Source organism: Rhizobium sp. Leaf311, assembly GCF_001423445.1.
In the GTDB taxonomy this organism is placed as follows: Bacteria; Pseudomonadota; Alphaproteobacteria; order Rhizobiales; family Rhizobiaceae; genus Agrobacterium.
Genome location: NZ_LMNZ01000001.1, coordinates 403,106 through 458,028 on the forward strand (window position 1 = coordinate 403,106; position 54,923 = coordinate 458,028).

Below are 54,923 nucleotides of genomic sequence, written 5' to 3' on the forward strand. Positions count from 1 at the left end.
CCTGGCTCTTTCTTGAGCTTCTCAATCAACTGGCCGATGTTCTGGATGTCGGACGATGCAGGAACCACGATGACTTCATATTCGCCGGTCAGACGCGCGATCGGCGTGACTTCCTTCAGCGTAACGGGTGCCTTGTTGGTCAGGATCGCGCCGACCATGACGTAGCCGCCGACGATCAGGGCGTTGGGATTGCCCTTCTGCTGGCTTGCAAACTGTGCAAGGCCGATCGTGCCGCCTGCGCCTGGAACGTTCTGAACCTGAACGCTCTTGGAAATGCCTTCTTCCTGCAGCACGCTCTGCAGCGAACGGGCCGTCTGGTCCCAGCCGCCGCCGGGGTTTGCAGGAGCAATGATGGTGTAGTCAGCGGCGGCTGCCGGAAGTGCGATAGCGCCAGCGAGAAAAGAAGCGATGAGGAAATGCTTCAAAGTGAACCCTCCTTGATGTGCCGTTTCGGCCTGTTGTTGTCATCGCGGAAGGGCGGCACATGGACGGCAGCAAGGTCAAGCATGAACAACTTGCAACGAACGGTCCGATGAGACTTCCTCCCGCTTCTTCAGTCCGCCTCCACGGATGAACGAAGACCTGCACAGCACCATAGAAAGCTGTCATCTAACTGACGCTCTGCGCCGGGCAAGCGTATTTACTGTCTATTAATTTTCGATTTTCGTCTACTGGGCTCGTAAAGCCTCGTTCCAGCGTTCAATAATGCGGGCGCGCTTGACCTGGTCGAGATAGACCATCAATCCGGGGCTGACGGGAACCGGCCGCAGCTGCGCGCCATGGATGGCCTGCATCATGTTGGCGGTATTTTCACCGGCAACATCCGGGCTGACCGCCGGGATCTGCAACTGCCGCGCCATGATGGTCTGTCCCTCCTTGGACATGAAGAACTCCAGATATCGACGGCCCAGCTGCGCATTGCGTGCGGCTTGTGGCACAAGGCCGATGCGCGACATGACGACGGTATAATCCTTGGGCAGGACGATGCCGACATCGGGGTGGCGCGACGCCCAGTCTGCGGCATAGGACCCAAGAATATTGTAGCCAAGCAGAAAACGTCCGTCGGAAATGCGCTCCAGAATGGCGGAGCTGGTGGAATAGACCTTCACGCCTGCCGTTCCCATGCTTTTGATGACGTTCCAGATATCGCCGAACTGCTCCTGGTCTCGCGACATGAACAGAAAGCCGACGCCTGAGCGTTCGATGTCGTAGGTCGCGATCCGACCGTGGACCTCCTTTGCGTGGCGCTGCAGATAGTCGACGAATTCGGCGCGGCTGGCTGGCGGCTGCTCCGTCATGAAACTCGGTTTGTGGTAAACGAAGACCGCGGGCTCGAATGTCAGCGCATAGGCTGTGTTGCGCCAGTTGGCCCATGCGGGCCAGCGATCGCTCATCGGCAGATCGGATCGCTGCGCATAGCCGTCATTGCTGAGCTTTACCTGAAGATCCATGGCGGAGGAAAAAGCAAAGTCAGCCGTCTTCTGGCCGGCGTCCGTCTCGCGCACGATCCGGTCATAGATTTCGCCTGTCAGCATGTCTTCGTAGGAGACAGCCACATCCGGGTTGGCCTTCTGGAAGCCCTCGATCATCGGTGTGGCAAGAGGCTCGTCCAGCGATGAATAGACCATCAGTGTTTGTGCGTCCGCCTTGCCTGAAAGAGCGGGAAATATCATGGGCTGCGCGCCAGACGACGTCGCGGCGGCGAAAAACAGACAGAGTGACACAAGAATACGCATGGAAAAGATCATGCCGCAGCCCCTTGCCATTCACAAGACGGAAAGGCTTCGATAAATTTGCGCCGAATGGAGGGCGACAGCGTGCGGATTCTTCTGGTCGAGGACAACCAGATCTTGTCGGAAGGGCTTTCGGCGCTCTTGCGCGGGAGCGGCTATGCTGTGGATGTGGTGTCCGATGGGGCATCAGCCTATGCGGCCATCGCTGCGGAAAATTTCGATCTCGTCATTCTCGATCTCAACCTGCCCGAAATGGATGGCATTGACGTGCTGCGCTCCATGCGCGCGCGCCAGGATAAGGCCGCCGTGTTGATCCTGACGGCGCGCGGATCACCCGAAGAACGGGTCAAGGGGCTGGATCTGGGCGCAGACGATTACATGATCAAGCCCTTCGACATCAACGAGTTCGAGGCGCGGGTGCGGGTGCTTCTGCGCCGCAATGCCGGATTGCGATCATCGCTGGTCAGTTTCGGTAAGGTGTCGTTCGACCTGACATCGCGAACATTTTCAGCCGATGGTCATCCGCTCGACATTCCGGCAAGGGAAGTTGCGCTTCTGGAGGTGCTGTTCATGCGTGCCGGTAAGGTGGTGGCCAAGGAGGCCATCGTCCAGTCGCTCACGGGCTTTGACGATGAGCTTTCGGGCAACGCCATCGAGCAATATGTCAGCCGCCTGCGCAAGCGGCTGGGGCCGCATGGGCTGACGGTCAAGACCGCACGCGGGATCGGCTATTATCTGGAAAAGCTGCCGGAGATGGCTGAATGAGGCAGGCCGCCTATTCGCTGAGGCGGCGTCTGCTCGGCTGGCTTCTCATTTCCACCGCGATCATCGGCTGCATCGCCCTGGCAGATACCTATCGCGAGGCAACCAATACCGCCAATATCGTATCGGACCGCGTGCTCTCAGGGTCCGCGCTTGCCATTGCGGAGCGTGTCGTCGTATCCGAAGACGGCTCGCTGGAGGTCGATATTCCCTATGTGGCGCTGGAGATGCTGACATCGGCGGCGCAGGACAGGGTCTTCTACCGTGTCGACGGCCCCAACGGCCAGTTTCTGACGGGCTATCAAAATTTGCCTTCGGTGGAAAAGGCGCGCAGCGATGCGCCGACTTTCATGGATGCAGAATTTCGGGGTGAGCCGATCCGGGTTGCCGCAATTGCGCGGTTTGCCTCCACGGGCGTCAATTCGGTGCCATTTTCCGTCACCGTAGCCGAGACCACGATTGCGCGCAGCCGCCTTGCGCAAGCCATCATCATTCGCTCTGCGCTACGCCTGCTCTTCATGATTGTCGGCGCTGCCATCATCGTGTGGATTGCGGTGACCATTTCCCTCCGGCCGCTTTACCGCCTGAGCGAGGCCATCGGCGAGCGTAGCCCGAATGATCTGCATCCCATTCGCCAGTCCGTGCCTGTCGAGGTGGAGAATCTGGTTGAAACGGTCAATTCCTTCATGGTGCGGCTGCAATCGGCGCTCGATGCATTGCGGCATTTTACCGGCAATGCCAGCCACCAGTTGCGAACGCCGCTTGCCATCATCCGCACGCAGCTTGCCCTCTCGGCAAGAGCCTCCACTCTGGAAGAGGCGCAGGCGGCGGCGAAGAAGGGCGATGCCTCGGTTGCTCATGCCGAACACATACTGGCCCAGCTTCTGCGCATGGCCAATATCGATGCCGCAGGCTCTGGCGAAAAGCAAAGCCTTGTGGATGTCGATCTTGCATCTCTCGCCCAATCGGTCACAGCCGAATATGTGCCAGTCGCGGCAGATGCGGGGATCGATCTTGGTTTTGAGCAGATGGAGGCCGTCAGCATTGGTGCCGAGCCGCTTTTGTTGGGCGAACTGCTCGGCAATCTCATCAGCAACGCCATTGCCTATGCCGGGCGCGGTGCGGAGGTAACAGTCCGCGTCGGTCGCGAGAATGGGGTAGCGTTTCTTCTGGTGGAAGACAATGGCCCGGGGATTCCAGAGGAAAAGAGGAACGTGGTGCGGCAACGCTTTGCCCGGGGGGATGGCAACACGGCACCCGGCGCGGGGCTAGGCCTTGCCATCGTGGAAGAGATTGCCACCCTGTTTAACGGACGGCTGGCGCTGGAAGAGGGCGCTTCCGGCAGGGGCCTGAAGGCCATCGTGCGCTTCACCTGAAGCGCCGCCGCGGGCGACGCTTCAGGCAGTTTTGACGCATATTACTCGTTAATCTTGTCGATCAACTGCATCATGATGTCGGCGCAAGCCTTCATTGGCTCGTCGTCTGCACATTTGATCTCGATCTTTCTCTCACCGTCTTCAAGGCGGAAGTGAGCGCCCTTCGATGGAGGCGGCGGCGGTGGCGGAGGAGGCATCATCATGCGATCGCGTGGGCCGCCATCGCCGGGGCCTGCATCTCGCATTCCGTGTCCCGGCGGGGGTGGCGGAGGCGGCGGCGCGTCAGTGCGAGGGCCAGCGCCTGGCGGCGGAGGGGGCGGTGGTGGCGCATCGGCCTGTTGACCAGCCTCGCCCGGGGCGGGGGCTGGTGGCGGTAGTGGTTGCTGGGCAAATGTCGATCCAGCCGCGAGGAAAAGCGCGGCGCTGGCAATGATTATCTTTTTCATGAGGAAAGCCTCTGATGTTTAACAACACCAGAGAAACGGGCACGAAAGCTACTCGGTTGCTGCGCGCTGGAAATAAAGTTCGACAATCCTGCCCAGCAGAGAGTGGGGTTTAGCCCATTCGCTCCGATGCGTAGGAGCCGGGGCTGGGTGGAAAGACCACGGTGCGGTTGCCGTTGATGAAGGTCCGGTGGTGGATATGCGCGTGAATTGCGCGCGCCAGCACCTGACTTTCCACATCGCGGCCCAGCGAAACATAGTCCTCGGGAGACTGGGCATGGGTCACGCGCACGGTGTCCTGTTCGATAATCGGGCCTTCGTCGAGGTCGGCGGTGACATAATGGGCGGTCGCACCAATCAGCTTCACGCCGCGCTCATAGGCCTGCTTGTAAGGGTTGGCACCCTTGAAGCTTGGCAGGAAGGAGTGGTGGATATTGATGATGCGCCCGGACATCCTGCGGCACATTTCATCCGACAGCACCTGCATGTAGCGGGCAAGCACAACGAGTTCCGTGCCGCTGCTGTCTATCAGGTCCAGAAGCTGCGCTTCCGCCTTCGGCTTGTTGTCCTTCGTCACCTTGATGTGGTGGAAGGGAATGTCGTGATTGACGACGACCTTCTGGTAGTCGAAATGGTTTGAAACCACGCCGACGATATCGATCGGCAGCGCGCCGATCTTCCAGCGATAGAGCAGGTCGTTGAGGCAATGCCCGAAGCGGGACACCATGAGCAGGGTCTTGGTCCGTTCGCCATCGCTGTAGATATTGGCCGCCATGCCGAATTCGGCAGCAATGGGTGCAAAGCCCGCTTCGATGTCGGCCATTTCCTTGCCCTCCTCGGAAATGAAGGAGACGCGCATGAAGAACTTGCCGGTTTCGAGATCATCGAACTGGGAGCTGTCGACGATGTTGCAACCCTTGCCCGCCAGATAGCCCGATATGGCTGCGACAATGCCGCGTTTGGATTTGCAGGCTACGGTCAATACATAGGTCGTCATGGGTGTCCTCATCATGTCTCGCCAAGCCTATAGCGCAGGCGAAGCAAAGCGCAAAGTCTCTTGCCCGCCAATTCACATCCGGTTCCAATGCCTTGAATTCATAGGGCATGGCCAGACTGCCGGGACATGCCGGAAGCGACATCGGCTGTTCAAAGCAGGAGCGATCGGTAGGGAGAGAAACGCCGCCGACGGGTTCGCGGCGGCGTTGAGGCACTCAGTTGACGAAGCGGTTGCGCAAGGTCTCGAATTTCACGACCTGATCGGCCAGCAATTCCTTGTTTTCGTCACGGCGAACGAAAATCTTGAACATGGCGCTGCCGCCTGCATTCATGAACCAGACGGAAAGCGACCGCCGTCCATGAAAGTCGCGATCGATGAAGGTGATCGAGGCGCAATTGTCTTTCTTGATATGCCCGCCAATGGGGCTATCGCCGTGAATGTTGAACCAGCCATGCCCTTCCGTGCCTTCCGGCAGGTGGCCGGGGACTTCAAAGACGATATCCGGCGTCTGAACGATCATCAGAACTTCGCCCCAGGACCTTAACTCGGTCCAGATATCGCTGAATGTGCCGGCGGGAGCCGAGACGGCTGCTCCCTGCGGCAGCAGTGCCAGAATTTCGGCTGGCGTCACCTCCGCCTTGGAGGCAATGGCTTCGACCACGCCATCGGGCTTTTCGGCAAGTGCAGCCTTGGCACGCTCTCGCCGCTCATCGGTTGTTTCCGCTATCGCGCCCATGGTCTGGCTCACGCCGCAACCGGACGATCCTGACCGTCCTTGTCTTCATGGATGATGACGTCGAAGCCTTCGAAATGCGGGCCGGAGAGATACTCGACCTTGCCCTTGTTGTTGCCCGCATTGGCGTGGGCAGCGCGGAACTGCTCGGACTTCGTCCACGCCGTGAAATCGTCCTTGGTCGCCCAGACGGTGTGCGAGGCATACAGCGTGTGATCTTCCGCCTTCGGACCCTTGAGCATGTGAAACTCGAGATAGCCGGGCATTTCTGCCAGATGCCGCTTGCGATCACGCCAGATGGTTTCGAATGCCTCTTCAAAGCCGGGCACAACGCGGAATCGGTTCATGGCAATAAACATGGATTGTCTCCCTTTCAGACTGGCAGCTCCAGAATGCCGGAATGCTACCCTTGGGAGCCGAGATATAAAAGATAACGAAAATAGTCAACTTATCGGATTGTGCTGTTTTTAAAGATGTGTAAATAACTCCACTTATATGGCGCACAGACCGTCGTGTGCCGCATTGTTCAGGATCACGTCATGTCGCTTTCACTTCGATCTTTCGCTTTCGCCGCCGTTGCCCTCCCACTCGCGCTGACGGCTGTGCCAAGCTTCTCTCAGGCGTCTGAAAAGGGTAATCCCGAAGCCAGCAGGATCGTGGCCATCGGCGGAACGGTGACTGAGGTTCTCTATGCGCTGGGTGCCGGAGACCGTGTCATCGCACGGGATTCCACCAGCAGCTATCCCGTCGAAGTGCTGGCAAAGCCTGATGTCGGCTACATGCGGGCCCTGTCGTCCGAGGGCATTCTCTCGCAAAAGCCAGACCTCATCCTTTCGGAAGACGGTGCAGGCCCGGCTGATGTGATCGGCATCTTCAAGGCCAGTGAGGTGCCGATGGTCATCATCGATACGCCGCCGCAGGCCGACGCGATTTCCCGCAAAATCGAGGATATTGGCGCAGCCGTTGGGCTTTCCGAAAAGGCCAAGGCACTTGCGGATGACGTCGAGGCGGGGCTTGCCGCATTGAAAAGCGACGTTGCCGCCGTCGGCACCAAGAAGCGTGTGCTTTTCGTTCTTTCAACGGCGGGCGGGCGCATCATGGCGGCTGGCAAGGATACCGAAGCCGGGGCCATCATTGAGCTTGCCGGTGGAGTAAACGCTGCCGCTGATGTGGCCGGTTACAAGCCACTCAGCGATGAAGCCGTCATCTCGGCGGCTCCCGATGTCGTGCTGACCATGCAGCGCGGCGACCATGCTGCGACGGCAGATGAGATATTTGCCCTTCCTGCATTCCAGTCTACCCCGGCTGCGGCATCGCGCGCGCTGATCAGCATGGATGGGCTTTATCTCATCGGCTTTGGCCCACGCACGCCCGCAGCGGGCCGGGAACTGGCGTCGCAACTCTACCCAGAGGTCGTCAAGCCGTGACAGTCGCAATGATGACAGAGGTCGCAGGTCCTGTACGCGGCGATCGTTCGCGCAGGGGCGTCATCACCATTGTCGCCCTTTGCATTTTCCTGCTCGTGTCCTGCGTCGTTTCTCTGGCGAGCGGTCCGACCGGCGTTGGCCTGTCGGAACTGTGGCTGTATTTCTCCGGCGGAGCACAGGCCGTGGAGGCGCGCGACCGGGTTATTCTTGAGGCAGTCCGCCTGCCGCGGACGGGCCTTGGCATCATGATCGGCGCCAGCCTCGCTGTCTCTGGCGCGATGATGCAGGGGCTATTTCGCAATCCGCTGGCTGATCCGGGTCTTGTCGGTGTGACATCCGGTGCGGCCCTGTTTGCCGTAGCCGCACTTGCGCTCGGCGGCAGCGTTCTCGCTCCGCTTTCGCTGTTTTTCGGAGTGCATTTCCTGCCGCTCATGGCGTTTCTCGGTGGTCTTGGCAACACGCTGCTGCTTTACGCGATCGCCACCCGCAACGGCACAACATCAACCGGACTTCTCATTCTCGCAGGCATTGCGGTGGCTGCGCTGAGCGCGGCCCTGATGGGGCTGATGATCTTCCTTGCCGATGACCGCGCCCTGCGCGACATCACCTTCTGGAGCCTTGGCTCGCTGGGTGGCGCAACGCCGATGAAGGTCTGGACGACGCTTCCCTTTTGCCTTGCCATTCTCGCCAGCATTCCCTTCGTATCGAAGGGTCTGGATGCCCTCATCCTTGGTGACGCTGCCGCGTTTCACATGGGCATCCCCGTTCAGAGGCTGAAGCGCATCGTCATTCTCGCCGTTGCTGCGGCCTGTGGAGCGAGTGTGGCTGCGGCGGGCTCCATCGGTTTCGTCGGCATTGTCGTGCCGCATCTTCTGCGGCTGGTCATCGGCTCGTCCCATCGCTTTCTGTTACCGGCATCGGCGATCGGCGGGGCAGGGTTGCTGTTGCTGGCAGACAGTTTTGCCCGCACCGTAGCCGCACCCGCCGAACTCCCGATAGGTGTCGTCACCGCTCTTATTGGTGCGCCGGTCTTTCTGTTTCTGCTGCTTGGCCGTGGCAATGGTCTTGGATTGAGGAACGCTGCATGATTACCACGCACGGTGTTACCGTCAGCCGCTCCGGCCGCAGATTGCTGGATGACGTGACAATCTCTCTTCAGCCCGGAAGCTTTACCGTCATCATCGGCCCAAATGGGGCTGGCAAATCAACGCTGATGAAGGTTCTGTCGGGAGAGATGCGAGCGGATGCGGGCAGCGTTGCCTATGGCAATATCGACGTTGGATTGTTCAGGCCTGCAGAGCTGGCGCGTGTTCGTGCCGTTTTGCCGCAAAGCACGGTGCTGTCGTTTCCGTTCACAGCGCTGGAAATCGTTCGCATGGGTGCAGTTGCGCAAGGCTCGACCCAGCCGGAAGTGCAGGCGCGTCAGGCTTTGGCAAAGGTCGGCCTTGCCGGATTTGAGGGGCGTTCCTACAACATGCTCTCCGGCGGGGAGCAACAGCGCGTGCAGTTCGCCCGCGCCCTTGCGCAGGTGCCGCAAGCCGTGGAGGATGGGCAGCCCCGCGCCCTTTTGCTCGACGAGCCGACCTCCAGCCTCGACCTTGGCCACCAGATCTCCGTTCTGGAAACGGCGCGCGATTTCGCCTTGAGCGGCGGCACCGTGCTGACCGTGCTGCATGATCTCAATCTTGCCGCTGAATTTGCCGATCAACTTATCGTCATGCATCGCGGGCGGGCCACCGCCTGTGGCCCCGCGCAGGAAACCATCAATGACGAGACGATTGCCCGGGTCTATGGCATTGGTGGAACGGTGGGCAGGCTACCTGCTGCCCATATTCCCTATATCCTGCCACAGTCACGCCACCGCTGACGGCTCTTCGCATCGGGTTTACGGATCGGGTCGTGTCACGACAAATGCCGCTGCCCCGAGCATTACGGCGGCGACGATGCCGGCTCTGAGCGGCGTTGGTTCAGTTGTAAACCAGAAAATGCCGTAACTCACTGTCATCAAAGACACTGCGGCAATTTTTGCCCTGCGCGGAATGGCCCCTTTTTCCCGCCAGTTGCGCAGGGATGGCCCAAATCTGGGATGGTTCAGAAGCCATGCTTCCAGCTTCGGCGATGATTTGGAGAAGCACCAGAGCGCAATCAGAAGAAAGGGTGTCGTTGGCAGAACGGGCAGAAATGCACCGACGACGCCGGTGGCAACCATGAGCCAGCCAAGACAGAGATACAAGATGCGCATGACTGCCGGTATCATGAGTTTCAATGTCATGATAGTGGGTATCATCCCATGGTGCAGGGTGCTGGCGTGATTGCCTGCTATGCGTCTTCGAGGGGCTTCAAGGGTTGAAACTCTCGTTGTCAGCCGTTATCTGCCTGCCCCGATGCCTGCAGCATAAGCGGGCCACCACGATGCAAGAAGAAGGAAACACCATGGCCAAGCTTATTCACTCTATGGTCCGGGTGCTGGACGAGAAGCGTTCGGTGGGTTTTTACAGTCAGGCTTTCGGTCTGCAAATCGCGGAGCGTTTCGAGTTCGAGACATTCACGCTGGTTTATCTCAGCAATGCCGAAGGTGACTTCGAGCTGGAGCTGACAATCAACAAGGGCCGCGAAGTGCCCTATGCGCTGGGCGATGGCTATGGCCATATCGCGGTCAGCGTTGACGATGTCGATGCCGAACATGCGCGTCTGGTCGCACTCGGTCTTTCCGTCGGCAAGATCGTCAACGCCGAATACAAGGGCGCGCCCTTTGCGAAATACTTCTTCATCTGCGACCCGGATGGGTACAAGATCGAAGTTCTTGAGCGCAGCAACCGCTTCAAATAAATCGGGATGATCTTCATGGCAGAGGCAGGCGTCAAACTGGAAGACAGCTGGAAACAGGCGCTTTCGGCGGATTTCGCCAGCCCCTACATGCAGAAGCTGAAGGATTTTCTGCTGGCCGAGAAAAATGCGGGCAAGCAGATTTTCCCGAAAGGCAGCGAGTATTTCCGCGCCCTGGACCTGACGCCGCTGGATGACGTCAAGGTCGTCATTCTCGGGCAGGACCCCTACCACGGCGCGGGCCAGGCGCATGGCCTGTGTTTTTCCGTGCAGCCGGGTGTTCGCATTCCGCCATCGCTCGTCAACATCTACAAGGAATTGCAGAGCGATCTCGGTATTCGCCCCGTCAGGCACGGCTTTCTCGAAAGCTGGGCGAGGCAGGGCGTGCTGTTGCTCAACAGCGTTCTGACGGTCGAGGAAGCCCGCGCGGCGTCGCATCAGGGTCAGGGCTGGGAGAAATTTACCGATAGCGTCATTCGAACCGTCAATGACCGGTGTGACCACGTCGTCTTTTTGCTCTGGGGTTCCTATGCACAGAAGAAGGCCGCCTTCGTTGATCAGGACAAACATCTGGTCCTGAAATCTCCTCACCCGTCGCCGCTATCGGCCCATAACGGATTTTTCGGAAACGGTCATTTTTCCAAGGCCAATGCCTTTCTGAGGGAGCACGGAAAAGAGCCCATTGACTGGCAGCTTCCGGACGAGGCCTGACCTGAGAAATTGTGCAAAAACGGCTTTGCACTTTCAAAAATCCTGATCTAAAAGATAACCGGACTATAAATTGAAGGATTTAGGCCGGTGACGTTTCTGTCTGCTCAGACCTCTGTTGTACTTCCCGATCCGGCGGCAATCGTCGATGCTTTTCATGAGCATTTTAACGAGCATATGACGATGACTCGGGAAGGGCAGGCGGTGCATTTCGAGGCCGATTATGGCAACGGCACGCTGAGCGCCGAAGAGGGGCGCTTTGCGGCGCGCATCAACTGCGTATCCGAAAACGTGTTGCTGTCCGTCAAGGCCATGGTTGCGGAACACATCGTCGAATTCACCGGCGATACATCTCTGGATTTTCGCTGGGAAGGGCACGGTTCCGATCTTCGCGAGCTGCCCAATCTTTTTGTTGGCCGCGTGGTGCGCTCCTATAATCTGACACCGAGAATGCGCCGTGTCGTCTTTGCTGTCGACAACGGCATTGAGCGGTTGGCGGCGGGTGGCTTGCATGTGCGCCTTTTGATCTTGCCCGATCAGACCCGCACGCCCGTCTGGCCGCATCTTTCCAAGACGGGGGCGATCGTCTGGGCCAAAGGCGAGGACGAGCAGGCGCGTCGAGTCTATACAATTCGCGCCATCAACAAGGAACGTGCCGAGGTCGATATCGACTTCGTCATGCATGAGGGTGACAACATGCCCGGCGCACATTTCGGCGCGACCGCTGCGGTGGGCGATATCGTCGGCATCGTCGGGCCCGGCGGTGAGAGGCCAGAGGCGGATTACTATGTTTTTGCAGGCGATGAAACGGCTCTGCCTGTGATGTTGCGCATGGTTGCGGAAATGCCAGCGGGCAAGACTGTCACGGTCTATGCCGAGGTAGACAATGAAGGTGAGCAGCAGGATGTGCGCTCCAACGCCGACTTAAGCTGGAACTGGCTCTACCGCAGAGGGCAGCCAGCCGGAACCGCAGGCCTGCTGCAACAGGCCCTGCGTCAGCATTCCTGGGAAAAGCAGGATGGGCTGCATGTGTTCGTTGGCTGCGAAAAGGACGAGGCTCGCGCCATCAAGAAGGTTCTGGCCGATGAGGCCGGGTTGGATAAAAAGGCTTTCGTCGCTGCTGGCTATTGGGTCAGAGGGGCCAATGACGATCACTGAGGCGGCTTGTCCTTTCTGAACAATCGCCTTCATTGTTTCCAAATTGAGAACGATGCGTTCTGAGCGTCCCGTCTATCCGAACGACCTAATCTGCACCATCTTCACCCCATGAACGAAGGGCATCGCTTCCCGCGATCCCAGACAAGCTTTAGGGGTTTTCAGATGCTGAACCAGATCAAGGGCCTTCACCACGTCACATCCATGGCGGCAAGTGCACGCGGCAACAACGAGTTCTTTACCGACACGCTCGGTCTGCGCCGTGTGAAGAAAACCGTCAATTTCGACGCGCCTGATGTCTACCACCTTTACTACGGCGATGAGGTTGGCACGCCAGGCTCCGTCATGACCTACTTCCCGTTTCCGCATATTGCGCGTGGTCGCCCAGGCACCGGCGAGGTCGGAACGACATTGTTCTCCGTGCCGGAAGGCTCGCTTGGCTATTGGCAGGACCGGTTGGCCAAGGCGAATGTCGATGGTCTGAAAACCGATGAGGCCTTTGGTAACAAGCGTCTTCACTTTGCCGGACCCGATGGCGATGGTTTTGCCATGGTTGAGGTAAAGGACGATGCGCGCGCCCAGTGGACGGCCAATGGTGTTGGGGAAGATCAGGCAATCCGAGGTTTCCAGGGTGCGTCGCTTCGGCTGCAGGACGAAGGCGCAACAGCTGAACTGTTGAAGTTCATGGGCTATGAGGAGGTTGACCGGCGCGATGGCGTCTTGCGGCTTGGAATGCCCGGCGGCAATGGTGCCGATGTCATCGATATAGAAACCATGCCCAATATTTCCGGTGCGCGCCTTGGCGCGGGCTCTGTCCACCACCTGGCATTTGCCGTCGATAACCGACAGACACAGTTGGAAGTTCGCAAGGCGCTGATGGATACGGGTTATCAGGTCACGCCGGTCATCGACCGCGATTACTTCTGGGCGATCTATTTCCGCACGCCCGGTGGTGTGCTGTTTGAGATTGCCACCAACGAACCCGGCTTCGACCGGGACGAGGATACCGCGCATCTGGGCGAAGCGTTGAAACTGCCAACACAGCATGCCCATCTGCGTGCGACGCTGGAACAGCATCTGGAACCGCTCGAAGACTGAATTCAGGGCAATGGCAGACGACCGGCCGGCGCGAATGCCGGCGGCCGTTGAGGAGACAGGCATGAAAAGAAATCTTTATCACCACAAGCTGCGCGCCGGTTCTGCGGGCAAACCCGTCTTTTTCGTCTTCCACGGCACTGGCGGCGACGAAAACCAGTTTTTCGAATTTGGCGCACAGCTATTGCCCGACGCAACCGTGGTCTCGCCGCTTGGCGATGTTGCGGAGCACGGTGCGGCGCGTTTCTTCCGCAGAACGGCGGAGGGCGTTTACGATATGGCCGACCTTGATCGCGCCACCCAGAAAATGGCGACCTTCATTGCTGCCCACCGCGATGCGCATGAAGCAGGTGCGGTTATCGGTCTGGGTTTTTCCAATGGAGCCAATATTCTGGCGAATGTCCTGATCGAGTTCCCCGATCTGGTCGATACCGCCGTGCTGATGCATCCGCTGATCCGGTTCGAGCCTAAGCCCGCACCAGCGCCTGACACCCGACGCGTGTTGATAACGGCAGGTGAACGTGATCCGATTTGTCCGGTACCGCTAACCAATGGGCTGGCGAATTATCTGAAGGCTCAGGGCGGCACTGTGGAGATGGAATGGCATTCTGGCGGCCATGAAATCCGCAGCAACGAGATCGAAGCTGCCAAGGCCTTTCTGGTGCCTCACCTATAAGCCGGTCGCGATCCTCGGCCTTAAGCCGAGGATTTTCTCATGTTGCAAAAATGGATCGGTGGCAGATGCTCGGGTCAGGCCCGAGCATGGCGGTAAGTCGACGCGCGACCTTGCGTGGCCACGCTTACCGGTAGCCGCAATCCTGCAGCTGCTTTTCATAGCGGATGGCCATGTTGGCAGAGCGGCGGGCTGCCTTCTGGATGGCGATGTTGTTGCGCCAGACGCCCTTGGAATATCCAGCGTGGCCGGAATAATAGGCGAGGTAGAGGTTATAGGGATCATTCAGCGCAATGCCATTCTGGCGGTTGCTCTTGGCATGATACCAGCCGACGAAGTGGATTGCATCGGTGAAATCGGTGCGGCTGGCGCTCCACCGCCCGGTTTCGCTCTGATAGACCGCCCAGGTGCCATCGAGAGCCTGCGCATAGCCATAGGCCGATGACTTGCGTCCCCACGGAATGAAGCCGAAGATTTTGTTGCGGGGTGGGCGCGCATAGGGCTGGAAGCTGGACTCGGTGTAGATGGTTGCCATCATGACCGGCACCGGCACCCCGAACTCGCGTTCTGCAGCCTGTGCATCTTTTTTCCAGTTGTTGAATATGCCGTTCCGCTGTTCGAAGATCGCACAGGCATTGGTGATCTGCGACGGAGGCGTCGCGCACCCTGCCAGGGCAGTCAAAAGAAGAACGACGACAAATACGCCACGCATCGCGAAACCTCTCGTTCCGCGCATTACTAAAGTGTAAATCTTAACGGTCGGTTTTGAGACAAGGTTAATGCAAATGCCGCGCATTAACCTCTTGTTAGAATATTCATTCCACCGCCGTGGCACACTTTTGCTGGAGTTGCTTCAAAGCCGTTCCATGGCAGCGGCCATCTGGTAGAGCGCCAATCCGGCCGCTGTCCCGGCATTCAGGCTGTCCAGTTGCGGAGATTGGGAAATGCGGGCGGTATGGAAGCGCGACAACACAGCCTCCGGCAGGCCATCCCCCTCCGTGCCGATGACAAGCGCCATCCTGTGTGACGCCGGGATCTGGCGGATTTCCGTGGTGCCTGCGGGCGAGAGGCTCCAGATGTCGAAGCCCTCGGCGGCCAATGTTTCCAGCATCTCTATCGCGCCGCCGCCGCGGTGATAGGGCACCGACAGGACAGAGCCCACCGATACGCGCAGGGATTTACGATAGAGCGGATCGCAGCAGGTGGCATCAAGGAACACGGCATCGGCATAAAATGCTGCGGCATTGCGGAACATGGCACCCAGATTATCGTGATTGGAAATGCCGCAGCCCGCGAGCACCAGCGAAGAGGCTGGCAGCTGGCGGATGGTGTCCAGCATGCCTGACGAGGTCTTGCGTTTCCCGAGTGCCAGAATGCCCCGGTGGAGGTGGAAGCCGACAATGGCGTCCAGCACGGATGCCTTGGCGACATAGACGGGTACCTCGGCGGGAAACTGCGCCAGAATATCCTCGACCCCGGCCAGCCGGTTTTCAAGGATGAGAATGCTTTCCGCTTCAAACGCATCGCCCTTGACGTGCGCCGCCGCCAACATGCGAAGGACGACCGTTCCTTCAACGATGAACCGGCCCTGTCGGCCAGTCAGGTCTCGTTCCTTGACATCACGAAAGGCGGCGATGCGTGGATCGTCGGCCTCGCTTATGATGGCAGGGACACGATCAACGCGCATCGATGGTGATGTCGGCCACGAAACGGCCTGCCTGCACGTTGAAGACCAGCGCCTTGCGCGTTCCATTTGCCAGCCGTCCGTAAAACAGCATGTCGCCACCGGCAAAGGACACGTTTTCGATGGTAAAGCCCTGTGGCAGGCTGGCGGTTGCGGCCACCGGCGCATCTGCGGGCACGACTGCGCCGCCGCTGGAGCTTGCCGCTGGCGCTGTCCGTGACGGGCCCATCGCCTTGTAGACAACGGCTCCGAAGACAGCCATAAGGCTGATAAACATTACGGACCCCGACACGATCTGCAAACGGATCATCTTGCGGCGAACTTTTTCCATGGCCGGATCTAACGGCTTGTCTTCCTGTTCGTCTTGCTCGATCTGCGTCATCGGGATCCTTGGGCATTGCTGGATTGATCGGAAAATAAGAATGAACGACCCCTTTAAACAAGGCGGAGACGCAAGGAAAGAGCTGATTGCGGGTGACGACGCCGAAGGGCGCCTGGATGCGTGGCTGGCCGGCGAGGTTGGGGGCGATCTGTCCCGCAGCCGCATCAAGGCGCTGATCGAGCAGGGTGTCGTCCTTTTAAACGGGAAAGTCACAACCGAGCCGAAAAAGAAGGTCCACCCCGGTGACCGCATCGAGATTTCCATGCCGGAGCCGGAAGACCCCGAGCCCAAGGGCGAGGATATTCCGCTTGAGGTGGAATATGAGGATGAGGATCTGATCGTCCTCATCAAACCGGCGGGTCTTGTCGTGCATCCCGGCGCTGGCAACTGGACCGGAACCCTCGTCAACGCGCTGATCCACCATTGCGGCGACAGCCTGTCGGGCATCGGCGGTGTAAAACGTCCGGGCATCGTGCACCGGCTGGACAAGGAAACCAGCGGCGTCATGGTCGTTGCGAAAAACGACAATGCGCATCGGCATCTGGCCGCGCAATTTGCCGACCACGGACGCACCGGACCTCTGGAGCGTGCCTATAAGGCAATTGTCTGGGGTCGTCCGAAGACACTGCGCGGCACCATCGACGCGCCTTTGGGGCGTGGTGCAGACCGCACCAAGCGCGCCGTGAAGCACGAGGATTCCAATGACGCCCGAGAGGCGATCACCCATTACGACGTTATCGAGCGATATCACGAAAAGCCGGATGCGACTTGTCTTGCCTCGCTGGTGGAATGCAGGCTCGAAACCGGGCGCACCCACCAGATCCGCGTGCATATGGCCCATATTGGTCATCCCCTGATCGGCGATCCCGAATATGGCGCGGCTTTCCGCACCAAGGCCAATCTGCTGCCCGATCACGCCAGAGATGTGGTCAATCTTTTTCCACGCCAGGCTCTCCACGCCTATCTGCTGGCATTCGAACATCCGCGTACCGGTGAGGTCATGGAGTTCGAAACGGATATGCCAGATGATATGGAGGCTTTGGCGTCAGCCCTTCGGGCCTGAAGCCGAAGCCGGTTGAGAGGCGAGATTCGCGCTCAACGGCCCCAAAGCAATCTTTTCAACCGTGATATCACGCGGCTTCACGCTCCTTTGAGCGGCGGGAGAATGTGTGAATTTTTCGGAACGAATTAATCGCTGAGCTGTTGGTAGAGCACATAGCCATTGGTTCCAGACGCGCGACTGCAAGTCGTGCGCTTGAAACAAGTGTGCGCAATACATATTTGTTACGTGGGTTCGTGCGGGGTCGAGAAAAACCGACCCGCAACGTTGGTTTGCCTGAAAGGGGAACCGACCTAAAACAAAGATAAGGGGGTGCTTTATGGCCCGCAATAGTTTGCCATCCATTACTGCCGGTGAAGCCGGTCTCAATCGTTATCTCGATGAAATTCGCAAGTTTCCGATGCTGGAGCCGCAGGAAGAATACATGCTTGGCAAACGCTATGCCGAGCATGGCGACCGCGATGCCGCCCATCGGCTCGTCACCAGCCATCTTCGTCTCGTTGCAAAGATCGCCATGGGCTACCGCGGCTATGGCTTGCCCATCGGCGAAGTCGTGTCAGAGGGCAATGTCGGCCTGATGCAGGCGGTCAAAAAGTTCGACCCGGAGCGTGGCTTCCGTCTTGCGACCTATGCGATGTGGTGGATCAAGGCATCCATCCAGGAGTATATCCTGCGTTCCTGGTCGCTGGTGAAAATGGGTACTACCGCCAACCAGAAGCGGTTGTTCTTCAACCTGCGCCGCCTCAAGGGCAAGATCCAGGCCATAGACGAGGGCGATCTCAAGCCAGAGCATGTCACCGAAATCGCCACCAAGCTTCAGGTGTCCGAAGAGGAAGTCATTTCCATGAACCGTCGCCTTCACGGCGATGCTTCACTGAATGCTCCAATCCGCGCGGCAGAAGGTGAAGCCGGTCAGTGGCAGGATTGGCTCGTGGATGACCACGAGAGCCAGGAAGCCGTGCTGATCGAGCAGGACGAACTGGAAACACGCCGCCGGATGCTGGCAAAGGCTATGGGCGTTCTAAACGACCGTGAGCGCCGCATCTTCGAGGCGCGTCGCCTGTCGGAAGACCCTGTTACGCTGGAAGATCTGTCGACCGAATTTGACATCAGCCGCGAGCGCGTACGCCAAATCGAGGTTCGTGCTTTCGAGAAGGTTCAGGAAGCGGTGCAGAAGGAAGCACTCGAGGCTGCGAAAGCCCTGCGCGTCGTAGACGCGTAACCTCCACGCTTCACGTCATTAAAAAAGGCCCCGTTTGGGGCCTTTTTCTTTATTGATAATCTGCTCTTACTGGCCGGTTGCGGGGACCGCTGCGCTCCACTCGCGCAGCGCGCTGTCAAATGCCGCCTTGCCATCGGCACCCTTTTGCAGGGTCAGCAATGCCCGGCGACCATTGCGATATGAAACCGGAATGTCGATCCAGTCACGCGTGCGCATCAGTTCCAGATTTGTCTTGAGCGCATCCGGGAAATCATTCAGCGCGATCATATGAAAATCGTCAGTGATCTTTGCTGGCACGGCAATCAGGGCGTTACCGCGATCCTGCTCGGTGCTCTTCATGGCTATGCGCTGAACACTGTCGATCGCGCCGCCCTCAAAGCCGGTCCCGACGGAAAACACGATTTCCACGAGATGGCTGGCTGGAAGCGACGGGTCCGTGTTGCGCTTGAAGGTGATGAGCGCGCTAAGGCCACGTCCGGGGATTGTAATCTGGCCCTGTACGGTCGGCGACGGCTTGTCATTGGCGTCCTGCTCGTTCTGCAGCGACCAGGATACCGTTCCTTCGATAGCGGTCGGCACCGTCTGACCAAGAACTTCCTCATAAAGGAACATGCGATGGCCGGAAGCAGCGGCAGCTGGTTGTTGGGCAGGTGCACCGGTGGCCGCCGTCGAGGTTGCTGCGGGAGGGGTCTGTCCCGTCGCAGGAGGGGCCGCTTCGGTCTGCTGATAGACGGATTGTCCTTCGGCGGTAACGGGTTGTCCGTTTACGCCGGGACCAGCACCCTCATCCTTTTCACTGCCATCGGCCATAAGCCGCTGGGTGAACTTCGTGCCGGTAACGGAGCCATCATCAACCGCCGCAGGTGTCGGGGTGGCAGGCGTCTGGCTACCATTGCCGGATTGTGCAGGCGTGGTCGTCGTTGCAGGCGTCGCAGGCTGGTTGGATGCGGTTTCCGTCGGCTGCGTAGACGTCGAGCCGGTCTGTGCAGACTGGACGAGGCCACCTACCATATCGTTCAGCGCATCTCGGTTGATCCAAAGCGCATAAGCGCCGCCAGCCAGAATGGCTACGCCGCAGAGAGAAAGCGCGATCGCTGCGAAGTTGCGGCGAGGCTTCTTCTTCGTCCGGTATGCGGAGGCCGGAATGCCGTCTGCGGCAAGACCCGATTCGAAATCGCCCCGGTCGGCACTGCCGGAACCATTGCCGGACTTGCCGTCATATCCGATCAGCTCTTCAAGATCGTCCCATGGCGTGCGTTCCGCATCATCCTTCTTGCCCGCTTGCGGGGCAAATGGATCGTCATCGGCACGCGGCAAGGTCGGGCTGGTCTTTGGCGGCAGATCGAGCGCCGTGTCCTGGAAGTAGGTAGAGTAATCCTCCACGATCGCTGCCGACTGTTTTTTCGGCTCGGCGTCGGCGCGGCGGTAATCGTCGTCGGAGAATGTCGGCGCCTCACCAAAATGCACCGCGTCATTGCGCTGCTCGGCAGGTTCCGGCTCAGGATTTACATCCTGATAATATGGCGATGGCTCGGCGTAGCTTGCTGTGTATGGCTGCGCAGGATTGTCGTGGAAGACGTCGCTCTCATCCGTTCGCGCTTCGGGCTGCTGCGGCTCCTCGTCTACGCTCCTGTAGGCCTGTTCTTCCGGCTGGTGAGCCCAGTCTGCTGACTGGACGGTATCCTGCCCAGCCCAGTTTGCATGGGCGTGATCTTCCTCATCGACCGTATCCGCATGAGGCGCAGCAACGGTTTCTTCCGGCTCGTGGGCGTAGTGTGGTTCTTCCTGCTCATGGGTGAAATAGGAAGAGGTCTCTTCCTGCTGCGGCTGCCGGTGAGCCGGCTCGTCATCCACATAGGCGTCTTCGGCGCGATACGCCTCGGCATGAGGTGTTTGCGTTTCTTCAGCGGGCTGCTCGTAGGCCGCATAGTCCTGCTGATGATCCTCCGCTACCGGTGCCTCAGGCTCCTGGTAGTAGCGAGGATTTTCTTCTTCCTCATGGCGCTGCTCGGCAGCAACCTCGTCCTCGTAATAGGGAGAGGAGACATCTGGTGAAGCGGGTGCTGCGACAGGTGCCGCCGCCTCCACATAAGCGTCATCCTCGTCCTCATCGGCCGCGGGAAGCGCCTCGGAATATTCGCCCTCCACCTCGGCAATCGCCGTGTCGAGCTTGAGGATCTGGCGCTTCAACAACTCTTCTGGCGGGCGCGGCTTCATGTTCTCGAGCTGGCGCACGACTGCGCTACGCGCCTTGTCGTACACCTTTGCCCGGTTTTCGGGAGTATTGTTCGCCAAGCCATCCACGGCCTTGCGAATGACTGCTACAAAATCCGCCATAAGCACTTTCTCGTCGAGGCCAGCGACGTACTGGCCCGATATGGTTTATGAATCTCGATCGCCGAGGACTTTAATCCTCAAATGGATCAGTCACAAGTATTGTGTCGTCCCGCTCAGGGCTTGTGGAGAGCAGTGCGACGGGTGCACCGATCAATTCCTCGACCTGACGGACGTATTTGATAGCCTGAGCAGGCAAATCCGCCCATTTGCGGGCGCCGACGGTGGATTCTTTCCAGCCCTCGAGCGTGATGTAGATTGGCTCTACCCGCGCTTGCGCACCCTGGCTAGCCGGAAGATGCTCGATTTCCTGACCGTCCAGCTTGTAGCCGACGCAGATTTTCAGTTCCTCGAGGCCATCGAGAACGTCGAGCTTCGTCAGCGCAATGCCGGTGATGCCGTTGGTCGCAACCGATTGACGGACAAGTGCGGCGTCGAACCAGCCGCAGCGGCGCTTGCGTCCTGTCACGGTGCCGAATTCGTGACCCTTTTCGCCGAGGAACTGTCCGATCTCATCATGCAGCTCGGTCGGGAAGGGGCCTTCGCCAACGCGGGTCGTGTAAGCCTTGGTGATGCCGAGGATGTAACCGAGCGAGCCCGGCCCCATGCCGGAGCCAGCCGCAGCCTGTCCAGCCACCGTGTTGGAAGAGGTGACATAGGGATAGGTGCCGTGGTCGATGTCGAGCAGCGAACCCTGCGCGCCTTCAAACAGGATGCGTTCGCCAGCGCGACGCTTCTTGTCGAGCAGCAGCCAGACCGTTTCGCTGAAAGGCAGAATGCGCTCGGCAACGGACGTCAATTCTTCCATGATCGTCTCATGGCTGACTTCCGCTGCGCCAAAACCGCGACGTAGCGCGTTGTGATGCGTCAGAATGCGATCGACCTTGGCCGACAGCGCTTCCCTGTCTTCCAGATCCATGACGCGAATGGCGCGACGACCGACCTTGTCTTCATAGGCAGGGCCGATGCCGCGACGCGTCGTGCCGATCTTGGTGCCGCTGTTGGAGGCTGCGTCTTCACGCATCCCGTCCAGTTCGCGGTGCAGCGACAGGATGAGCGTCGCATTGTCGGCGATGCGAAGGTTTTCAGGAGTAACCTTCACGCCCTGCGCTTCCAGACGGCCGATTTCGGCGATCAGCGCATGGGGATCGACAACGACGCCGTTGCCGATGACGGCAAGCTTGCCGGGGCGTACGACACCGGAGGGCAGAAGCGACAGCTTGTAGCTGACGCCGTCAATGACAAGTGTATGACCTGCATTGTGGCCACCCTGATAGCGCACCACAACGTCTGCGCGCTCCGATAGCCAGTCAACGATCTTACCCTTGCCTTCATCGCCCCATTGCGAGCCGACCACCACGACATTCGTCATTTCTTGCTTTCCTGCTCCTGGCGCCAAGACGCCCCTAACTCAAACCCGCGAATGTATACTGCGTTGTTTTGCGGAAAGCGACCCTGTTTGTCGTGCAAAACCTTGCTTTTTACGGAAGAATTCCTGTCCCGCTCCGTTCAGTTGGCCTTAACTGCGCTTGCGGAAGACGAATCGGCGGTGCAGAACATCGGCAGTTCTTCATTTGAAAGTCGAATTGTCCGTGTCGTCAAAAGCCTATCTTGTCCTCGTTATCGCCACGCTGTGCTGGGGCGGAAACGCCGTCGCCGGGAAGATGGCTGTCGGCCATGTCAGCCCCATGGTGTTGACATTTCTGCGCTGGACGCTCGCGGTCGCGGCCATAACGGCGATCTCCGTACCACAACTGATACGCGACTGGCCGCTGGTGCGAAACCGGTTGCCCTATTTCTTTGCCTTGGGCGCCGTCGGTTATACGTGCTTTAACGCCGCGCTTTATACGGCCCTGAAATATACGTCCGCCATCAATGTCGCGGTCATCCAGGCCGGCATCCCCATGGTGATATTCGCCTTTAATTTCATCCTGTTTAGAACGCGCATCCTTGCCGGGCAGATCGTCGGCTTTTTTCTGACCATGGCCGGGGTCGGTCTTCTGGCATCGCATGGAGACCTGCTGTCCCTGCTGAAACTGGAGATGAATGTCGGCGATGCCATCATGCTGCTCGCCGTTCTCTCCTATGCGATCTACACCGTCATGCTGCGCTGGAAGCCGCCGATCAACTGGCGCAGCCTGATGGCTATCCCTGCGATGGCTGCGATGTTGTCTTCCGTGCCGCTGATGTGGTGGGAGGTTGCGCAGGAAACGGCGGTGTGGCCCGATCTCAAGGGTTGGGTCATTGCCGCCTATACGGCGCTATTTGCCTCTCTGATCGCGCAGATATTCTTCATTCTGGGCGTTGAGCGTATTGGTCCCAACCGGGCCGGGCTCTTCATCAACCTCATTCCCGTGTTTGGCACATTTCTGTCGGTGCTCATCCTCGGCGAAACCTTGCACCCCTATCAGGTTATCGCGCTTCTCCTGACGCTGGGCGGGATCGCCGTGGCGGAAAGGAAAAAACCGCCGGTTCCCTGAAGGAAACGGCGGCAAGTTTGTCATGAATCTTGGAGGAGGCTGTCAGTCTGCTGTGTGGGACTGCACGAAATCGTCGAAATAGGCGTTGAGCGCAGAGGCCACCTGGTCGCGGGTAACGTCAATCCGGTCGGCGCTCGTCAGGGGGACTACCGTCAAAACAGCTTTGCGTTCGATCGCTTGAAATCCGCGTGCAAACCCGCCGGGGCCGGCAGCATCGGCATAGGGTGCATAGGAAGCGATCACAGCGCCGCAAAGCGTGGCAGCAAAAAGTTTCTTGAGCATCGTCTTACCCCGTTTCTTGCGTCGGCCAGCTTGCCCGCCGGTCTCTTTCGCGTTTCGTGTGTACCGGTGCTATCGGCTCCAGTGATCACGACATTAGGGGACAGGCTTTTCAGGGCCTTTAAGTTGAAAGCTACAATTTTATTCATCGCTTATTTTAGGCGATAAACTGCGTCATTTTGGGAAAATCGACGGAAAATCCTAGTTGCGGCGCTGTGACATGGCCTCTGTTGCGCGGCTTGCCAGGTTTTTTCGAGCACCTTCACCCGAGGCTTTGGCCAGAAGATCGGGGATGGGAGAGTTTGCGCCTTCCTGGGCGGCGGTCAGGGCAATCATGCGCGCGGCAATCTGTGCAATTTCGTTGCGGATCGCCTCGTCATTGCCGCTGCCCCTGCTGTTGAGCAGCCGCTCCGTCAGCGCCGTTCCCGGGTTGCGAATATCTTCGATTTCGCGGGTCATATGCTCCGCGCTCTGGGAAGCGGTGCCCAATTGTATGATTGGGGTCGTTACGGCCGCAGGTGTCGTGGTGGGACCCGAAGAATTGCCTGCAAGCCGCTCTTTGAGGCGCGCCACTTCACTGGTGCGACGTTCCAGCAACATGTCATTATCGGCATTGCGGGCCGCTTCCTGGGCAAGTTGCTCCTCGAGGCGGGCAATCTTGCGGCTTTCACGATTGAGGAGGTTGGCCGATTCGCGGTTCCTGGCGTGGGCCTCTTCCAGCTCGCGGGTCAACGCTTCGCGTTCCTTGCGCCATGTCGCGGTCTTGTGCTTGGCCTGCTCCACCTCGATGTCTCGTGCCGAGAGCGAGATTTTGAGGTCGTCCAGTTCGCGCGAAATGCTGCTCAGGCGTCTGGCGAGATCAGAAATTTCCTGTGTGCGGGCGATGGCGGTTTCTTCCGCGTCGTTCAGCGTTGCCTTCAGACGGGCAGCGGCGTCCTCGTGCCGACGGGCCTTGGCCCTGAGCTCGCTTGCCTCCAGCGTCATCTCTTCGAGCTGCTGTTTGAGTTCACGGGTCTCGGTCAGAAGCCTGCCAGCATCGTTGACCGCAGAGTCGTTGCGGAATTTGAGCGAGAGGGCCTTCTCGCGCTCTGATTCAAGTTCCTGGCGTGTGCGGGCGTTTTCGGCGGCATAGAGTGCGCGGGCCATATCTTTCTGCGCCCGCACTTCCTGCGGGCTGATTGGCATCGTCGCGCGGATTCGCTTTTCGGTATAGACGACAATCCGCCGATGAATGGCGGGAGCCATGAGCGAGACCAGCAGGATGGCGGAGAGAAAACCCAGGCCGAAAAGAATGGCATACTCGATCACGCAGGCTGTCTCCACTCAAGATAACGCAACTCGAAACTGCACCGACGTCCAGACAATTGCGGGCCTTTTTTTGCTGGCAGACATCATGTCATGCCAATCTTGCGCCAGGCATTAGATTGCCCAGGCGCTATTTTATGCGGATTTCACGCGATTGCGAATCAGAAGGGATTCCAGGTTGGCTGCGGGGTCAGCTTGAGATAGCCGACATTGATGCCGAGCCGTGCGCCGATTCCGGTTCTGATCGGGGCGATCGTGATGTCGCTGTTCTTCAACACCGTCATGCCAACGCCCGCCACGATGAAAGCAGAGCCGCTGACGCCGCCGTAGCGCCGATAGAGCGCGTTCACGGCTGGAAGATTGTAGACCAGCATCATGGCGCGGGTGCCCTGTCCACCATAGTCCAGACCCAGCGACGGACCCTGCCAGAAGACGGGGTGCTGACCAGCGTTCTTGGTGTAGAGCTGGCCCTCGCCATAGGTCAGGCCTGCCACGAAAGCGCCCGAACCTTCCTGGCCGAGGATATAACCGTTGGGCAAACCATATTGCTGGAAAGCACGTTCCACCACCTTTGCCAGACCTCCGGTGGTTTCACCGAAGAAACCGTGGCCAGCGTCGATAATTTCCTGAAAGGAATATTGATCGCTGCTCTGGGCCGAGGCATTGGCCGCAGACACGCAAAGGCTCGCGAGTACCACGAAGATCTTTACCAGTCCGAGGCGTGCAATGGTGCGGAGTTCGTTAAGTCGCATCGTCAATTCCGTCCGTCTGTTCTGTTCGTTTTGCCCTGTTAAGACATTTGGTATTTTGAAACCATGATATTAACAATCGGTTTACCAAATATGGTGTCATTATGGCTTAATAACTTCCACACGGTCCGCGCAGCCTTGCGCAGGAGAGAATTTTATGACGAGCAAACCAAATCTGACGCTGTCCGGTCCCGATCTGGCCGCCCTGCTGTGCAGTCGCGTATGCCATGATGTGATTTCGCCAGTCGGAGCGATCAACAACGGACTGGAGCTTCTGGATGAAGGTGGCTCCGATGAGGACGCACTCGATCTGATCAGGACATCTGCGCTCAACGCTTCGGTACGGTTGAAGTTTGCCCGCCTTGCTTTTGGTGCCTCCGGTTCCGCCGGTGCTTCCATCGACACAGGCGAAGCGGAAAAGGCCGCCAAGGATTTTGCTGCAGCAGAAAAGAAGGCGGAAGTCAGCTGGACCGGTCCGCGCGCAATCGTGCCGAAAAACCGGGTCAAGTTGCTGCTTAATCTGTTTCTGGTGGCATACGCCGCCATTCCACGCGGCGGCAACGTCGATGTCGTCCTGGAAAATCCTGAAACGGATGCGCGCTTCGAAATCACCGTCAAAGGCCGCATGATGCGTGTGCCGGCCAAATTTGCGCAGCTTTCCGAAGGCACCGAGGAAGAAGCCATCGATGCCCATTCCGTTCAGCCCTATTACACGCTGCTGATGGCGCAGGAAGCGGGCATGACAATCGAATACAAGGTCCATGAGGACCGCGTCGTATTCACGGCAACGACAGTCGAGCCTGCCTGATTCGCGAGATACCAGATGCAAAAAGGGCTGCCATGAGCGGCCCTTTTTGCATGGGCTTAGGTGAGTGGCTCAGATGAGTTTTCGCTGCATGATGTCGTTCGGGTAGGCCTGATCGCCGATGCGGAAATGCGTTTGCCCGATGATCCTGAAATCGAGAGCCAGATAAAAATCACGCGCGGCGGTGTTTTCGGCATTCACCGTCAGCCACGCCGACTGGATACCCAGTTGCGCGCATCTGTCGAAACCGGCTTTGAGAAGACCTTTGCCGATACCCCGTCCGTGGTGCCTTGGCTGGACGTAGAGCGTTTTGATTTCCAGCCCGCAACATGCGTCGATGGGCGCTTCGCTATCGAGCGAAAGCCGAATAAAACCGTCGATGCCATCGGTGTTTTGCGACACGATAATATGGTCCCTGTCGCTTTCGAGAGCGCTCTGAAACCGGGCAGCCGTGAATTCGCGCAGCGCATAATCGGCGAAGAAGTTGCTGACGCCCCTCCTGAGGTAGGTGCCGACCCAGACCTCCATGGATATGGCCGCAAGGCTGGCCGCATCTGACAGGTTCGCGTCTCGGAAAGTCATGTCTGCACCTTGGCGATATGCTGATTTTGAAGGCTGTGCTTATGAAACGGTGATCAGAAAGCAAAAAAACCGCCGGAGGAGGGCGGTTTTTTCGTTAGCGGGTATGCTTGGGAGAATGTCAGGCTGTTTCGAGATACTCGGTCGCGCCATCCGGCTCGCGCAGAACGTAGCCACGGCCCCAGACCGTTTCGATGTAGTTTGCGCCACCTGCGGCATTTGCGAGTTTCTTGCGCAGTTTGCAGATGAAGACGTCGATGATCTTCAATTCGGGCTCGTCCATGCCGCCGTAAAGGTGGTTCAGGAACATTTCCTTCGTCAGCGTGGTGCCCTTGCGGAGCGAAAGCAGCTCCAGCATCTGGTATTCCTTGCCTGTGAGGTGAACGCGCTGACCGCCGACTTCGACCGTCTTTGCATCCAGGTTCACAATCAACTCGCCGGTTGCGATAACCGACTGCGCATGGCCCTTGGAGCGGCGGACGATGGCGTGAATGCGTGCAACAAGCTCATCCTTGTGGAAAGGCTTGGTCATATAGTCATCCGCGCCAAAACCGAGGCCGCGAACCTTGTCTTCAATGCCTGCCATGCCGGAGAGAATGAGAATCGGTGTCTTCACCTTGGAAAGACGAAGCGTTCTCAGTACCTCATAGCCCGACATGTCGGGCAGGTTGAGGTCAAGCAGAATGATGTCGTAATCGTAGAGCTTTCCAAGGTCCACGCCTTCCTCTCCGAGGTCGGTCGTATAGACGTTGAAACTTTCGGACTTCAACATCAGCTCGATGCTCTGAGCTGTAGCGCTGTCGTCTTCGATGAGTAGAACCCGCATAATTATCCCCTTTGCCGCCCGCGGAAGGTAATGATTGCCTTTTGCGCGATACGGATCCAGTCGTTGCCTGATTTGCAGGCTGCCACCAAATGGTTAACAAATTCTAATTGCCTTTGGCAAGGTGTGTAGAATTTATTAAATAGTGGCTCCAGCTTGCTGTTATTCAACGCGAATCCGCATCACCAAACTTGAATCCCAACGTGAACGAATCCCGCTAAGTGACTCAATCGACTCTTACATTGTCGTGCCCGCTGTTTTTCGGGCTTGGCATTTACCGACCTTTAAATGATCTGCCTTATCATTAACGATGCCCGTAAACGAAAGGTTAACGACGCCAATTTTTTATTAACGTCGGGTAACTTTTCAGAATCATTCCGGTACAGCCGGAGTGAAGGGTCGGTTCGAGTTATGACCGGGGTCTCGCTATCCACGGAGTATTGCGTATGAAGTCGCGTGACAGCCTAATTCGCCTGAAGGAATTTCAGGTCAACGAAAAACGTCGTCAATTGCAGCAATTGCAGTCGATGATGTCCGAATTCGAACGAATGGCCAAGGAGTTGGTCCATCAGATTTCTCTGGAGGAGAGCAAATCGGGAATTACCGATCCCACGCATTTCGCCTATCCAACCTTTGCGAAAGCAGCCCGGCAGCGTGCCGACAATCTGCAGGTTTCCATTCGTGAACTGAAGATGCAGGAAGAAGCCGCCGAAGCTGTTCTTGAAGAAGTGCAGGCCGAATACGAAAAAGCCGCAGCGCTGGAAAATCGTGACGTAGCGATTCGCGCACGCGCCTGATACCGGCGGAAGAAACGAATCGTCCTCATTGACGGTGGCCAGTGGATCAGGAGGCTGCTTTTAATGACGCGACGGCATGTCTTGTCGCCATCGTGATCTTTGATCTTTCCGGCGCGCTCGTTTCTCTCTGCCAAAATGCAAAAAGCCGTCCGGTCTACGGGCGGCTTTTTTATGTGTGCAGGTCGCTGGGAGATATGCCAACAGCAAAGGCGGGGACGACCGCGCGTCTAGTTCCAGCCTGACAGCCTTAAGAGTTCTAACCGCAGCATCTCAGCTTGGGCGCCATCCGTGCAAACAAAAGCGCGCCACGCATTCCCGCCTGAGCGGAAAATGGGTGACGCGTCCTCGCCGGTCACAACTTCCCTTCGAAGGGAAGAAGAAATTAGTGACGGTATTGCTGGATGCGTGTCGTACGCAGGCCTGCAAGACCGTGGTCGCTGATGGAGGACTGCCAGGAAAGGAATTCCTCTACTGTCAGCGTATAACGTTCGCAGGCTTCCTCGAGGCTCAATAGTCCTCCTCGAACCGCAGCGACAACCTCTGCCTTTCGACGGATGACCCAGCGGCGGGTATCCGCAGGGGGCAAGTCGGCAATCGTCAAAGGGCTGCCATCGGGGCCGATGACATATTTAACTCGTGGGCGTATCATTTCGGTCATTGGACACTCTACACAAACTCAAGACCATATGCAGACGCACTTTAAGACCGTACCTTTAAAAATTACCTAAGCATCCCGTGACAATTTATTAAGAATTAGAATGGTTTCGCTTGATTTGTTCGAGTTTTGCTGGATTCCTGCGGCCAAAAGAAAATTTCATTTTGTTATTTTTTCATGTCCTAAGAAGCAAATGTGCAGTTTATTCGGATTGTGTAATATTCACGGATAGTTAGCGGCCAGCATCTATCGCCTCGTCAAGACCGAAGCTTGGCGTTGTTTTGCGTTACGACCGGCCTGTCACCACAAGGCGCGATGACAGGCCGTCAGAGGAATTTACAGCATCACGAGCGAAATTTCGGTTTTTCCAGCACCATAGGCAAGCTGGCAGGTGCCGCTATGTGCAAGTGAGATGCGGTCATTTTCGTTAAATGCTGCCACGAAGCTCACCGACTGCATGCTGTTTGCCGCGGATGTGGTTCCGTTGATTGCGAGTGCACTGGTCGTGCCATTGACCCTTATGCTGACCGTGTGGCCCGAGGACGATACCACGGAAAGCGAAAGCGTGACCAGATACAGGCCGGTTGCAGGAACCTTCAGCTCCTTCAGCGTACCTGTAACGATATCTGCGAGCACGAAGTTGCCTTGCTGCAGGGTCAGATCCGTGAAGCCGGATAGGGAGCCGCTTGCATGAGACACGTTTCCGCTCGCACGTCCGGCCCGCACGACAGGGCGCTCGGGCGTCAGGACGTGGCCCTTGTCGGAAACGGCAAGGGCAGTCTTCCAGTTAGAACCATCCGGCGATGACTTAATGGCAAAGCTGTCGTTTCCGGAAAGCCCCATTTCTGCACGTCCGCTCCAACCGGATTGAAACAGCAGCGATGCGGTATCGACGGGGCTGGACTTATTGACCTTTATCTGGTGTCCGCCGCCGGTGGAGGCGGCGGTAAACAGGCTGGCGGGCGAGGAAACGATCAATCGGTTGGCGCTATCGGGCGTGGCATCTATGCCCAACTGCCGAAAGGAGGCGGTGGCGGGCAGGGGGGCGTCTTGCCACTGGCCGTTATAGAGAACCTTCATCCGGGAGCTGTCGACAAACCAGGCGCGCCAACCTTCTGCTGGCGTGAGGTAGCTCCATGTCAGATCCTGCCAGAATGCCAGCTGGCCAGCCTTTTGTGCCCAGATGTCCGTCGGGTTGGCGGCGATCAGAAAGCAATCGCCATCCGCCAGCGCCTGCGGCGGTGTGGCCAACTCGCCCTGGATCACAAGCTGGGTGACCGCGTCGAGCTTCTGCAGTGCCTCATTGTGGGTGACGTGCTTCTGCGCCTGTGAGGGCAGAATATAGGGTAGTCCGAGTCTCGATGTCTGTTCACTCATGGTTCAATCTCCGTTGCGTGGAAGATTGTGAGGCCAGATCAGAGGGTGTGAATGAAATGCTGAAATTTTTTTAAGGCGCAGCGCCCCATGCGATGAAATCTGGGTTTGCCAGCCGGTCACCATCGCCCGCGTGGTCGTGAAGTTCATAGCGCAGTGGCATGCCCGCCATATCCAGTGTGACGCCTCCGGCAGCGCGCAGAACGGCATCGCCGGCAGCTGTGTCCCACATCATCGTGCGGCTGAAGCGGGGGTAAACATCTGCTGCCCCCTCGGCGACCATGCAGAATTTCAGCGACGAGCCGATCGAAATGCTGTCGATCAGGCCATGCTCGGCCACAAAGGCCTCTGTTTTGGGCGTACAGTGGGAACGGCTTATGACGGCAATGGGTATCGTCGGCTTTGCGCGACACCTGACCTTGCGGGCATCCGTCTGCATGAAGTCATCGGAAATGTGAACCTTGCAGGCGATATCACCATCACCTGTCCAGAGCACCTTCAGTGCCGGAGCATAGACCACGCCCATGACCGGGACACCATCACGCACAAGAGCGATATTGACGGTGAAATCCTGCTTGCCGGAAATGAATTCCTTTGTGCCGTCAAGAGGATCCACCAGAAAGAATTCGTCACCGGCGTCGGGCACGATGCCGTTTGCTGCAGCCTCTTCGGCAATGACCGGAATTGTGGGAAAGTGGCTTGCCAGGGCTTCAAGGATGATGGTTTCGGCTCTCTGGTCTGCCTCGGTGACCGGCGAACAATCGTTCTTGTAGGTGACGTGAGGCCCTGCCGAGTGAACCGCCATGATTTCCCGGCCTGCCTTCAAGGTCGCCGCAGTCAAAATGTCGAGCATGGAGGTCCCTTTGCCGGTCGTGCTTTCTCAGCGACACGACATACGCTCTTGAGCGCCGCATGACAACGCGAGCAATCTGATGGACGAAATATATCTCAGCATAGTGCTTCAACGCGCCGTGCAAGCTGCTTTTTACGGCAGGATCTGCCAAAAATATGGTCGTTATGTGCCTTGCTTCGGCATTCGATGGGGAAATCCTAAATAATAAGCTGTTTTACAGATTTTTGACTTCACATTTCTTTCGAACGCGATATGGGTTTTAACCAAGGGGGACAGAAAATGCAGCCCCCGGCATCAACATAAAACGAGACCTGTTCCGTTGAGAGTGGGTCCGGGGGAAAGATATGGAGTACTTTATCCAGCAGCTCATAAACGGGCTGACTCTTGGATCGATCTATGGCCTTATCGCTATTGGCTATACGATGGTTTACGGCATTATCGGCATGATAAACTTCGCCCATGGCGATATATTCATGCTTGGCGGCTTTGCCGCATTGATCGTCTTCCTTATTCTTACATCGTTCTTTGCAGGCATTCCCGTCGTCATCCTTCTTCTGGTGATGATGGTGGTTGCAATGCTGATGACCGGCCTGTGGAACTGGGCCATCGAGCGCGTGGCATATCGGCCGTTGCGCGGTTCGTTCCGGCTCGCGCCATTGATTACCGCCATCGGTATGTCGATTGCCCTGTCCAACTTCATTCAGGTAACGCAGGGCCCACGCAACAAGCCGATCCCGGCGCTTGTTACTGATGTCTACCATTTCGGCGCCATCACCATCTCTCTCAAGCAGTTGCTGATCGTCGTCATCACCTCCGTGCTTCTGTTTGCCTTCTGGTACATCGTCAACAAGACGCCGCTTGGCCGCGCCCAGCGTGCGACCGAGCAGGACCGCAAGATGGCCGCCCTTTTGGGTGTGGATGTGGATCGCACGATTTCCATCACCTTCGTCATGGGTGCTGCACTGGCTGCCGTGGCGGGTACCATGTACCTCATGTATTACGGCGTCGCCTCCTTCAACGATGGCTTCATTCCAGGCGTCAAGGCGTTTACGGCAGCCGTTCTGGGCGGCATCGGGTCGCTTCCGGGCGCAGTGCTGGGTGGCCTGCTCATCGGCCTTATCGAGAGCCTGTGGTCAGCCTATTTCTCCATCGCCTACAAGGATGTCGCAGCCTTCGGAATCCTGGCATTCGTGTTGATTTTCAAGCCGACCGGTATTCTGGGCCGTCCGGAAGTCGAGAAGGTTTGATATCATGGCGAACATTGCTTCCGAAAATGGATCATCCGATTCGAACCTCATGGCGCAAGCTGTAAAAGAGGGTCTCTTTGCGGGCGTCGTCTCGCTGGGAATGTTCATTCTCTACGTCGGTGTCGTGACCTATCAGGACATCAACAACCAGCTGATCTGGGGCACGCGCTGGGGCCTTCTGGCGATCTTCGTTGGAATCGCAGCCATTGGCCGGTTTCTGGTCGTCGGCTTCATCCGTCCGCATCTCAATCGCCGCAAGCTGGCGAAAGCGAAGTCGGGCGTGCTGGAGATTTCCGAAGAGAAGGGCTTTTTTCATAAGCACTTCCTGAAGATTGCCCTCGTTTTCCTGCTGATCTATCCCGCAATCGCCGTCGGTCTCTTCGGTTATCAGGGCTCCCTCAAGCTGGTCGACAACTTCGGGATCCAGATCCTGATTTATGTGATGCTGGCCTGGGGTCTGAACATCGTGGTCGGCCTCGCCGGTCTGCTGGACCTCGGCTATGTCGCCTTCTACGCCGTCGGTGCCTATTCCTATGCACTGCTGTCCAGTTACTTTGGCCTGTCTTTCTGGGTGCTGTTGCCAATGGCCGGCATATTGGCGGCTTTCTGGGGCATCATCCTTGGTTTCCCGGTCCTGCGTCTGCGCGGTGACTACCTTGCCATCGTCACGCTTGCCTTCGGTGAGATCATCCGCCTCGTCCTGCTCAACTGGACCGAGGTGACAAAGGGAACCTTCGGTATCTCCGGCATCGCCAAGGCATCCGTCTTCGGCATCTGGTCTTTCGATGTCGGCGCGCCCAACAATTTCGCCAAGGCTTTCGGCTTGTCGATGTCGTCGGCCTATTACAAGATCTTCCTCTTCTATGTCATTCTGCTGCTATGCATGTTGACCGCCTACGTGACGATCAAGCTGCGCCGCATGCCGATTGGTCGCGCATGGGAAGCGTTGCGCGAAGATGAAATCGCCTGCCGTTCGCTCGGTATCGACACCGTCAAGACCAAGCTGACCGCCTTTGCGACCGGTGCCATGTTCGGTGGCTTTGCGGGCTCCTTCTTTGCCGCACGTCAGGGATTCGTCTCGCCAGAAAGCTTCGTCTTCCTGGAATCGGCCGTCATTCTCGCTATCGTCGTTCTCGGCGGCATGGGATCTCTGACGGGTATCGCCATCGCCGCCGTCGTCATGGTCGGCGGCACCGAGCTGCTGCGCGAGATGGAATTCCTCAAGCACGTCTTCGGCAATGACTTCACGCCGGAACTTTACCGCATGCTGCTGTTCGGTCTGGCGATGGTCATCGTCATGCTGTTCAAACCGCGCGGTTTCGTCGGTTCGCGTGAACCAACGGCCTTCCTGAAAGAACGCAAGTCGGTCTCCGGCACCTTCACCAAGGAAGGTCACGGCTGATGGCTTCCGGAAACATTGCAATGACAAAAGACACCATTCTCAAGGTCGAGCATCTCTCCATGAAGTTCGGCGGCCTGATGGCCATCAACGACTTCTCCTTCGAGGCTCGTCGCGGCGAAATCACCGCGCTGATCGGACCGAACGGAGCTGGCAAAACGACCGTGTTCAACTGCATCACCGGCTTTTACAAGCCGACGATGGGCATGATCACCATGCGGCGCAAGACGGGCGAGGAGCATCTCCTCGAGCGTCTGCCCGATTTCGAGATCACTAAAAAAGCCAAGGTTGCGCGCACTTTCCAGAACATCCGGCTGTTTTCCGGCCTGACTGTTCTGGAAAATCTTCTGGTTGCCCAGCACAACACGCTGATGAAGGCATCGGGTTACACGATCCTGGGGCTCCTGGGATTGCCGACCTACAGCAAGGCTGCCGGTGCGGCGATCGAAAAGGCCAAATACTGGCTGGACAAGGCAGAGCTGACCGATCGTGCAGACGATCCGGCTGGCGATCTTCCCTACGGCGCGCAACGTCGTCTGGAAATTGCCCGCGCCATGTGCACCGAGCCGGAATTGCTGTGCCTGGACGAGCCTGCTGCGGGTCTCAACCCGAAGGAATCGCTGGCGCTCAACAATCTTTTGCGCGGCATCCGGGCCGAGGGCACGTCATTGCTTCTCATCGAACACGACATGTCCGTCGTCATGGAGATTTCGGATCACGTCGTGGTGCTGGAATATGGCCAGAAGATTTCCGATGGAACGCCTGATCACGTGAAGAACGACCCCAAGGTCATCGCCGCCTATCTCGGTGTCGAAGATGATGAAGTGGAAGAAGTGATTGCAGAAGAACTCGGCGGGGGGACGGTCTGATGTCCGGTGAACCCCTTCTCAAAGTCCAGAATGTCGAAACCTATTATGGCAACATTCGTGCGTTGGCCGGTGTCGATGTCGTCGTCAACCGCGGCGAAATCGTCAGCCTTATCGGCGCCAATGGTGCGGGCAAGTCAACCCTGATGATGACGATCTGCGGCAGCCCGCAGGCGCGAACCGGCTCGGTGATTTTCGATGGCGAAGACATTACGAAAATTCCGACACACCTGATCGCCCGACGCCGCATCGCACAGTCTCCTGAGGGACGTCGCATCTTCCCGCGCATGACCGTTCTGGAAAACCTCCAGATGGGCGCCAATCTCGACAATCTCAAGCACTTCAAAGAGGACGTCGAAAAGATCTTTACGATGTTCCCTCGTCTGAAAGAGCGGCAGAGCCAGCGCGGCGGCACGCTTTCGGGTGGCGAGCAGCAGATGTTGTCCATCGGCCGTGCGCTGATGTCGCGGCCGAAGCTGCTGTTGCTGGATGAGCCTTCGCTTGGTCTCGCGCCGCTGATCGTCAAGGGCATTTTTGAGGCGATCAAGACCCTCAACAAGGAGGAAGGTCTAACCGTGTTCCTCGTGGAGCAGAACGCCTTCGCGGCCTTGAAGCTTTCCGACCGTGCTTATGTGATGGTCAACGGCAAGGTCACGATGAGCGGGTCGGGCAAGGAGCTTCTGGCCAATCCGGAAGTGCGCGCAGCCTATCTCGAAGGCGGTCGCCACTGAGACTCTCCGCGTCCGCCTCGCGGGTGCGGATCGATACGGCCCCCGGTGTTTCTGGCATCGGCACGGGCAAAAGACATAACAATAATGCCGGCCGGGAAACGGCGGGCGAGAAACAAAGGCAGGTCTGCGGCAAATTGCCAAGGGCGCTGATGGGGAAAAAGATGCAGGGACTTTTTTTCGAAAGTGACAGCGGTGTTCGCTACGTGCTGCGCGGACTGGTTGTTCTTCTCGGTTTCTGGACGGCATGGCGGACCGGAAAGTCGGTTGCCGACAGCTGGGACGAATATCCGCGTGTGGTTATCTACACGCTTCTCCTGGGTGTTGTGATGCGCTTTCTGCACCATGCGCTCTTTGCAGGGCCCATGCTGGACGGCTTCTACTACCTGATGGACGTGGTCGTTCTGCTGGCTTTTGCGACGGTTGGTTTCCGCATGAGACGCACCAGCCAGATGGTCAATAACTACTATTGGCTCTACGACCGAACTTCATCATTTTCTTATAAGAAGAAAGATTGACAGCGGCGTTTTTCTGAATTCAGAATGCCCGCATGAGTGGAACAGCCTGAGCAGTTAAGGTGGGTGCTGAGCAGGCAGGGATAATCAACCCAACCATGGAACTGGGAGTAATATAATGAAGAAGTCTCTTCTTTCCGCAGTTGCGCTGACCGCAATGGTCGCCTTCAGTGGTTCTGCCTGGGCTGACATTCTTGTCGGCGTTGGCGGCCCGCTGACCGGCCCGAATGCGGCTTTCGGCGCACAGCTCCAGAAGGGTGCTGAGCAGGCTGCGGCAGACATCAACGCTGCCGGCGGCATCAACGGTGAACAGATCAAGATCGTACTCGGCGACGACGTATCCGACCCGAAGCAGGGCATCTCGGTTGCCAACAAGTTCGTTGCTGACGGCGTCAAGTTTGTCGTCGGTCACTTCAACTCCGGCGTTTCCATTCCTGCCTCCGAAGTCTACGCTGAAAACGGCATTCTCGAAATCACGCCAGCGGCGACCAACCCGGTCTTCACCGAACGCGGCCTGTGGAACACATTCCGCACCTGTGGCCGTGATGACCAGCAGGGCGGCATTGCCGGCAAGTATCTTGCCGACAACTTCAAGGATGCCAAGGTTGCCATCATTCATGACAAGACACCTTACGGACAGGGTCTTGCCGATGAAACCAAGAAGGCTGCAAACGCTGCAGGCGTCAAGGAAGCCATCTACGAAGGCGTAAACGTCGGCGACAAGGACTTCTCGGCCCTCATCGCGAAGATGAAGGAAGCTGGCGTATCGGTCATCTATTGGGGTGGTCTCCACACCGAAGCTGGCCTCATCATCCGCCAGGCTGCCGACCAGGGTCTGAAGGCCAAGCTCGTTTCCGGTGACGGCATCGTTTCCAACGAACTTGCCTCCATCGCTGGCGACGCGGTTGAAGGCACGCTGAACACCTTCGGTCCTGATCCAACCATCAACCCTGCCAACAAGGATCTGGTTGCCAAGTTCAAGGCTGCTGGCTTCAACCCTGAAGCTTACACGCTTTACTCCTACGCTGCCGTACAGACCATCGCTGCTGCTGCAAAGGACGCAGGCTCGCTCGATCCTGAAGCCGTTGCTGCCGCCATGAAGAAGGGCAAGTTCTCCACCGTTCTCGGCGAACTCTCCTTCGACGAAAAGGGCGACCCGAAGCTTCCAGGCTACGTCATGTACGAGTGGAAGAAGGGCCCGGACGGCAAGTACAGCTACTTCCAGCAGGGCATGTAATCCCCGCGAAATGGACGATGAGGAGCCCGGCAGAGATGCCGGGCTTTTTCTTGGCCCCTGAGCAGGTGCCACAATACTGCCAACAAAGCCCGCAACAAATGACCATCGATCATGCAATCAAAGGTGGCATTCATGTTCTGGCGTTATGCCGCTGCCCTCATTGTTGTCATTCTCCTGTCCGTCGGCTTGTTCGGCCTTCATCTCTATAGCAAATCCCGCACATCCCAGTTGTTCGGCGAGATGGTCGCAAGGGTTGAGACCGCCAGGCCACTTGTCGCTCTGACGCTTGATGATGGACCATCGGCACGCTTTACCAATGATGTCCTGGCAATCCTTAGGGAGAGAGATGCCAAGGCAACCTTTTTTCTCACTGGGAAGGAGGCGGGTGAAAATCTGGCGCAGACGAGGATGATCGTCAATGCGGGCCATGAGATCGGCAACCATTCCTATAGCCATGCGAACATGGCCTTCATGGGCCCCGCCAGCGTCAAGGACGAGGTGGAGCGTACCGATGCGGCCATCCGTGCCGCAGGCTATGAGGGCGAGATCCTGTTTCGCCCGCCCTTCGGCAAGAAACTTGTGAGCCTGCCCTGGTATCTTTCGCAGCATGGCAGAAAGACAATCATGTGGGATGTGGAGCCGGAATCCTATCCCGACCTCGCCGGTAACCCCGAGGTCCTTGCCAAACACGTCATCGATCACGCGAAGAGCGGCTCGATCATTCTGTTGCATGTGATGTATCGCAGCCGTGATGTATCGCGTCAGGCCCTGCCGCTGATCATAGACGGATTGCGCCAGAAAGGCTTGGAATTGGTGACCGTATCGCAGCTGCTTCAGGCGCGCTGATCCTGGCTCAGCCCAGCATTTCCAGTATCAGATTCGCACGCTCGCTGACACTGACTTTCGGAAGCACCACGGGGTCATAGGAAAGAGCATGGTAATCGCGGAGCAACCGTTCGTACTCCGCAAGGGCGGCGCTGAAATCATGCTGACGCTCTCCATCGGAGACATAGATTTCAGGCCATGGCGGTGTCAGGAAGACGCGGCTGTTGTAGCGGTGGCTGTTCTTCAACTCATGAAGCAGCCCGTCTGCGGCCACAGCGTGTAGGGCAGAGGCTGCGTCCACCAAGCCCCGATCAAAAAACACCCAGCCTGTCGCAGGCGCATTTTCGCGATCTCCAAGGGACATGGCGACGGCGCGACGGGCAAATGCTTCCATATCGATCCAGGGAAGGGCCGTACCCTGACCTGACGTTTCCTGCCTGACGATGCGACGACCGGGCTCCTCGACGGTTGCATGACCGCGCCTGGAAAGCTCTGCCAGAAGGGTGGATTTGCCACCACCCGAGCAGCCGGAAAGGATGACCAGATTGTCTGCCCTGTGTCTCATATCCAGCCTCCTATACTATTGTACGCCAAGTGCTTTTTGAGCGTGGCAATATTACGCAGGATTAATATTTGGAGTTGGAACCCTTGGCGAGATCACGCGTTTGTCAGCAACCCAAACAAAAGGTCTCATCCATGAAAACCATCCTCATCTCTTCCCTCATCGCCGTTTCTTCCTTCTTCACCTTTTCCGCGCCATCCTACGCTGAAACCGTAACGGTCACCACGACGCAGAAGGTACGTACGCCTATGCGCGAAGAGTACCGCCCGCGCCACCACCGCGTTGCCCGCGATTGCTTTGTCAAGAAGGTGCGCACGCATCATCACGGTCGCGTGGTCGTGAAGGAAACGCGTATCTGCCGCTAAAACCGGCATTTCGTAATGAAAAAGGCGGGCGCTGTTTATGCGCCCGTTTTTTTATGTGTCGTGCAGGATATGCGCTGCCTTCACGGCTGCTGAGGCGCGGTTTTCCACGCCGAGCTTGACGTATATCTGCTCCAGATGCTTGTTGACCGTTCTTGCGGACAGCCCGAGAATATCGGCGATATCCCGGTTGGCCTTTCCCTTTGCAATCCACAGCAGCACTTCGGATTCGCGCACGGTGAGGGCAAAATGTTGCCGCAGCAGCGCGTCGGCTGACTTGTCGCTGGCAGCTGTCAGACGAAACAGATGCTCGTCTGGCCCCATCGCGCCGAGAAACGTCAGTTGCAACATCGCCCCGTCCGCCGGCTGTATCGTCAGCGGTGCATCGCGAAGTGCATCATTGCCGCGGTCTGCCAGCCATTTTGAAATATGGACAGAGACCATATCAAGCCCGTCATCGCGACCGGTTGCGGCATTGACCAGCCGCGTTGCCTGCGGCGTGGACCAGTGAATGGCGCCATTGGCGCGCACCGCCAGCAAATGTCGGCCTGCTGCGTCCAATGCGACCCGTGCGCTTTGGGCTGACCGGGCATTGGAGAGGTGAACGCGAATACGGGCGCGCAGCTCGTCGATATTGATCGGTTTGGTCAGGTAGTCGACGCCACCGGAGCCAAGTGCCCTGACCACATGTTCGGTTTCCGTCAGCCCCGTCATGAAAATGACAGGGACCTGCGTGATCGCCGCATTGGATTTCAGCCGGATGCAGGTTTCAAATCCATCCATGGCGGGCATGACGGCATCCAGCAGGATGATGTCGGGGGTGATGCGTTCGGCAATGTTGAGGGCAGACTGGCCCGACGTTGCGATCAGGACGGAAAAGCCGGACTGCTCAAGCGCATCAGTCAGAAAGCCCAGCGCATCCGGGCTGTCATCCACCAGAAGCACGATATCTTTCGCCAGCGCGGCAGACGGTACGCTCATGGCTGACTGTCCTTTTTGATGGTGTCCGGGCTATCGAACTGGCTGAGAAAATCTGCGTAGCCCGCCATGTCGAATACCTGGACATAGGTGCTCAGCTTTTCCGTAAAGGCAAGGTTTTTCGGGGTGTTGGCGAGATCGGCCAGTTTTGCCTCGATGCCCCTTATATAACCGATTTCGCCCAATTGGCGCAAATCCTTGACGTGGGATGGCCCCGGTGAGGTCATTTCTGCCGTCGGGTTTTTGGCCGGCACGACGACATCGGTATCATAGACCCATGTCAGGCCAAGATGGACCGCCAGCTTGTCGCACAGCTGGCGGATATCGACAGGCTTTGCAATTGTGTCGTTGTGGTTGTCCTCGCCCGCACCGGCAATGGAGCCATCGCCGATATTGGCAGAAAGCATGATCAGCGGCGCGGTCTGGCCCGCCTCGCGCAGTTTTGTGACAAGTTGCCAGCCACTCATGCCGGGCATGGAAATGTCGATGAGGAAAAGGTCCGGCTTGACGCCCTCGATCAGAGCCAGGCAATCCGGTCCGCCCTGCGCGGTCAGCACGACGAAATCGAGCGGGCTCAGAACCTCCCGCATCAGTTCACGATGGTCCTCATTGTCATCGACAACGACGATGGTCCTGCGCGGGCCGGAATAGGACACGATGGTCTTTTGCGGTGCCGGTGCCGTGCTGGGACGGTCCACAGCAGACAACATCAGCCGTATCTTGAAGGTGGAGCCCTTGTCCTTTTCACTGACAACGGAGATTTCACCGCCCAGTGTGTTGGTCAGTAGCTGGGTGATGGTGAGCCCGAGGCCCAGCCCTGGCATGGGGCGTATGCTTTCGGCCTCGCCGCGCTGAAACGGTTCGTAGATCCGGCTCAGATCCTTTTCGGCAATGCCGCGTCCGGTATCGGAAATGGTGAAGGTCGCGACCTGACTGCGATAGGCCACATCGAAACGAACTTCGCCTGCATCGGTAAACTTGATGGCGTTTGACAGAAGATTGACGAGAATTTGCCGCAGGCGCTTTTCATCAGTGCGGACATATTGTGGAAGCGCTCGCGTGCGGGTGTGCTTCAGCTCCAGCCCCTTTGCCTGCGCCTGCGGACGGAAGAGATCGAGGATCTGGTCGAGAAAATCCTGAATGTTGATTTCGTTGGAATAGACCTGCAGACGGCCTGCCTCGATCTTGGATATGTCCAGCAGCCCGTCGATGAGCCCGGAGAGGTGATCGGCGGAGCGTCGGATGACCTTGATTGCCGATTGGCGGGGCTGCGGGATGGTGTCGTCACGCTCCAGAATCTGGGCGTAGCCGAGGACGGCATTGAGCGGCGTTCGCAATTCATGGCTGAGACCGACGACATAGCGGCTCTTTGCGCGGTTGGCAGCTTCCGCCGTGTCCTTGGCGTGCTGCAGCGCCGCATCGGTCTTCTTATGCGCGGCGATTTCCTTCAAAAGAAGCGTGTTCTGGCGTGAGGATTCCTCTTCCGCCACCACCCGGCTGTCATGGGCGAGAACCAGAAACCAACAGACGATACCCGCTATCACGGCGAAGACGAAGAAGACCGCGAGGATGGTGCGATTGACCACATCCACCGTGGCGGGGGAGGCAGCCCCCACCTGATGGGCGATCAGCGCCAGCGTTGCCCCAAGCACGATGATGGCAAGTGCCGCCGACATGGCGTAACGGCCAAGCCGTGTCGCCAGCCTGGCTACGAGGTCATCCGGGAGAAAGGAGCGGGCAACGGTTGCCACCTGGTAGTTCAGCTTTGCCTTGGGTTTGCACATATCGTGGCAGCGGCTGTCCAGCGAGCAGCAGAGGGAACAGATGGGCGCGGCATAGGCCGGGCACCATGCCATGTCCTCGGGTTCGAAGGGATGTTCGCAGATGGAGCAGGTGATGCTGATTTCCTGTGCCCATTTTTGCCGTGGCTTGCGGGCCAGATAGAATTTTCCCTTTGTGCCCCAGGCGATCAACGGAGAGACGGTGAAGGCAACGAGCAAGGTCAGATAGGGTGCGAGCGAGGCGGCGATGGCACCGAACATGCCGAAATGTGCCGTAAGCGCGATTGTTGCGGCCAGCGTCATGGTGCCAACGCCAACCGGGTTGATATCGTAGAGATGCGCCCGCTTGAATTCGATGCCGGGTGGCGCAAGGCCGAGCGGCTTGTTGATGAAAAGATCAGCCGAGATGGTGCAGAGCCACGCCATGGCGATGATGGAGAAGATGCCCAGCGTTTCTTCCAGCAGCCGGTAGATGCCGAGTTCCATCAGCAGCAGCGCAATCAGCACGTTGAATACCAGCCAGACGACACGGCCCGGGTGGCTGTGGGTGAGGCGGGAGAAGAAATTCGACCATGCCAGCGACCCGGCATAGGCATTCATGACGTTGATCTTCAGCTGCGAGACGACGACAAAGGCGACCATCAGCAGCAGGGCGGCGTTTTCATTGGGTATCATGTAGCCAAAGGCCGTCAGATACATCTGCGAGGGATCGGCTGCGCGATCTACCGGCACGCCTGAGCTGAAGGTCAGGACGACAAGGAACGACCCCGCCAGAAGCTTGGGCACACCGACGAGGACCCAGCCCGCACCGGCGAGAAATACGGCAAAGCGATGCCTAAGCTTCAGCTTTCCCTCGGCTGGCAGAAAGCGAAGGAAATCCACCTGCTCGCCGATCTGCGACATCAGCGCCAGTATGACGGCAGAGGCCGCGCCAAATTGGACCAGATTGAAATCAGCCATCGTCCCCGCAGGACCGGACGCGTGGTGAATCCCGGCAAAGGCGCGCCACAGATCGAACTTCTCCCAATCCAGAAAAGCGATGAAGATGAAGGGCAGGATGTTGAGCACGATCCAGAAGGGCTGGGTGATGATCTGGAACCGGCTGATGAGCCTAACACCATGGGTAACCAGCGGAATGACCATGACGGCGGAAATGATGTAGCCGATCCATAGGGGTATGCCGAGTGCCAGTTCCAGTGCGCCGGACATGATGGATGCCTCAATGGCAAACAGCATGAAGGTGAAGGCGGCGTAGATCAGCGATGTGATGGTGGAGCCGATATAACCGAAGCTTGCGCCGCGGGTCAGAAGGTCGATATCGACGCCGTAGCGGATGGCATAGCGGCTGATCGGCACGCCGACAGCCAGCATGACGGCGGAGGCGACGAGAATGGCGAGAAACGCGTTGGTTGTGCCGTAAGAGAGGGTGATGGCGCCGCCGATGGCTTCCAGCGCAAGAAAAGAGATGGCGCCGATGGCGGTGTGGGAAATGCGGCTGGACGAGAACTGTCGGGCGCTCTTGGCTGTGAAGCGCAGCGCGTAATCTTCAAGCGTCTGGTTGGCGACCCAGCGATTATATTCGCGCCTGACGGGGATGATGCGTTGCCGTGCGGCCATGCGTGGTTTCCATAGCCTCGTCGCGGGATAGAAAAATGGCGTCGCCCGGATCGAGCGACGCCATCGGTATTATCAGGCAGCAGCCGACTGCGAGAGCGGCACTTCCGAGATCGTCTTCAGAACAACAGAAGCGATTTGGTATGGGCAGCCCTGGCTGTTCGGACGACGGTCTTCAAGGTAACCCTTGTAGCCGTTGTTGACGAAGGAATGTGGAACGCGGATTGATGCGCCACGGTCAGCAATGCCGTAGGAGAACTTGTTCCAAGGAGCGGTTTCGTGCTTGCCGGTCAGACGCAGATGGTTGTCTGGGCCGTAAACGTCGATGTGCTCTTTCCAGTTCTTTTCGAAGGCAGCCATGAGCGCTTCGAAATACTCCTTGCCGCCAACTTCGCGCATGAACTTGGTGGAGAAGTTGCAGTGCATGCCAGAGCCGTTCCAGTCGGTATCGCCGAGTGGCTTGCAATGGAATTCGACGTCGATGCCGTACTTTTCGCAAAGGCGCAGAAGCAGGTAACGCGCGATCCAGATCTGGTCGGCAGCGCTCTTGGAGCCCTTGCCGAACACCTGGAATTCCCACTGACCCTTGGCCACTTCGGCATTGATGCCTTCGTGGTTGATGCCTGCTTCTAGGCAGAGGTCGAGATGCTCTTCAACGATTTCGCGAGCGATGGAGCCGACATTCTTGTAGCCGACGCCTGTGTAATATGGACCCTGTGGAGCGGGGTAGCCCTGCTCAGGGAAGCCGAGCGGACGGCCATCTTCGTAGAAGAAGTATTCCTGCTCGAAGCCGAACCATGCACCTTCGTCGTCGAGAATGGTCGCGCGGCTGTTGGATGGATGCGGTGTCACGCCATCCGGCATCATGACTTCACACATGACGAGCGCGCCATTTGTGCGGGCCGGGTCAGGATAGATCGCGACGGGCTTGAGAACGCAATCGGAGCTGTGGCCTTCGGCCTGCTGCGTGGAGGAGCCGTCAAAGCCCCAGAGTGGCAGCTGCTCGAGCGTTGGGAATTCATCGAATTCCTTGATCTGGGTCTTGCCGCGCAGGTTTGCTACCGGCTTGTAACCATCCAGCCAGATGTACTCGAGTTTGAACTTAGTCATTACGAACCTCTCATAGGTTAAGATGCGAAGCCTTGATATTCCCTTTGCGAACAAACAGCCCTGTGAACTGCCCTCGCTTTCAAGTGCTGTCCCTTTAGAAGCATTCCCCGTGCCAGTTTGGCGTGGCAACGACCGGGCGCCGTCTTTTTTTCAAGCGAATGGGTGATTTGAGGTCAGAAATATCGGAAATGTCGCGAGGTGCATTTTTGAAAAACCTAAGCATTTCCGATGCTTTTGGCAGGGCATAGACAATTTTTGGTCAAAAATGATGCCGTTTCTTTTCGGAAACGTATTTTTCATGCGAAAATTTCGGAGTTTCGCTCGATATCTGCATAAAGACTGTTCTTTGCACCATGAAGATTATATGACGCCTAAAAAATAGGCGTTGTGATATTTTTTTAATCAGGAGGGGTGTTTTTCGGCGTATTTGGGCGTATATTTGGGTTGAGGCAACAATGCTGGCTATTCAACGAGAGAGTGAATGTCATGAGAAGTGAACCGCATTTGGAGAGTGCCACAATCTATCAATTCCCTGTCGGTGGCCGTGCAGGCTTCAAAGGCATGCGCAATGTGACCGTAACGACCGGCCAGTCGATCTCCACGCCCAAGACGCATGTCGATTTCGACAGCTGGTATCATCAGCAAGCCATTCTCGACACCTGCGATCCGGACAAGCCACACAACTGAGTGCGGCATCGCGGCGGTTGGTAGTCTGCCCAAATCAATAGTGAACAAGCTGGCGTTCCTGTTTCGCCACCCCACCTACGTCAATTGACGTATACGGTTTTGCGGATGCGAGACCGATAGTCCCCTCCAGCAGCGGTAAAATAATCGCTGAGCCCATAGAGGCTGAACAGGAGAGGGGTCCTTCCGATGACTTTCAAGAACATGCTTTCTGGCGCTTTGCTCGGTGCCATCTTGTCTACCACAGCATTCCACGGTGCGTTTGCCGCTGACGATACAATCAAGGTCGGCGTTCTGCATTCCTTGTCCGGCACCATGGCGATTTCCGAGACAACTCTGAAAGACGCGATGTTGATGCTGATCGAGGAGCAGAACAAGAAGGGCGGCGTTCTCGGCAAGAAGCTCGAAGCCGTTGTTGTCGATCCGGCCTCCGACTGGCCGCTCTTTGCGGAAAAGGCTCGCCAGCTGATCAGCCAAGATAAGGTCGCAGCCGTCTTCGGTTGCTGGACATCGTCCTCGCGCAAATCCGTTCTGCCTGTCTTTGAAGAGCTGAACTCCATCCTCTTCTATCCCGTGCAGTATGAGGGCGAAGAATCCTCGCGCAACATCTTCTATACCGGTGCAGCCCCCAACCAGCAGGCCATTCCCGCTGTCGATTACCTTGCCAGCACCGAAGGCGTCGAGCGCTGGGTTCTGGCGGGTACGGACTATGTCTACCCGCAGACAACCAACAAGATCCTGAAAGCCTACCTGATGTCGAAGGGCGTCAAGGAAGAGGACATCATGATCAACTACACGCCATTCGGCCATTCCGACTGGCAGACCATCGTCTCCGACATCAAGAAATTCGGCTCTGCCGGCAAGAAGACCGCTGTCGTTTCCACCATCAACGGTGACGCCAACGTTCCCTTCTATAAGGAACTGGCAAACCAGGGCGTGAAGGCGGAAGACATTCCAGTCGTCGCCTTCTCCGTGGGTGAAGAAGAGCTTGCGGGCCTCGATACCGGCCCGCTGGTCGGCCACCTGGCCGCCTGGAACTACTTCCAGTCTGTCGACAGCCCTGTGAATGCCGAGTTCATTAAGGAATGGCACGCTTTCACCAAGAACGACAAGCGCGTGACGAATGACCCGATGGAAGCCGCCTATATTGGCTTCAACGCTTGGGTCAAGGCGGTGGAAGCTGCTGGCACGACGGAGACCGACAAGGTTCTGGATACGATCATCGGCGTTTCCGTGCCAAACCTCTCGGGCGGCTATTCGACCGTCATGCCGAACCACCACATCACCAAGCCGGTTCTGATTGGCGAAATCCAGTCTGACGGTCAGTTCGAAATCGTGCAGCAGACCGCGCAGGTCGTCGGCGACGAATGGTCGGATTACCTGCCTGACTCCAAGGACCTGATCTCCGATTGGCGCAAGCCCATGGAGTGCGGCAACTTCAACGTCGCCTCGGGCAAATGCGGTGGCAAGGGCATGTAATGTCGCCTCTCGACCCCTCTCCGTAACGGGGAGGGGTCTACCATCCTGACTGACATGACCTCCTCACTCTCCGTTATCCTCGGGCTCGACCCGAGGATCTATCAACGGCAACCGCGTTCTCTCGGAGATGATGGAACACACCGCAGCGGCAGCAGATCCTCGGGTCAAGCCCGAGGATGACGATGGAGAGGCAGAGGGGCTGTCCACTCCCGCGTCACCATAGGCACTGATGCATCGCCGTCTCGTATATTGGGGAACTGACATGACGATCCGATTTCTTCTTCGAGCCATGTGTCTGTGGCTGGCGCTCGGCATCGCTGCTCCATCCTTTGCCCAGCAGAGTGATCCTAAAGCGCTCGTCGACGCGCTTGGCACGGCGGACTTCAAGGAGGCCGAGACGTTGACGGGCCAGATTGCAGCGTCCGGCGATCCACGTGTGGTTCCTGCGCTCGAAGCCTTTGCGGAAGGCGATCTCTATGTCCGCAAATCCGACAATCGCGTTTTCATGACAAAGGCAGCTGGCGCCAATTTCACGCTTGTCGATCCCCTGACAGGCGAGAGCGCGGGTGAGGCACCGAAAGCCGCGGTTACCAAGATCCGCGTCAACAACAACCTGCGCCGTGTTATTCGTGCCGCTCTGGGTGGCTTGACATTGCTCAGCCCTGACAAATCTGTTCGCCTGGCTGCCGCCGATGCCGTGTTGAAAGCACCGAGCGCGGAAAACCTGCAATTGCTGGAAGCGGCACTCGCCAAGGAAACCGACAGCCAGGTGCGCACGCGTATGGAAGAAGCGCGGGCCGTCTCCGTGCTGGCGTCAGATCGATCCGTCGATGAAAAGCGCGCTGCTATAGAGACCATCAAAAGCCTGGGTGGGCGTGGTGGTGTCAGCATTCTCATGGCAGCCGGCAATGTAACCGATGCCAGCTTGAAACCCGATATCGATGCTGCCATTGCCTATATTGAAAGCACGCTGGCTCTTTGGGATGCCGCGCAGAACATCTGGTATGGCCTGTCTCTCGGCTCCGTGCTTCTGCTGGCCGCCATCGGCCTAGCCATTACCTTCGGCGTCATGGGCATCATCAACATGGCCCATGGTGAGATGGTGATGATCGGTGCCTATTCCACCTTCATGGTGCAGGAGGTGATCCGCGCCAACTACCCCGGCCTGTTCGACTGGTCGCTGGCGATTGCGCTGCCCGTCGCCTTTCTGGTCACCGGTGCGGTCGGTCTTGTCATGGAGCGCGGGGTTATCCGCTTTCTCTATGGGCGTCCGCTCGAAACGCTGCTCGCGACATGGGGCATTTCTCTCATCCTGCAGCAGGGCGTGCGTTCCATCTTCGGGCCAACCAACCGCGAAGTTGGCAATCCGAGCTGGATGTCCGGATCGTTCAGCGTCGGCTACCTCAACTTCACCTGGAACCGCGTCTGGATTGTCTGTTTCTCGCTCTCGGTATTCTTTGCCCTTCTGCTTTTGCTGAAGCGTTCCGCCTTCGGTCTGCAAATGCGGGCGGTGACGCAGAACAGGCGCATGGCGTCTTCCATGGGTATTCGCACGCCCTGGGTTGATGCTTTCACCTTCGCGCTCGGCTCCGGCGTTGCCGGGCTGGCGGGTGTGGCGCTCTCGCAGATCGATAACGTGTCTCCCAATCTCGGCCAGTCCTACATCATCGACAGCTTCATGGTCGTGGTGTTCGGCGGGGTCGGCAATCTCTGGGGAACCTTTGTCGGCGCGCTGACGCTCGGCGTGCTCAACAAGTTCCTGGAGCCGACCGTCGGTGCTGTCCTTGGCAAGATCCTGGTTCTCGTTCTCATCATCCTGTTCATCCAGAAGCGGCCGCGCGGTCTCTTCGCACTCAAGGGAAGGGCGATTGAAGCATGATTACCGGCTTCCTCCTTCGGGCGCTCGACCGCCGGATCCTCATCGCCATCGGCATCATCCTTGCCGTCGCGGTCCTCGTGCCTGCTTCCAACCTGCTGCTTCCCGCAGACAGCCCATTTCGCATCCCCACCTATATCATGTCGATGCTCGGCAAGTATCTGGCCTATGCCATTCTGGCGCTGGCGCTCGATCTCGTCTGGGGCTATTGCGGCATTCTTTCGCTTGGCCATGCCGCCTTCTTTGCGCTCGGTGGCTATGCCATGGGCATGTATCTGATGCGCCAGATCGGCACGCGGGGCACCTATGGCCATCCGATCCTTCCCGACTTCATGGTGTTTCTGAACTGGAAGGAACTGCCGTGGTTCTGGCATGGCTTCGACATGTTCTGGTTTGCCATGCTGATGGTTCTTGTCGTGCCGGGCCTGCTTGCCTTCGTCTTCGGCTGGTTCGCCTTTCGCTCCCGCGTCAACGGCGTCTATCTCTCCATCATCACGCAGGCCATGACCTATGCGCTGCTGCTGGCCTTCTTCCGCAATGATATGGGCTTTGGCGGCAATAACGGCCTGACGGATTTCAAGGATATTCTTGGCTTTTCCGTGCAGGCGGATGGCACGCGCGCCGTACTGTTTGCCATGACAGCCATCATGCTGGCGCTCTGCCTGCTGATAGCCTCGGGCATCGTCAACTCCAAGTTTGGCAAGGTGCTGGTGGGTGTGCGGGATGCGGAAAGTCGCGTGCGCTTCCTCGGCTTCCGGGTCGAGAACATCAAGCTTTTCACCTTTGTCGTCTCGGCCATGATGGCCGGTATCGCAGGTGCCTTGTTCGTGCCGCAGGTGGGCATCATCAATCCCGGCGAGTTTTCTCCCGCCAACTCAATCGAAGTCGTGGTGTGGACCGCTGTCGGCGGGCGCGGAACCCTGATCGGGCCGATCCTTGGCGCGGTGCTGGTCAATGGTGGCAAGAGCTACTTTACCGGCGCATTCCCGGAATTCTGGCTCTTTGCGCTGGGTGGTCTTTTCATTGCCGTGACGCTGTTCTTCCCGAAGGGCATTGTCGGCACCGTCCAGCATTATCTTGCAGGCCGCCGGGAAAAGCGGGTGGAAGAGGCCAAGGACAAGGTGCGCCGGACCGAAAATGACGATGCCGTCAAGGCGGCGCAACAGGCTGCGGAGTAGCGCCCATGAACATGATCTCCGAAAAAAGAGCCAAAAGCCTGCTCTATCTGGACGGCGTCTCCGTGTCCTTCGATGGCTTCAAGGCTTTGAATTCCCTGTCCTTCGTGGTCGAGCCGGGTGAGCTTCGCGCCATCATTGGCCCCAACGGGGCGGGTAAGACCACGATGATGGATATCATCACCGGCAAGACCCGGCCCAACAGCGGCACGGTGCTGTTCGAAGACAGCATCGACCTGACAAAAAAGGACGAGGCCGATATCGCGCAGTTGGGCATTGGCCGGAAGTTCCAGAAGCCGACGGTGTTTGAGAGCCACACGGTCTGGGACAATCTGGAACTGGCGCTCAACCGCAAGCGCGGCGTCTTCGCAACGCTGTTCTATCGCCTGACTGAAGACGACAAGACCCGTATCGAGGAGATCTTGGCCACGGTTCGTCTTAGCCACCGCCGAAATGATCTTGCCGCCAATCTGTCCCATGGGCAGAAACAGTGGCTTGAGATCGGGATGCTGCTGGCACAGGAGCCAAAGCTCCTGCTGGTCGATGAGCCCGTGGCGGGAATGACGGATGCAGAAACGGCAGAAACTGCGGTGCTGCTGAAGGAAATCGCCAAGACCCGCTCCGTGGTGGTCGTGGAGCATGACATGGGCTTCATCCGCGACCTCGGCGTCAAGGTGACGTGTCTGGCGGAAGGATCTGTGCTTGCCGAAGGGTCGATCGATTTCGTGTCCAGCGATCCAAAGGTCATCGAAAATTATCTGGGGCGCTAGGTTCGCTGCACGGCGAACGTCATCAAACAGGATTGCATCATGCTGAGCGTCGAGAACATCAATCTTCACTATGGGGCAGCGCAGGCGCTGCGCGGGATTTCCCTCAATGCGCAGATGGGCAAGATCACCTGCGTCCTTGGTCGCAATGGCGTGGGAAAAAGCTCGCTCTTGCGCGCCGTCACCGGCCAGCATCCACTGAGCAGCGGCACGATTACCTTCGGTGGCGAACCCTTGAACGGACTTGCGCCCTACCAGCGGGCCAAGCGCGGCGTGGGTTACGTGCCGCAGGGCCGGGAGATCTTTCCGCTCTTGACCGTGCAGGAAAACCTGCAGGCAGGCTACGCGCCGCTGCCACGCAAGGACAGGTTCATTCCAGACGATATTTTCAGCCTGTTCCCGGTGCTGCAATCCATGCTGTCGCGCCGGGGCGGAGACCTTTCGGGTGGGCAGCAGCAGCAGCTGGCGATTGGCCGCGCGCTGGTGACGCGCCCCCAGATCCTCGTCCTGGACGAACCGACGGAAGGCATCCAGCCATCGATCATCAAGGACATCGGAAGGGCGATCAAATATCTGCGGGACTCCACCGGCATGGCGATCCTTCTGGTGGAGCAATATCTGGATTTCTGCCGCGAGCTTGCCGATTACGTCTATATCATGGACCGTGGCGAGATCGTTCACGAGGGCGTGGCGGAAACGCTGGATATGCCCGAAGCCCGCCGTCATCTGACGGTCTGAGAGGCGAGTATCCTGTTCACGAATGGAGAAAAGCTTCGCAAAATTGTGAAAGCCATGCAGCTCTGCATGGCTTTTATGCGCAATTTTAGCGTTTCATTGATTAAAAGCCTGTGTTATTGGCACGAAACTGCAACATGCAAGACACAATGGCGAGGCCATCTGCATGTCGCTCCCGTCGATCCCTTACATTCCACGAATTTTCCGGCATACTGTCGGGGTACTGTGCCAATAAAGGCGTGCCGATGAATTTTACGACTGTAGCTGGCCGGCTTGCCCGGTTTGTCCGTCCCGCTCGCACTCTTATTGCGGGCTTTGCCATTCTTACGGCCACGAGTGCCGCCGCGCTGGCGTCAACCTGCGGACAGACAATCGAACCGGGTAGACACGCGTTTTCGCTGGTCTCTGAAGGCAATCAACGCAGCGGCGTGTATTTTGTTCCGTCTTCCTATGACGGTCAGAAGAAAATGCCTGTCGTTTTCGATTTCCACGGCAGCAACAGCAACCCGAATGGCCAGTTGGACCGCAGCGGCTGGGACAAGGTGGGCGAGCGCGAGGGCGTCGTCGTCGTTGCGCTGCAAGGTAGCCTCAAGGGCGAGTTGCCCGGCACGAATGCATGGAATGTTCCCGGCGTGACCAAGCGTGACGGTGGTCTGAACGAGCCTGCCTTTATCCGTGACGCCGTCAGCATGGTCAAATCCACATTGTGTGTGGACGAGGCCCGCTTCTACGGCTCCGGTTATTCCGGCGGCGGGCGTATGCTGTCACAATATCTGTGCAACGGCACCAATGACTTTGCGGCTGCCGGTTTTGTGGCATCGCTGCGCGCCGGCCTTCCCATGGAAGACGCCGGAAAATGGGCGCCGGATGCAAAAAGCTGCACACCTGCAAAGCCACTTTCCATCGTCGCCTTTGCCGGGTTGAAAGATCCCGCCAACCCCTATCAGGGCGGCGGCAAGCCCTATTGGCAGTATGGCGGTGAGACCGCCTTGAAGCGCTGGGCCGAGATCGACGGCTGCAAGGGCGCGGTCAAGAGCAAGTCCACCGATACCTTCACCTTCAATTCCTATGATGTCTGCAAGAGTGGCGCCCGCATCCATTCCTACGTCATCGATGCCTGGGACCATGCCTGGCCGCGCGCCGCCATGAAGGCCGAGGTTGTCGCCTCTGCCGCGGCGATCATTCGCAAGCCATCCAGCGATGCAGCAGGCAAGGTCCAGCAGGCCGTCGAGCGCAAGATGCCTGCGACCGATACGGTCCAGCGGCTTGATGCGGCGGAAAGAATGTGGGAGTTCTTCCAGAATACGGAAGGGCAGATGGTTGTCGACGCAACTGCGAAGACGGATTGCTCCGTGAAGGCGGTTCCCGCTTCCGCATCCGCCAAAGCTTCGGAGACGACGTGCAGCCAGACCAGCAAAGCATCCCACAACCCCGCCCGCAGCGCGCCCGAGGCAGCGGACGCATTGTAACCAAAGCGGTGCTTGGCCGCAGCCGTCTGGAACAATTGTTTCAGGAAGGCTGCGCCAAGATCAGGCTTCCCGATACGTTTTCCAATGAGATGGAAGCCATTCTCATCAACTCGTCCGGCGGCTTGACCGGCGGCGATGAGCTGGAATGGCAGGCCGATGCAGGCGAGGGAACATCCCTCGTGGTGACCACCCAGGCCTGCGAGAAGATTTACAAGGCAGCAGCCGGTACAGCCGCCGTCACAGCGCGCGTATCTGCGGCCCCCGCTGCCAAGCTTCACTGGCTACCGCAGGAAACCATCCTTTTTGATCGCGCGTCGCTTACCCGCTCACTTGAAGCGGATATTGATGCATCCGCCGAATTCATCGCAGTGGAAGCGGTTCTGCTCGGCCGTCAGGCCATGGGCGAGGCGATGCATGAGGGGCTGTTTCGCGATCGCTGGCGCATTCGCCATGGCGGCAAGCTGGTTCACGCCGAAGAACTGCGGCTGGAGGGAAACATCGGTGAATTGACTAGGTCGGAGCCCGTCCTGTCCGGTCAGGTCGCTTTCGCAACGCTTCTTTATATCGGCCCCCTGGCGGAGGCACTTATGCCTAAAATCCGGGCTATTGCCGGGTTTTCCGGCGGTGCCAGCGCGTGGCAGGGAAAGCTTGTCATAAGGCTGTCTGCGCCGGACGGATTCACCATGAGAAAAATGCTGTTTCCCATCATTTCGCTCTTGCGAAATGGCGCGCCAGTGCCGAAAGTCTGGAATCTCTGATGATTGAAACGGGACCACAATGAACCTCACCCCCAGAGAAAAAGACAAGCTTCTGATTTCCATGGCAGCCATGGTGGCGCGTCGGCGTCTGGAGCGTGGCGTCAAGCTGAACTATCCCGAAGCCATTGCTCTCATTACCGATTTCGTGGTTGAGGGCGCACGCGACGGTCGCGCTGTGTCAGAACTGATGGAGGCGGGAGCCCACGTCATCAGCCGTGATCAGGTCATGGAGGGCATTGCCGAGATGATCCACGACGTGCAGGTCGAGGCGACGTTCCCTGATGGAACGAAGCTGGTGACCGTTCACGAACCCATCCGCTAGGAGCGCGCCATGGCACTTGAACTTCGCCCCAATTGCGAATGCTGCGACAGGGACCTTGCGCCTGATAGCCTCGATGCAATGATGTGTTCTTTCGAATGCACGTTTTGCAGCGACTGCACGACCACTATTCTCAATGGAAAGTGCCCGAACTGCGGCGGAGAACTGGTGCGACGCCCCATTCGCCCGGCGGCCAAACTGGTTAACAATCCGGCTTCCACGAAGCGGGTTCTGAAGGCCGATGGCTGCGCATCCATCAAAGCGGCGTGACGATAAGGAAAAGACCATGATCCCAGGTGAAGTCATTGCCGCAGAAGGTGAGATCGAGCTGAATGCCGGTCAGCCAACGATCACCATTGAAGTTGCCAATAGCGGCGACAGGCCTGTTCAGGTTGGCAGCCATTACCACTTTGCCGAAACCAATGCGGGCCTGATCTTCGAGCGCGCCAAGGCGCACGGAATGCGCCTTGATATTCCGGCAGGAACCGCGGTTCGCTTCGAACCCGGCCAGAAACGCGAAGTGACTTTGGTGCCGCTTTCGGGCAAGCGGGAAGTCTACGGCTTCCGCAAGCTCGTGATGGGTAAGTTGTGATGATGACGGCCAAGCATCTGCGTCATGTTTTTTCCGCTCTTTTTGTCTTCTGTGCGGCCACTTCCTTTTCGCTCGCCGGCCGTGACGCTGTCGCTCAGGAAGAGCCCAATTGTGCCGAACCTTCGACGCAGAGGGGCATGAACGCATGTGCTGCCCTCGATTATGAAAAGGCCGACAAGGAGTTGAATGTTGCCTACCAGCAGCTTCGCAAGAAGATGAGCGAGTGGGACAAGTCCGCCGATGCCGCGAGCAAGGGTGCCGTCGACGCACTTGTGGCAGCACAACGCGCATGGGTCGCGTTCCGCGATGCCAATTGTGATGTTGCGGGCTTTCAGGCGCGGGGCGGCTCGATGGAGCCGATGCTCGTCTCCTCCTGCCTTGCCGATATGAGCACAAAACGCGCCGAAGAACTTCGCACGCTTTCGGACGGTTTCTGACGCGACCGCCCATTCTTTTCTCCGCCCTCCAGGGAGCCTGATGCCGATGCCTTACAAGATTTCCCGTGCGTCCTATGCCAGCATGTTTGGCCCCACCGT

General features: G+C 58.0%; 60 protein-coding genes (2 of these 60 running past the window's edge). 36 read left to right on the forward strand and 24 right to left on the reverse strand.

Annotation, left to right across the window (positions count from 1 at the left end):
- Window positions 1-425, reverse strand: partial view of a tripartite tricarboxylate transporter substrate binding protein gene (locus ASF69_RS01915; protein ID WP_062584784.1) — the 5' portion only. 520 nt of this gene lie to the left of the window's left edge; the window shows 425 of its 945 coding nt (coding positions 1-425); the start codon lies at window positions 423-425; its stop codon lies beyond the left edge, outside the window.
- A gap of 243 nt (window positions 426-668) precedes the next feature.
- Window positions 669-1,736 (reverse strand): ABC transporter substrate-binding protein, encoded by a 1,068-nt coding sequence (locus ASF69_RS01920; RefSeq protein ID WP_062585577.1) that lies wholly within the window; start codon window positions 1,734-1,736, stop codon window positions 669-671.
- An 81-nt stretch (window positions 1,737-1,817) separates the two neighbouring features.
- Between ASF69_RS01920 and ASF69_RS01925 the strand changes: the two genes are divergently transcribed.
- Window positions 1,818-2,498, forward strand: coding sequence for a response regulator transcription factor (locus tag ASF69_RS01925; protein WP_062585575.1), 681 nt, complete (start codon window positions 1,818-1,820; stop codon window positions 2,496-2,498).
- On the forward strand, window positions 2,495-3,871 hold the full coding sequence (locus ASF69_RS01930; RefSeq protein WP_062584794.1) for a sensor histidine kinase: 1,377 nt from the start codon (window positions 2,495-2,497) through the stop codon (window positions 3,869-3,871). Before ASF69_RS01925 ends, ASF69_RS01930 begins: the two co-directional genes overlap by 4 nt.
- A gap of 41 nt (window positions 3,872-3,912) precedes the next feature.
- On the opposite strand, the gene ASF69_RS01935 is transcribed toward ASF69_RS01930, so the two are convergent.
- The 4 genes from ASF69_RS01935 to ASF69_RS01950 form a co-directional block, all read right to left on the reverse strand.
- Window positions 3,913-4,317: a hypothetical protein gene (locus tag ASF69_RS01935; RefSeq protein WP_062584797.1), complete on the reverse strand. Its 405-nt coding sequence runs from the start codon at window positions 4,315-4,317 to the stop codon at window positions 3,913-3,915.
- A gap of 109 nt (window positions 4,318-4,426) precedes the next feature.
- Window positions 4,427-5,311, reverse strand: coding sequence for a formyltetrahydrofolate deformylase (purU, locus tag ASF69_RS01940; RefSeq protein ID WP_062584799.1), 885 nt, complete (start codon window positions 5,309-5,311; stop codon window positions 4,427-4,429).
- A 214-nt stretch (window positions 5,312-5,525) separates the two neighbouring features.
- A complete protein-coding gene (gene hutX / locus ASF69_RS01945) occupies window positions 5,526-6,047 on the reverse strand; it encodes a heme utilization cystosolic carrier protein HutX (protein WP_062585579.1) in 522 nt (173 codons plus the stop codon).
- An 8-nt stretch (window positions 6,048-6,055) separates the two neighbouring features.
- On the reverse strand, window positions 6,056-6,403 hold the full coding sequence (locus ASF69_RS01950; protein WP_062584802.1) for an antibiotic biosynthesis monooxygenase: 348 nt from the start codon (window positions 6,401-6,403) through the stop codon (window positions 6,056-6,058).
- A 180-nt stretch (window positions 6,404-6,583) separates the two neighbouring features.
- Here ASF69_RS01950 and ASF69_RS01955 point away from each other — a divergent pair, with 180 nt between their 5' ends.
- From ASF69_RS01955 to ASF69_RS01965, 3 genes are read left to right on the forward strand one after another with little or no spacing between them, the layout of a single operon-like run.
- Window positions 6,584-7,471, forward strand: a complete 888-nt coding sequence (locus tag ASF69_RS01955) for an ABC transporter substrate-binding protein (RefSeq protein ID WP_062584805.1) — start codon at window positions 6,584-6,586, stop codon at window positions 7,469-7,471.
- Window positions 7,468-8,559, forward strand: coding sequence for an iron ABC transporter permease (locus ASF69_RS01960; protein ID WP_062584807.1), 1,092 nt, complete (start codon window positions 7,468-7,470; stop codon window positions 8,557-8,559). Before ASF69_RS01955 ends, ASF69_RS01960 begins: the two co-directional genes overlap by 4 nt.
- On the forward strand, window positions 8,556-9,338 hold the full coding sequence (locus ASF69_RS01965) for a heme ABC transporter ATP-binding protein (RefSeq protein ID WP_062584809.1): 783 nt from the start codon (window positions 8,556-8,558) through the stop codon (window positions 9,336-9,338). Before ASF69_RS01960 ends, ASF69_RS01965 begins: the two co-directional genes overlap by 4 nt.
- A gap of 18 nt (window positions 9,339-9,356) precedes the next feature.
- Here the strand turns inward: ASF69_RS01965 and ASF69_RS01970 are convergent, their stop codons facing one another.
- Window positions 9,357-9,713, reverse strand: a complete 357-nt coding sequence (locus ASF69_RS01970; protein WP_062585581.1) for a YbaN family protein — start codon at window positions 9,711-9,713, stop codon at window positions 9,357-9,359.
- Window positions 9,714-9,904: 191 nt separating this feature from the next.
- Here ASF69_RS01970 and ASF69_RS01975 point away from each other — a divergent pair, with 191 nt between their 5' ends.
- The 5 genes from ASF69_RS01975 (at window position 9,905) to ASF69_RS01995 (ending at window position 13,931) form a co-directional block, all read left to right on the forward strand.
- Complete coding sequence (locus tag ASF69_RS01975; protein ID WP_062585583.1) at window positions 9,905-10,300, forward strand: VOC family protein; 396 nt, start codon at window positions 9,905-9,907, stop codon at window positions 10,298-10,300.
- Window positions 10,301-10,315: 15 nt separating this feature from the next.
- Window positions 10,316-11,008 (forward strand): uracil-DNA glycosylase, encoded by a 693-nt coding sequence (gene ung / locus ASF69_RS01980; RefSeq protein WP_062585585.1) that lies wholly within the window; start codon window positions 10,316-10,318, stop codon window positions 11,006-11,008.
- Between the two features lie 87 nt (window positions 11,009-11,095).
- Window positions 11,096-12,163, forward strand: a complete 1,068-nt coding sequence (locus tag ASF69_RS01985) for a DUF2218 domain-containing protein (RefSeq protein WP_062584810.1) — start codon at window positions 11,096-11,098, stop codon at window positions 12,161-12,163.
- 162 nt (window positions 12,164-12,325) lie between these two features.
- A complete protein-coding gene (locus ASF69_RS01990) occupies window positions 12,326-13,258 on the forward strand; it encodes a VOC family protein (protein ID WP_062584812.1) in 933 nt (310 codons plus the stop codon).
- A 61-nt stretch (window positions 13,259-13,319) separates the two neighbouring features.
- Window positions 13,320-13,931, forward strand: a complete 612-nt coding sequence (locus ASF69_RS01995) for an alpha/beta hydrolase (protein ID WP_062585587.1) — start codon at window positions 13,320-13,322, stop codon at window positions 13,929-13,931.
- 124 nt (window positions 13,932-14,055) lie between these two features.
- Here the strand turns inward: ASF69_RS01995 and ASF69_RS02000 are convergent, their stop codons facing one another.
- From ASF69_RS02000 to ASF69_RS02010, 3 genes are all read right to left on the reverse strand, one after another.
- Window positions 14,056-14,640: a transglycosylase SLT domain-containing protein gene (locus tag ASF69_RS02000; protein ID WP_062585588.1), complete on the reverse strand. Its 585-nt coding sequence runs from the start codon at window positions 14,638-14,640 to the stop codon at window positions 14,056-14,058.
- Between the two features lie 141 nt (window positions 14,641-14,781).
- Window positions 14,782-15,615, reverse strand: coding sequence for an RNA methyltransferase (locus ASF69_RS02005; RefSeq protein ID WP_062584815.1), 834 nt, complete (start codon window positions 15,613-15,615; stop codon window positions 14,782-14,784).
- Window positions 15,605-15,994 (reverse strand): hypothetical protein, encoded by a 390-nt coding sequence (locus tag ASF69_RS02010; RefSeq protein ID WP_062584817.1) that lies wholly within the window; start codon window positions 15,992-15,994, stop codon window positions 15,605-15,607. The genes ASF69_RS02005 and ASF69_RS02010 overlap by 11 nt, the downstream gene beginning before the upstream one ends.
- Window positions 15,995-16,034: 40 nt before the next feature.
- Between ASF69_RS02010 and ASF69_RS02015 the strand changes: the two genes are divergently transcribed.
- On the forward strand, window positions 16,035-17,057 hold the full coding sequence (locus tag ASF69_RS02015) for an RluA family pseudouridine synthase (protein WP_062584819.1): 1,023 nt from the start codon (window positions 16,035-16,037) through the stop codon (window positions 17,055-17,057).
- Between the two features lie 316 nt (window positions 17,058-17,373).
- Window positions 17,374-18,276, forward strand: coding sequence for an RNA polymerase sigma factor RpoH (rpoH, locus tag ASF69_RS02020; protein ID WP_062584821.1), 903 nt, complete (start codon window positions 17,374-17,376; stop codon window positions 18,274-18,276).
- Between the two features lie 66 nt (window positions 18,277-18,342).
- Here the strand turns inward: rpoH and ASF69_RS02025 are convergent, their stop codons facing one another.
- Together ASF69_RS02025 and ASF69_RS02030 are read right to left on the reverse strand one after the other, a co-directional pair.
- A complete protein-coding gene (locus ASF69_RS02025) occupies window positions 18,343-20,613 on the reverse strand; it encodes a hypothetical protein (protein ID WP_062584823.1) in 2,271 nt (756 codons plus the stop codon).
- Window positions 20,614-20,683: 70 nt separating this feature from the next.
- Window positions 20,684-21,982 (reverse strand): adenylosuccinate synthase, encoded by a 1,299-nt coding sequence (locus ASF69_RS02030; protein ID WP_062584825.1) that lies wholly within the window; start codon window positions 21,980-21,982, stop codon window positions 20,684-20,686.
- Window positions 21,983-22,202: 220 nt separating this feature from the next.
- Here ASF69_RS02030 and ASF69_RS02035 point away from each other — a divergent pair, with 220 nt between their 5' ends.
- Window positions 22,203-23,090 (forward strand): DMT family transporter, encoded by an 888-nt coding sequence (locus tag ASF69_RS02035; RefSeq protein ID WP_062585590.1) that lies wholly within the window; start codon window positions 22,203-22,205, stop codon window positions 23,088-23,090.
- 42 nt (window positions 23,091-23,132) lie between these two features.
- Here the strand turns inward: ASF69_RS02035 and ASF69_RS02040 are convergent, their stop codons facing one another.
- From ASF69_RS02040 to ASF69_RS02050, 3 genes are all read right to left on the reverse strand, one after another.
- A complete protein-coding gene (locus ASF69_RS02040) occupies window positions 23,133-23,372 on the reverse strand; it encodes a hypothetical protein (RefSeq protein WP_062584827.1) in 240 nt (79 codons plus the stop codon).
- 198 nt (window positions 23,373-23,570) lie between these two features.
- Window positions 23,571-24,677, reverse strand: a complete 1,107-nt coding sequence (locus tag ASF69_RS02045) for a hypothetical protein (RefSeq protein ID WP_062584829.1) — start codon at window positions 24,675-24,677, stop codon at window positions 23,571-23,573.
- 158 nt (window positions 24,678-24,835) lie between these two features.
- Window positions 24,836-25,432: an EipA family protein gene (locus tag ASF69_RS02050; RefSeq protein WP_062584832.1), complete on the reverse strand. Its 597-nt coding sequence runs from the start codon at window positions 25,430-25,432 to the stop codon at window positions 24,836-24,838.
- Window positions 25,433-25,580: 148 nt separating this feature from the next.
- On the opposite strand from ASF69_RS02050, the gene ASF69_RS02055 reads away from it, so the two are divergent.
- The gene (locus ASF69_RS02055; RefSeq protein WP_062584834.1) at window positions 25,581-26,231 is read left to right on the forward strand and encodes a histidine phosphotransferase family protein; all 651 of its coding nucleotides are present in this window, start codon (window positions 25,581-25,583) and stop codon (window positions 26,229-26,231) included.
- Window positions 26,232-26,300: 69 nt separating this feature from the next.
- Here ASF69_RS02055 and ASF69_RS02060 read toward each other — a convergent pair whose 3' ends face one another.
- Both ASF69_RS02060 and ctrA read right to left on the reverse strand, forming a co-directional pair.
- Entirely contained in the window at window positions 26,301-26,810 is a 510-nt protein-coding gene (locus tag ASF69_RS02060; RefSeq protein WP_062584836.1) for a GNAT family N-acetyltransferase, read from the reverse strand.
- A gap of 118 nt (window positions 26,811-26,928) precedes the next feature.
- The gene (ctrA, locus tag ASF69_RS02065) at window positions 26,929-27,633 is read right to left on the reverse strand and encodes a cell cycle two-component system response regulator CtrA (protein ID WP_027675781.1); all 705 of its coding nucleotides are present in this window, start codon (window positions 27,631-27,633) and stop codon (window positions 26,929-26,931) included.
- A 443-nt stretch (window positions 27,634-28,076) separates the two neighbouring features.
- Between ctrA and ASF69_RS02070 the strand changes: the two genes are divergently transcribed.
- Window positions 28,077-28,427: a flagellar export protein FliJ gene (locus ASF69_RS02070; RefSeq protein ID WP_062584838.1), complete on the forward strand. Its 351-nt coding sequence runs from the start codon at window positions 28,077-28,079 to the stop codon at window positions 28,425-28,427.
- 382 nt (window positions 28,428-28,809) lie between these two features.
- Here ASF69_RS02070 and ASF69_RS02080 read toward each other — a convergent pair whose 3' ends face one another.
- The 3 genes from ASF69_RS02080 to cysQ form a co-directional block, all read right to left on the reverse strand.
- Window positions 28,810-29,085, reverse strand: coding sequence for a DUF1153 domain-containing protein (locus ASF69_RS02080; protein ID WP_027675777.1), 276 nt, complete (start codon window positions 29,083-29,085; stop codon window positions 28,810-28,812).
- A gap of 333 nt (window positions 29,086-29,418) precedes the next feature.
- Window positions 29,419-30,459 carry a DUF2793 domain-containing protein gene (locus tag ASF69_RS02085; RefSeq protein ID WP_062584843.1) on the reverse strand — a complete coding sequence of 347 codons (1,041 nt, stop codon included), beginning with the start codon at window positions 30,457-30,459 and terminating at the stop codon, window positions 29,419-29,421.
- Between the two features lie 70 nt (window positions 30,460-30,529).
- On the reverse strand, window positions 30,530-31,309 hold the full coding sequence (gene cysQ / locus ASF69_RS02090) for a 3'(2'),5'-bisphosphate nucleotidase CysQ (protein WP_062584845.1): 780 nt from the start codon (window positions 31,307-31,309) through the stop codon (window positions 30,530-30,532).
- A 344-nt stretch (window positions 31,310-31,653) separates the two neighbouring features.
- On the opposite strand from cysQ, the gene ASF69_RS02095 reads away from it, so the two are divergent.
- The 7 genes from ASF69_RS02095 (at window position 31,654) to ASF69_RS02125 (ending at window position 38,147) form a co-directional block, all read left to right on the forward strand.
- Window positions 31,654-32,556 carry a branched-chain amino acid ABC transporter permease gene (locus ASF69_RS02095; RefSeq protein WP_062584847.1) on the forward strand — a complete coding sequence of 301 codons (903 nt, stop codon included), beginning with the start codon at window positions 31,654-31,656 and terminating at the stop codon, window positions 32,554-32,556.
- Between the two features lie 4 nt (window positions 32,557-32,560).
- A complete protein-coding gene (livM, locus tag ASF69_RS02100) occupies window positions 32,561-33,958 on the forward strand; it encodes a high-affinity branched-chain amino acid ABC transporter permease LivM (RefSeq protein WP_062584849.1) in 1,398 nt (465 codons plus the stop codon).
- A 20-nt stretch (window positions 33,959-33,978) separates the two neighbouring features.
- The gene (locus ASF69_RS02105) at window positions 33,979-34,824 is read left to right on the forward strand and encodes an ABC transporter ATP-binding protein (RefSeq protein WP_244475365.1); all 846 of its coding nucleotides are present in this window, start codon (window positions 33,979-33,981) and stop codon (window positions 34,822-34,824) included.
- Window positions 34,824-35,552: an ABC transporter ATP-binding protein gene (locus ASF69_RS02110; protein WP_062584854.1), complete on the forward strand. Its 729-nt coding sequence runs from the start codon at window positions 34,824-34,826 to the stop codon at window positions 35,550-35,552. The genes ASF69_RS02105 and ASF69_RS02110 overlap by 1 nt, the downstream gene beginning before the upstream one ends.
- 161 nt (window positions 35,553-35,713) lie before the next feature.
- On the forward strand, window positions 35,714-36,067 hold the full coding sequence (locus ASF69_RS02115) for a DUF6867 family protein (protein ID WP_062585592.1): 354 nt from the start codon (window positions 35,714-35,716) through the stop codon (window positions 36,065-36,067).
- A gap of 115 nt (window positions 36,068-36,182) precedes the next feature.
- Window positions 36,183-37,301 (forward strand): branched-chain amino acid ABC transporter substrate-binding protein, encoded by a 1,119-nt coding sequence (locus ASF69_RS02120; RefSeq protein WP_062584856.1) that lies wholly within the window; start codon window positions 36,183-36,185, stop codon window positions 37,299-37,301.
- 132 nt (window positions 37,302-37,433) lie between these two features.
- A complete protein-coding gene (locus ASF69_RS02125; protein WP_062585594.1) occupies window positions 37,434-38,147 on the forward strand; it encodes a polysaccharide deacetylase family protein in 714 nt (237 codons plus the stop codon).
- Between the two features lie 7 nt (window positions 38,148-38,154).
- Here ASF69_RS02125 and ASF69_RS02130 read toward each other — a convergent pair whose 3' ends face one another.
- Window positions 38,155-38,691 carry an AAA family ATPase gene (locus tag ASF69_RS02130; protein WP_062584859.1) on the reverse strand — a complete coding sequence of 179 codons (537 nt, stop codon included), beginning with the start codon at window positions 38,689-38,691 and terminating at the stop codon, window positions 38,155-38,157.
- A gap of 131 nt (window positions 38,692-38,822) precedes the next feature.
- Between ASF69_RS02130 and ASF69_RS02135 the strand changes: the two genes are divergently transcribed.
- Window positions 38,823-39,053: a hypothetical protein gene (locus tag ASF69_RS02135; RefSeq protein ID WP_062584861.1), complete on the forward strand. Its 231-nt coding sequence runs from the start codon at window positions 38,823-38,825 to the stop codon at window positions 39,051-39,053.
- A 51-nt stretch (window positions 39,054-39,104) separates the two neighbouring features.
- On the opposite strand, the gene ASF69_RS02140 is transcribed toward ASF69_RS02135, so the two are convergent.
- From ASF69_RS02140 to ASF69_RS02150, 3 genes are all read right to left on the reverse strand, one after another.
- A complete protein-coding gene (locus tag ASF69_RS02140; protein WP_062584863.1) occupies window positions 39,105-40,031 on the reverse strand; it encodes a DNA-binding response regulator in 927 nt (308 codons plus the stop codon).
- Window positions 40,028-43,426, reverse strand: a complete 3,399-nt coding sequence (locus tag ASF69_RS02145; protein ID WP_062584865.1) for an ATP-binding protein — start codon at window positions 43,424-43,426, stop codon at window positions 40,028-40,030. The genes ASF69_RS02140 and ASF69_RS02145 overlap by 4 nt, the downstream gene beginning before the upstream one ends.
- Window positions 43,427-43,498: 72 nt before the next feature.
- Window positions 43,499-44,533, reverse strand: coding sequence for a glutamine synthetase beta-grasp domain-containing protein (locus tag ASF69_RS02150; protein ID WP_062584866.1), 1,035 nt, complete (start codon window positions 44,531-44,533; stop codon window positions 43,499-43,501).
- A gap of 486 nt (window positions 44,534-45,019) precedes the next feature.
- Here ASF69_RS02150 and ASF69_RS02155 point away from each other — a divergent pair, with 486 nt between their 5' ends.
- The 13 genes from ASF69_RS02155 to ureC all read left to right on the forward strand — a co-directional run.
- Window positions 45,020-45,220, forward strand: a complete 201-nt coding sequence (locus ASF69_RS02155; RefSeq protein WP_082469596.1) for a DUF2735 domain-containing protein — start codon at window positions 45,020-45,022, stop codon at window positions 45,218-45,220.
- 186 nt (window positions 45,221-45,406) lie between these two features.
- Window positions 45,407-46,696, forward strand: a complete 1,290-nt coding sequence (gene urtA / locus ASF69_RS02160; RefSeq protein WP_062584868.1) for an urea ABC transporter substrate-binding protein — start codon at window positions 45,407-45,409, stop codon at window positions 46,694-46,696.
- Between the two features lie 262 nt (window positions 46,697-46,958).
- On the forward strand, window positions 46,959-48,575 hold the full coding sequence (gene urtB, locus ASF69_RS02165; protein ID WP_062584870.1) for an urea ABC transporter permease subunit UrtB: 1,617 nt from the start codon (window positions 46,959-46,961) through the stop codon (window positions 48,573-48,575).
- Complete coding sequence (urtC, locus tag ASF69_RS02170) at window positions 48,572-49,750, forward strand: urea ABC transporter permease subunit UrtC (protein ID WP_062584872.1); 1,179 nt, start codon at window positions 48,572-48,574, stop codon at window positions 49,748-49,750. The genes urtB and urtC overlap by 4 nt, the downstream gene beginning before the upstream one ends.
- Before the next feature lie 11 nt (window positions 49,751-49,761).
- Window positions 49,762-50,517 carry an urea ABC transporter ATP-binding protein UrtD gene (gene urtD, locus ASF69_RS02175; protein WP_062585595.1) on the forward strand — a complete coding sequence of 252 codons (756 nt, stop codon included), beginning with the start codon at window positions 49,762-49,764 and terminating at the stop codon, window positions 50,515-50,517.
- A 39-nt stretch (window positions 50,518-50,556) separates the two neighbouring features.
- Window positions 50,557-51,252, forward strand: coding sequence for an urea ABC transporter ATP-binding subunit UrtE (urtE, locus tag ASF69_RS02180; RefSeq protein WP_062584875.1), 696 nt, complete (start codon window positions 50,557-50,559; stop codon window positions 51,250-51,252).
- Between the two features lie 242 nt (window positions 51,253-51,494).
- Complete coding sequence (locus tag ASF69_RS02185; RefSeq protein WP_062584876.1) at window positions 51,495-52,718, forward strand: polyhydroxybutyrate depolymerase; 1,224 nt, start codon at window positions 51,495-51,497, stop codon at window positions 52,716-52,718.
- Window positions 52,670-53,476 (forward strand): urease accessory protein UreD, encoded by an 807-nt coding sequence (locus tag ASF69_RS02190; protein WP_200939029.1) that lies wholly within the window; start codon window positions 52,670-52,672, stop codon window positions 53,474-53,476. Before ASF69_RS02185 ends, ASF69_RS02190 begins: the two co-directional genes overlap by 49 nt.
- Window positions 53,477-53,495: 19 nt before the next feature.
- Window positions 53,496-53,798 carry an urease subunit gamma gene (locus ASF69_RS02195; protein ID WP_062584880.1) on the forward strand — a complete coding sequence of 101 codons (303 nt, stop codon included), beginning with the start codon at window positions 53,496-53,498 and terminating at the stop codon, window positions 53,796-53,798.
- 9 nt (window positions 53,799-53,807) lie between these two features.
- Window positions 53,808-54,065, forward strand: a complete 258-nt coding sequence (locus ASF69_RS22665) for a DUF1272 domain-containing protein (protein ID WP_082469597.1) — start codon at window positions 53,808-53,810, stop codon at window positions 54,063-54,065.
- Between the two features lie 16 nt (window positions 54,066-54,081).
- Window positions 54,082-54,387: an urease subunit beta gene (locus ASF69_RS02200; protein ID WP_062585597.1), complete on the forward strand. Its 306-nt coding sequence runs from the start codon at window positions 54,082-54,084 to the stop codon at window positions 54,385-54,387.
- Window positions 54,387-54,824, forward strand: a complete 438-nt coding sequence (locus tag ASF69_RS02205; RefSeq protein WP_062584881.1) for a lysozyme inhibitor LprI family protein — start codon at window positions 54,387-54,389, stop codon at window positions 54,822-54,824. The genes ASF69_RS02200 and ASF69_RS02205 overlap by 1 nt, the downstream gene beginning before the upstream one ends.
- A gap of 46 nt (window positions 54,825-54,870) precedes the next feature.
- Window positions 54,871-54,923, forward strand: partial view of an urease subunit alpha gene (gene ureC, locus ASF69_RS02210; RefSeq protein ID WP_062585599.1) — the 5' portion only. It continues 1,657 nt past the right edge of the window; only the first 53 of its 1,710 coding nucleotides appear in the window; its start codon is at window positions 54,871-54,873; its stop codon lies beyond the right edge, outside the window.

Coding starts and splice junctions, on each gene's coding strand:
- ASF69_RS02195 (WP_062584880.1), top strand. CDS start 53,496: ATGAACCTCACCCCCAGAGAAAAAGACAAGCTTCTGATTTCCATGGCA.
- ASF69_RS02185 (WP_062584876.1), top strand. CDS start 51,495: ATGAATTTTACGACTGTAGCTGGCCGGCTTGCCCGGTTTGTCCGTCCC.
- ASF69_RS01970 (WP_062585581.1), bottom strand. CDS start 9,713: ATGCGCATCTTGTATCTCTGTCTTGGCTGGCTCATGGTTGCCACCGGC.
- ASF69_RS02095 (WP_062584847.1), top strand. CDS start 31,654: ATGGAGTACTTTATCCAGCAGCTCATAAACGGGCTGACTCTTGGATCG.
- ASF69_RS02125 (WP_062585594.1), top strand. CDS start 37,434: ATGTTCTGGCGTTATGCCGCTGCCCTCATTGTTGTCATTCTCCTGTCC.
- urtE (WP_062584875.1), top strand. CDS start 50,557: ATGCTGAGCGTCGAGAACATCAATCTTCACTATGGGGCAGCGCAGGCG.
- ASF69_RS01995 (WP_062585587.1), top strand. CDS start 13,320: ATGAAAAGAAATCTTTATCACCACAAGCTGCGCGCCGGTTCTGCGGGC.
- livM (WP_062584849.1), top strand. CDS start 32,561: ATGGCGAACATTGCTTCCGAAAATGGATCATCCGATTCGAACCTCATG.
- ASF69_RS02025 (WP_062584823.1), bottom strand. CDS start 20,613: ATGGCGGATTTTGTAGCAGTCATTCGCAAGGCCGTGGATGGCTTGGCG.
- ASF69_RS02150 (WP_062584866.1), bottom strand. CDS start 44,533: ATGACTAAGTTCAAACTCGAGTACATCTGGCTGGATGGTTACAAGCCG.
- urtA (WP_062584868.1), top strand. CDS start 45,407: ATGACTTTCAAGAACATGCTTTCTGGCGCTTTGCTCGGTGCCATCTTG.
- ASF69_RS01950 (WP_062584802.1), bottom strand. CDS start 6,403: ATGTTTATTGCCATGAACCGATTCCGCGTTGTGCCCGGCTTTGAAGAG.
- ASF69_RS01990 (WP_062584812.1), top strand. CDS start 12,326: ATGCTGAACCAGATCAAGGGCCTTCACCACGTCACATCCATGGCGGCA.
- ASF69_RS02140 (WP_062584863.1), bottom strand. CDS start 40,031: ATGAGCGTACCGTCTGCCGCGCTGGCGAAAGATATCGTGCTTCTGGTG.
- ASF69_RS01955 (WP_062584805.1), top strand. CDS start 6,584: ATGTCGCTTTCACTTCGATCTTTCGCTTTCGCCGCCGTTGCCCTCCCA.
- hutX (WP_062585579.1), bottom strand. CDS start 6,047: ATGGGCGCGATAGCGGAAACAACCGATGAGCGGCGAGAGCGTGCCAAG.
- ASF69_RS02010 (WP_062584817.1), bottom strand. CDS start 15,994: ATGACGCAGATCGAGCAAGACGAACAGGAAGACAAGCCGTTAGATCCG.
- ASF69_RS02040 (WP_062584827.1), bottom strand. CDS start 23,372: ATGCTCAAGAAACTTTTTGCTGCCACGCTTTGCGGCGCTGTGATCGCT.
- ASF69_RS02115 (WP_062585592.1), top strand. CDS start 35,714: ATGCAGGGACTTTTTTTCGAAAGTGACAGCGGTGTTCGCTACGTGCTG.
- ung (WP_062585585.1), top strand. CDS start 10,316: ATGGCAGAGGCAGGCGTCAAACTGGAAGACAGCTGGAAACAGGCGCTT.
- cysQ (WP_062584845.1), bottom strand. CDS start 31,309: ATGCTCGACATTTTGACTGCGGCGACCTTGAAGGCAGGCCGGGAAATC.
- ASF69_RS02015 (WP_062584819.1), top strand. CDS start 16,035: ATGAACGACCCCTTTAAACAAGGCGGAGACGCAAGGAAAGAGCTGATT.
- ASF69_RS01920 (WP_062585577.1), bottom strand. CDS start 1,736: ATGCGTATTCTTGTGTCACTCTGTCTGTTTTTCGCCGCCGCGACGTCG.
- urtD (WP_062585595.1), top strand. CDS start 49,762: ATGATCTCCGAAAAAAGAGCCAAAAGCCTGCTCTATCTGGACGGCGTC.
- ASF69_RS02070 (WP_062584838.1), top strand. CDS start 28,077: ATGAAGTCGCGTGACAGCCTAATTCGCCTGAAGGAATTTCAGGTCAAC.
- ASF69_RS01935 (WP_062584797.1), bottom strand. CDS start 4,317: ATGAAAAAGATAATCATTGCCAGCGCCGCGCTTTTCCTCGCGGCTGGA.
- ASF69_RS02105 (WP_244475365.1), top strand. CDS start 33,979: ATGACAAAAGACACCATTCTCAAGGTCGAGCATCTCTCCATGAAGTTC.
- ASF69_RS02155 (WP_082469596.1), top strand. CDS start 45,020: ATGAGAAGTGAACCGCATTTGGAGAGTGCCACAATCTATCAATTCCCT.
- ASF69_RS02110 (WP_062584854.1), top strand. CDS start 34,824: ATGTCCGGTGAACCCCTTCTCAAAGTCCAGAATGTCGAAACCTATTAT.
- urtB (WP_062584870.1), top strand. CDS start 46,959: ATGACGATCCGATTTCTTCTTCGAGCCATGTGTCTGTGGCTGGCGCTC.
- ASF69_RS02200 (WP_062585597.1), top strand. CDS start 54,082: ATGATCCCAGGTGAAGTCATTGCCGCAGAAGGTGAGATCGAGCTGAAT.
- ASF69_RS02145 (WP_062584865.1), bottom strand. CDS start 43,426: ATGGCCGCACGGCAACGCATCATCCCCGTCAGGCGCGAATATAATCGC.
- urtC (WP_062584872.1), top strand. CDS start 48,572: ATGATTACCGGCTTCCTCCTTCGGGCGCTCGACCGCCGGATCCTCATC.
- ASF69_RS02060 (WP_062584836.1), bottom strand. CDS start 26,810: ATGACTTTCCGAGACGCGAACCTGTCAGATGCGGCCAGCCTTGCGGCC.
- ASF69_RS22665 (WP_082469597.1), top strand. CDS start 53,808: ATGGCACTTGAACTTCGCCCCAATTGCGAATGCTGCGACAGGGACCTT.
- ASF69_RS02005 (WP_062584815.1), bottom strand. CDS start 15,615: ATGCGCGTTGATCGTGTCCCTGCCATCATAAGCGAGGCCGACGATCCA.
- ASF69_RS01975 (WP_062585583.1), top strand. CDS start 9,905: ATGGCCAAGCTTATTCACTCTATGGTCCGGGTGCTGGACGAGAAGCGT.
- ASF69_RS02000 (WP_062585588.1), bottom strand. CDS start 14,640: ATGCGTGGCGTATTTGTCGTCGTTCTTCTTTTGACTGCCCTGGCAGGG.
- ASF69_RS02055 (WP_062584834.1), top strand. CDS start 25,581: ATGACGAGCAAACCAAATCTGACGCTGTCCGGTCCCGATCTGGCCGCC.
- ASF69_RS01930 (WP_062584794.1), top strand. CDS start 2,495: ATGAGGCAGGCCGCCTATTCGCTGAGGCGGCGTCTGCTCGGCTGGCTT.
- ASF69_RS02030 (WP_062584825.1), bottom strand. CDS start 21,982: ATGACGAATGTCGTGGTGGTCGGCTCGCAATGGGGCGATGAAGGCAAG.
- ASF69_RS02085 (WP_062584843.1), bottom strand. CDS start 30,459: ATGAGTGAACAGACATCGAGACTCGGACTACCCTATATTCTGCCCTCA.
- ASF69_RS02135 (WP_062584861.1), top strand. CDS start 38,823: ATGAAAACCATCCTCATCTCTTCCCTCATCGCCGTTTCTTCCTTCTTC.
- rpoH (WP_062584821.1), top strand. CDS start 17,374: ATGGCCCGCAATAGTTTGCCATCCATTACTGCCGGTGAAGCCGGTCTC.
- purU (WP_062584799.1), bottom strand. CDS start 5,311: ATGACGACCTATGTATTGACCGTAGCCTGCAAATCCAAACGCGGCATT.
- ASF69_RS02080 (WP_027675777.1), bottom strand. CDS start 29,085: ATGACCGAAATGATACGCCCACGAGTTAAATATGTCATCGGCCCCGAT.
- ASF69_RS01965 (WP_062584809.1), top strand. CDS start 8,556: ATGATTACCACGCACGGTGTTACCGTCAGCCGCTCCGGCCGCAGATTG.
- ctrA (WP_027675781.1), bottom strand. CDS start 27,633: ATGCGGGTTCTACTCATCGAAGACGACAGCGCTACAGCTCAGAGCATC.
- ASF69_RS02120 (WP_062584856.1), top strand. CDS start 36,183: ATGAAGAAGTCTCTTCTTTCCGCAGTTGCGCTGACCGCAATGGTCGCC.
- ASF69_RS02205 (WP_062584881.1), top strand. CDS start 54,387: ATGATGACGGCCAAGCATCTGCGTCATGTTTTTTCCGCTCTTTTTGTC.
- ASF69_RS02130 (WP_062584859.1), bottom strand. CDS start 38,691: ATGAGACACAGGGCAGACAATCTGGTCATCCTTTCCGGCTGCTCGGGT.